Raw genomic sequence first — 55,660 nt, 5'->3', positions numbered from 1 at the left:
GGTGCCGTGACCGACACCGCCGTCACCGTCGTGGCCGACAGCCTGGGCGTGGCCCGGGTCACCGCCTGGATCCTCGGCCCGGGGACCGGCGCCAATGCCGTCGAGGCGAGCGTGCCGCCCGGCCCGGTCAAGGGCAGCCCCGTCAGCTTCACGGCCACCGCCTCCGCCGGCCCCGCCGCGAAGCTCGCCATCGTGGTGCAGCCCGCCGACACCAGCGCCAGCGGCACCGTGCTGCCCCGGCAGCCCGAGGTGCAGGTCCAGGACGCCGGCGGCAACCCCGTGAACAGCGGCGGCCGCCAGGTCACCGCCACCCTCGTGGGCACCGGCTCGCTTCGCGGCGTGCGCACCGTGACCACCGGCGCCACCGGCCTCGCCACCTACCTGAGCCTCGACATCCTCGGGCTGGCCGGGAGCTACCGGATCGCCGTGGCGTCGACGGGCCTCACCCCCGACACCTCGGCGGTCATCGTGCTGACCCCCGGCGCCGCGGCCCGGCTCGGCCTGCTCACCCAGCCGTCGGCCTCGGGCGCCAGCGGCCTGCCCTTCGCCCAGCAGCCGGTGGTGCAGGTGCAGGACTCCGCCGGCAACCCGGTCGCCCAGGGCGGGATCACCGTGGGCGCGGTCCTGGCCACCGGGACCGGGACGCTGCTGGGCACCACCAGCGTCGTCTCCCTGGCCAGCGGCGCCGCGCCGTTCACCGACCTGGCGATCGCCGGCACCCCCGGCGCGCGCACCATCGGCTTCAGCGCGGCGGGCCTCTCCGGCGTGGTCTCCTCGACCGTCCAGATCGGCGCCGGCGCCCCGACCACCATCGCGGTCGCGGTGCAGCCCTCCGCCACCGCGCGCAGCGGCGTGGCGCTTGCCACCCAGCCGGTGGTCCAGCTGCGCGACAGCACCGGCAACAACGTGGCGCTCCCCGGCATTGCCATCACCGCGAACGTGAGCGCCGGCGGTACCCTCGCGGGCACCGTCACCGTCAACACCAACGCCAGCGGCGCCGCCCCCTTCACCGGGCTTGCCCTGATCGGTGCCGCCGGCGACTACACCCTGAGCTTCACCTCGCCGGGGCTCACCACCGGCACCTCGAACGTGGTGGCGCTTGGCGCCGGCCTCCCGGCCCAGCTGACCCTTGCGGTGCCGGTCCCGGCCGCCGCCCAGAGCGGCCTGACGTTCACCACCGCGCCCGTGCTCCAGCTGCGTGACAGCGTGGGCAACCCGCTGGCGCAGTCCGGCGTCACCATCGTCGCGTCCCTGGCGAGTGGCGCCGGCGGCAACCTCCGCGGCACGCTGCAGGTCCCCACCGACGCGGCCGGCCAGGCCACCTTCGGCAACCTCAACCTCTTCGGGCCCATCGGCAGCTACACCCTGCGGTTCGCGGGGAACGCCGCCAGCTCCATCGACACCCTGGTGGCCACGCCCACCACGCTCAGCGCCGGCGTGGCCGCCAAGCTGCTGCTCAGCACGGCGCCGTCGGCCGTGGCCCAGAACAACGTGGCGCTCGCGCAGCAGCCGGTGGTCACCGTCGCCGACTCCGCCAACAACCCCGTCCTGGTGGCGGGCACCCAGGTCACCGCCGCCGTCGCCACCGGCGCGCCGGCGCTCGTCGGCACGGTCACCGTGCCCACCAGCGCGGCAGGCGTGGCGACGTTCAGCGGGCTCACGCTGGTGGGCGCGGTGGGCAACCGCACCTTGGGGTTCTCCTCCGGCACCCTGACCGGCGTGGTGTCCGGCACCATCGTGGTGAGCGCCGGCGCCGCGCGGACCATCGCGCTCAACGCCGGTGACAACCAGACGGCCGGCGTGGGCCAGCCGGTGGCGATCCCGCCCTCGGTGCTGGTCACCGACACCACCGGCAACCCGGTGGCGGGGGTGAACGTCACCTTCGCCGTCACCCTCGGCGGCGGGTCGGTCGCCAACCCCAACGCCGTGACCGGCGCGGGGGGCATCGCCAGCGCGGGCAGCTGGACCCTCGGCCCGGTGGCCGGCGCCGATTCGCTGAGCGCCACCGCCGCCGGGCTCACCGGCAGCCCCGTGCGGTTCGGCGCCACCGCGGCCGCCGGCGCGGCGGTCCGGCTCACGGTCACCACCGAGCCTTCGGCCTCCGCCGCCAGCGGCACCCCGCTCGCCACCCAGCCGGTGGTGCAGCTGCTCGACGCCAACGGCAATCCCGTCGGCACCGCCGGACGCGCCATCACCGCCACGCTGCTCGGTGGCGGCGCGCAGCTGCGCGGCACCCGCACCATCAACACCGTGGCCGGCGGCAGCGCCAGCTACAGCGGGCTCGACCTCTTCGGCACCGCCGGCACCTACACCATCGCGTTCACCGCCGCCGGGCTGGTACCCGACACCTCGCTGGTGATCGTCCTCGGCCCCGGCGCCGCGGCCCGGCTGGCCATGAGCCAGCAGCCCTCCACGCAGGTGGTGAGTGGCGTGGCCTTCCCGCTGCAGCCGGCGGTCCGGGTGCAGGACTCCTCCGGCAACGCCGTGAGCCAGGCCGGCGTGGCGGTCACCGCCGCGGTCGGCACCGGCAGCGGCACCCTGGGCGGCACCCTGACCGTGAATACCCAGGCCAGCGGCATCGCCACGTTCAGCGGGCTCTCGCTCACCGGCGCGCCCGGCGGGCATACCCTTGCCTTCAGCGCCCCCGGCCTGATCGGCGTCAGCTCCGGCGGCGTCACCGTCGGCGCGGGCAGCGCCACGGCGCTCGCCCTCATCAACCAGCCCTCCGCCACCGCGCGGAGCGGCGTGGCGTTCGGCGCGCAGCCCACCGTGCAGCTGCGCGACGCCTCCGGCACCAACGTGGCGCAGGCCGGCGTCCCGGTGACCCTCGCGGCGAGCGCCGGCGGCACGGTGCGGGGCATCGCGACTATCACCACCAACGGCAACGGCCTGGCGGTGTTCAACGGCCTGGCGGTGAGCGGCGTCGTGGGGAGCTATACCCTCACCGCGACCTCCGCCGGCCTCACCCCGGCCACCACGGCGGCCATCGCCCTCACCCCGGGCCTGCCGAGCGCGCTCACCTTCGTCACCACGCCGTCGGCCGCGGCGGCCAACGGCCTCGCCTTTGCGCAGCAGCCCGCGCTGCAGCTGCGGGATGACGCCGGCAACGCGGTGAGCCAGGCGGGCGTCACGGTCCAGGCCACCGTCCTCACCGGCGCGGGCGGCATCCTCCGCGGTGGCGTCTCGGTCACCTCCGACGCCGCGGGCGTCGCGACCTACGCCGGCCTCAACCTCTTCGGCGACGTCGGCGGCTACACGATCAAGTTCGACGGCGGTCCCGGCGGCGCGCTGGTGCCGCTCACCTCCGGGACCATCACCCTGGGCAACGGCCCCGCCGCCCGGATGCTGCTCAGCACCGCGCCCTCGGCGGCCATCCAGAACGGCGTGGCTTTCCCGCAGCAGCCGGTGCTCTCCCTGGCCGACTCCTCCGACAACCCGGTGGCGCAGGCCGGGGTGCAGGTCACCGCCACCCTGGGCAGCGGCACCGGCGTGCTGGCCGGCACCGTCACCGCCACCACCAACGGCAGCGGCGTCGCCACCTTCACCGGGCTCCGCATCGTCGGCACTCCGGGGAACCGCAGCCTCACCTTCCTGGGCAACGGGCTGCAGAACCTCAACAGCGGCACCCTCAGCCTGACCGCCGGCCCGGCGCGGACCATCGCGCTCAATGGTGGCAACAACCAGGCGGCGCTGGTGGGCCAGTCGGTCACCACCTCGCCGACGGTGCTGGTCACCGACACCACCGGCAACCCGGTGCCGGGCGTCAGTGTCTCCTGGGCGGTGACCGTGGGCAACGGCGCCGTGGGCACGCCCAGCGCCGTCACCGGCGTGAACGGCATCGCCAGCGCGGGCGGCTGGACCCTCGGCACCACCGCCGGCTTCGACTCGCTGAGCGCCACCGCCGCCGGCCTCGCCGGCAGCCCGGTGCACTTCGGCGCCACCGTCAACCCGGCCGGCACCGGCCAGCTGGCCATCACCACCCAGCCGTCCGCCACCGTGGCGAGCGGCGCCGCCTTTGCCCAGCAGCCGGTGCTCGAGCTGCAGGACCCGCTCGGCACGCCGCTCACCACCTCGGGCATCCCGGTCACCGCCGTGATCACCGGCAGCGGCTTCGTCGGCACCGTCACGGTGAACACCGTCAACGGCGTCGCCGCCTTCACCGATCTTGGCCTCTCGGGCCTGGCGGGCAGCCACGCCATCACCTTCGAGGCGCCGGGCTTCACCGGCGCCACCGCCACCCCCACCACCATCACCGCCGGCCCCGCCGCGCGGCTGCTGGTCGAGACCGAGCCGGCCGCCACCGCCCGGAGCGGCATCACCCTGACCGAGCAGCCGGTGGTCCGGGTGACCGACCTGGCCGGCAACCCCACCCCCGCCGCGGCCAGCGTCAGCGCGCTGATCCTGAGCGGCGGCGGCACCCTGCTCGGCACCACCACCGTGAGCACCGGCGGCGGCGCCACCGCCAGCTTCACCAACCTGGGCATCAGCGGCACGGTGGGCACGCGGACCCTGCTCTTCACCACCTCGGGGCTCGGCTCCGACACCTCGACCGCCATCGGGGTCACCGCCGGCACCCCGGCGGTGATCACCGCCAGCAGCAGCACCGCCCAGAACGGCACCGTGCGCCGGACGGTCGGCACGCCGCCGGCCGTGCTGGTCGAGGACGCTGCCGGCAACCCGGTCTCCGGCGTCACGGTCACCTTTGCCGTGACCGGGGGCGGCGGGTCCCTCAACGGCGCCACGCAGGTCACCGGTGCCGGCGGCGTGGCCACCGTGGGCGGCTGGACCCTGGGCAGCCTGGTCGGGGCCCAGACCGTCAGCGCCACCGCCAGCGGCGGCGGCATCAGCGGCAACCCCGTCAGCTTCACCGCCACCGCCGCGGCGGCCACCGCCACCGACCTCGCCCTGAGCGCCGGCAACGGCCAGTCGGCCACGGTGGGCACCGCGGTCGCGGTGGCCCCGGCGGTGCTCGTCTCCGACGCCTTCGGCAACCCGGTGGCCGGCGTCACGGTCACCTTTGCCATCGGCTCGGGCGGCGGCAGCCTCACCGGCGCCAGCGCCGTCAGCAACGCCAGCGGCATCGCCACCGTCGGCAGCTGGACCCTCGGCAACCTGGCCGGGGTCAACACCCTCACCGCCAGCGCCGCCGGCCTGGGCGGCAGCCCCGTCGGCTTCACGGCCACCGCCACCGCCGGCGCCGCCGCCACCATCACCAAGCAGGGCGGCGACAACCAGGTCCGCACCGTCAACGGCGCGGTCCCCGTGGCGCCCTTCGTCCGGGTCACCGACGGCTCCGGCAACCCGGTGGCCGGCGTGGCCGTGACCTTCGCCGTGGCCAGCGGCGGCGGCAGCCTCACCGGGGCCAGCGCCACCACCAACGCCAGCGGGATCGCCACGGTGGGCAGCTGGACCCTCGGCACCGCGGCGGGGAGCAACACCCTCACCGCCACCGCCGCCGGCCTGGCCGGCAGCCCGCTCACCTTCACCGCCACCGGCGTGGCCGGCGCGGCCAACGCCGCGCAGAGCAGCGCCACCGTGCCGGGCGGCAGCAAGGGAAGCCAGACCACCATCACCATCCAGCTCCGCGACCAGTTCGGGAACGTCCTGGCCGCGGGCGGCGCCAACGTGCAGGTGACCATCACCGGCGCCAACCCGGGCGCCGCCGCCGTCACCGACCTGGGCGACGGCACCTACCTCGCCGGATACGTCCCGGCGGCCTCCGGCACCGACCTCGTGAGCATCACCCTGAACGGGGTCCAGATCGGCGGGAGCCCCTACACGAGCAGCATTCCGTAAGGGGGCTAAGCGCCGTTCCCGCAACGGGATGCGGGGGGTCAACCTCAGGGTTGACCCCCCAGCCTCCGACCGCTAACTTTGCGGCCCTCGCCCTGGTGGTGAAACTGGTAGACACGCTATCTTGAGGGGGTAGTGCCGTAAGGCGTCGCGGTTCGAATCCGCGCCAGGGCATGGAAGAGCAGAAGCGCGCACAGTCGTGCGCGCTGGTCGTTTCAAGGCCACTGTAGCTCAGTGGTAGAGCACTCGATTCGTAATCGAGCGGTCGTCGGTTCAATCCCGACCAGTGGCTCTCGCCCCACCACAACACCACGGCCGCCGGCAGTCGCCGGCGGCCGTTTCGGCTGCCCCCCCCTCCCGCCGCGTGTCAGGCGGGCCGCAGGTCGCCGGTGCCGAGCCGCAGCGCCTCGATGTCGAGCTCCTGCTCCAGCCGGTGCAGCACCTCGTCGCTGATCACCTCACTGTCGCGCAGCGATACCATCGCCAGCCGCTCGGCGGAGAGCGCCGCGTGACGGAGGCGGCGGTAGGCCGCCGCCTCCTGCACCGAGCAGTCCTCGCCGCCCGGCGCCACCACCGAGGAACGCCGGCCCCGCTCCTCGTAGAAGGTGCGCAGCTGCCGCACCCGGCCAGGCGCGGCCCACGCCTCGCCCGCCAGCGCCTCCAGCCGCTCCAGCGCTGCCCGGCTCCCCGCCGCGCGCGCCTCGGCCTCCTCCACCAGCTCCCCGTCGTCCGGCGCGAAGCCCAGCCGCCGCACGATGGGCCCGAGGGAGAGCCCCTGCAGCACCAGCGTGGCCACGATCACCCCGAAGGCGATCAGCACGATCTCGGTGCGGAACGGGAAGGGCGCGCCGGCCGCGGTGGTCTCCGGCAGCGCCAGCGCCGAGGCCAGCGAGACGATCCCCCGCATCCCCACCCAGCCGATCAGGAACATCGCCGCCGGCCGCGGGACCGGGTCGCGGGCGCGCAGCGCCGGGCTCAGCCAGCGGGGTACCAGGGTGGCCACCGGCACCCAGAGCAGCCGCACCACGATGGCCGTCAGGCTCACCGCCGCCGCCCACCAGAGCACGGGGCCGAACTGCCCGGGGGGGAGCGTGTCGTGCAGCGCGCCGAGCTGCAGCCCGATGGCGATGAAGATCACGCCGTTGAGCAGGAAGACCAGCTGCTCCCATACCGCCCGCGCCTGCAGCCGGGTCACCGGCGTGGCCAGCGTGCTGTAGCGTTGCCGCAGGTAGATGCCGCCGGCCACGCAGGCCAGCACCCCGGAGGCGTGCACCTCCTCCGCGCCCACCCACGCCACGTACGGCGCCAGCAGCGTCACCCCGATCTCCACGAAGCTGTCCTCGAGCCGCGCCAGCGCCAGCCGCGCCACCCAGCCCACCAGGAGCCCCATCCCGACTCCCACCACCGCCGCGTACACGAAGTCGAGCAGCGCGCTGCCGAGGAGGAAGCTGCCGGTGACGGTGGCGGCCACGGCGGCGCGGTAGAGCACCAGGGGCGCTGGCGTCGTTCACCAGGCTCTCGCCCTCGAGGATGGTCACGATGCGCCGGGGATCGCCAGCGAGCGCCCGATCGCGGTGGCGGCCACCGCGTCGGGCGGTGACACGATGGCGCCGAGCACCAGCGCAGGCGCCCAGTCCAGCCCGGGCATGATGAGCCGCGCCACCCACGCCACGGCCACCGTGGTCGCCAGCACCAGCCCCACCGCCAGCAGGCTGATGGGGCGGATGTTGCGCCGGAAGTCCCGGAAGCTGGTGAAGTAGGCCGCCGCCCAGAGGATGGGCGGGAGGAAGACGGTGAACACCAGCTCGGGCGCGAGCGTCACCCGGGCCAGCCCCGGCACGAAGCCGAGACCGAGCCCGCCAAGCACGAGCAGGATGGGGTAGGGAACGAGCAGCCGTCGCGCCAGGGCGGTGAGCCCCAGCATGACGGCGAGCAGGATCACGAGCGTCTGTGCGTGGTGCAGAGGGGCCGCCCCGAGGGTTGGGTCGGCCCGAATCCTACAATCCGAACCGCTTGAACAGCCAGTACTCCGGCCCGGCCAGATCTTCCGGCCAGGCGTCCTCGGGCGCCGGGTCGAGCTCGCTCAGGTCGAGACCCACCAGGTCGCTCTCATCCCCCGCCCATACCCAGCCCTCGCCCGCTTCCCGGCGCCAGCTGTCGCTGCCATCGAGGTGGAGATCGCCACGCCACGCCTCACGATCGCTCCAGCCCTCGTCCCCGCTCGGTTCCGCATCCCATGCTGACGGCATCATGCCCTCCCGGCTTCCGTCCTGCCTTTCCTATCGGCAGGTGGCGTGCCAGAGGTAAGCACGGGATGGGATTCGGATAGTGGAACGGCGGGGAAGCGGGAAGCGGAACGAGGGAACGGGGGAACGGGGGAAGGGACCCGACCCCACCGGCCGTCATCCCGAGGGCCGCAGGCCCGAGGGATCCCTTGCAGCCCAGGCCGGACCCGCAGGGATCCCTCGTCGCTACGCTCCTCGGGATGACAGGCCGGGCGGGCCGGGGCTTCCTCTTCCCTCTTCCCTCTTCCCGCTTCCCTTTTCCCTCTTCCCCGTTGGTTCCTCACCCTCCCAGCATCACGTCCCGCACGTACCCCGCCGGGATCGTCCCGAACCGCAGCAGCCGCTCGTGGAAGTCCCGGGCGGAGAACTTCTCGCCCTGCTGCGTGCGCAGCTCCTCGCGCAGCTGGATGATCGCGTTCTTGCCCAGGTTGTAGGTGATCGCCTGGGTGGGCCACTTGGAGTAGCGGTAGATGGCGCGGGTGGCGCTCTCCACGATGGCCCGGGCCTGCGGGTCCTTCGCCGCGGCCTCCGGGGCGCCGGGGTAGAGCTCCACGTGCTCGGCGTAGTACCGCACCGCCTCGTCGAAGGTCATCCGCCCGGTGTGGATCCCCACGTCCACCCGGACCCGCACCGCGCGCAGCAGCTGGCCCTGCAGCTCGTACAGCCGTTCCGCCGCGGTGTAGAAGCCGTACGGCTTCCCGTCCATCGGCTCCGCCATCAGCTCCTCGCTGTACAGCCCCCATCCCTCGGAGGCCATCGAGTCCTGCCACATCGAGGCGGAGTCCTCCACCGCTCCCGGGGTGAACCACCGCAGGTTGCTGATCTCGGCGGCGTGGCGGGTCATGTACTTGTAATGCCAGTCGTGGCCGGGGAAGCCCTCGTGCACCGCGGTGGTGGCCACCGAGGCGCGGTTGTTGAGCCGGAGCGCCGCCGGGTCGTTGCCGGTGGGGGAGAGGTAGAACCGGCCCACGCCGCTCTGCTTGAATGGTGGGGCGGGGTAGTACGCGGCGTCGATGGTGGAGCGCAGCACCGGCGGCGTGGGAGTCACCTCCAGCCGGTAGTCCTCGGGGATGTCGAACAGCTGCTGCGCGCGGCCGTACGCCACCGCCCGCTCCCCGGCCTCGCGGTACCAGGCAAAGAGCTCGTCGTCGTCCCGCGGGGAGTCCGTGGACAGGTGGTCCATCACGGCCCGGGCGGAGACCCGCCGGGCGGCGTCGCCGCTCCACGCCAGCGCGAGTCCCGCGTCCCGCGCCACCTGTTCCGCCACCTCGAACAGCTGCTTCTCGTACGCGGCGGTCTGGTCCGCGCCGTAGGCGAAGAGGTCCTCGAGGTTCCGGTCGAGGCCGAGGCACTGCTTCACCCGCCAGGCGTACTCCGCCTCGCCCAGGGCAAAGCGGTCGGCCACGTCGTTGGCGTCGTAGGTGCTGAGCAGGAAGCCGGCGAAGCTCTCCCAGGCGTCGGCGGCGGCGCGCCCGGCGGCGGTCACCTCGGTGAGCATCCCGCCCGCGAACGGCCGGGCGCCGAGGTACCCCCTGGCCAGCTCGGGGAGCGTCTTCCGGAAGTATTCCGCGTTGGCCTTGGCGCCGTTCACCCCGTCGCGTTCGATCATCCGGTGGTCGGGGCGTTGCCGGCCTTCACCCCGGCCGCCAGGTTGGCGCGCGCCGCCTCGAGGTACGGCGGGATCGCCGCCAGCCGGTTCACCACCATCTGCCACTCGAGCTCGGTGCCGCGGTCCTGCGGCACGCCTCCCGGCGCATCGCCGGCCCGCCGAGCCGCCGAGTCGCCGACCTCCGTCATCCCCTGGATCTGCCAGTCGACCCCGCGGAACGGCTCGGCCACGTAGGTGTCGATGCAGCGTTCGTGGGAGCGCCAGGTGCCCTGCTGCCGCAGCAGGAAGGCCAGCTGCGCGCCGAGCACCGCGTGGTCCACCCGGGCGGCGGGGGAGAGGGTGGCCAGGTCGAGCCGCTGGCGTTCAGCCTCGATCTCCTCGTAGAACCGCCGCTCCGCCTCGAGCGCCTCGGGGCGCCAGTCGCGCAGCCGGCCGTTGATGCGGACCAGCGAGGCGTCGTAGGCGTCGCCGCCCAGGTAGGTGGCGGTGACCGGGTTGAGCTCGAGCGCCTTGAGGAAGTAGCGGTCGCGGAGCGTCACCAGCGGGGCGTCGTTCCCGGTCGGTCCCTCCTTGCCGCAGGCGCTGAGCTGGGGGAGGAGCCCGAGGGCCAGGGCGGCCTGGCTGGTGCGGCGGAGGAAGAGGCGGCGGTGCATGGGCGGTTCGGCGGTTCGGGGGTTCGACGGTCTGGTCGGGCCACGTAAGCTATCCCGGAATCCTCCCGCCACCACAGCCTCGCTACCGCCCTACCGCCCTACCGCCCTACCGCCCTACCGCCCTACCGCCCTACCGCCCTACCGCCCCACCGCCTCGTTCTGCCTCCCCTGTCGCACCCTCACCGCCGCGGCGGGGCGCACCGGGCACCGGGCTGGGTCCGGCGCGATAGTCTATCCCGTTTTATTGCTTGAGGTTAGCCGGAGGAGGCGATTCTGGTACGCCTCCTGCCCATCCCCAGGCTGCGCGGTCCGCTCCAGGGGACATTCCCTCTGCAGGTCTCCACCCCGGAAGTAAGGGTCCGGCGGAGATCGCCCTGGAGCTGGCCACGCGCCACTGCTCCTCCCCCCTTGCATCCGCTCCCACTTACCCATATAGTTCACGCATGAACAGTCGCGCGGACTCAGGCCCGGCCTCCGGGGCAGCGAGTGGCGGCGATCAGGCGCTCATCGCCCTGCTCGAGGCCGCCCGGACCGTGGAGGGCCGCCTCGAGCGCACCCTGGGCGAGATCGACCTCACCCACGCCAAGCTCAAGGTCCTCTCCCACCTGGTCGAGGCGGGGAGTCGCTTCCCCTCAGCACCCTGGCCGAGCGCAGCGCCTGCGTCCGTTCCAACGTGACCCAGCTGGTGGACCGGCTCGAGGCCGAGGGCATGGTGCGGCGGGTGCACTCGCCCGACGACCGGCGCAGCATCCGGGCGGAGATCACCCGGGTGGGGCGGGAGCGTCAGGCCGACGGCGCGGTGCGTGCCGCGCGGGTCGAGGCGGAGGTGGCCGCGGCGCTGCCGCCCGCGGTCCGCGACGCGCTCGCCGGGCTGGCCCGCACCCAGGGGCTGACGCGCCTTTTTATTTGGACGAATGATTCATTAATGTACCGTGCAGTCTACAACAATTGAGCAGTGCGGCACTCGCCGACAGGAGCTGATTCCATGACCGACCCCACGACCTCCCCGCTCTTCACCCCGATCACCCTGGGTGACGTCACCCTCGCCAACCGGGTGGTGATGGCCCCGATGACCCGCAACCGGGCCGGCGCCGGCAACGTGCCCACGGCCATGATGGTCGAGTACTACCTCCAGCGCGCCACCGGCGGCCTCCTCATCACCGAGGGCGCGCAGGTGGTGCCTGAGGGGCAGGGCTATCCCGGTACCCCAGGCATCCACTCCGACACCCAGGTGGCCGGCTGGCGCGCCGTCACCGACGCCGTCCACGCCGCCGGCGGCCGGATGGCCCTGCAGCTGTGGCACGTGGGGCGGATCTCCCACCCGACCCTGCAGCCCGGGGCGCGGCGCCGGTGGCGCCGTCGGCCATCCGGCCCGCGGGCAGGTCTTCACCGGCACCGGAATGCAGCCCTTCGTCACCCCGCGCGCGCTCGAGACCGCCGAGATCCCCGGCGTCATCGCGGGCTTCGCGGCGGGGCGCGGCACGCCATGGCGGCCGGCTTCGACCTGGTGGAGATCCACGCGGCCAACGGCTACCTGGTCGCCCAGTTCCTGCGCAGCGGCACCAACCACCGCACCGACCAGTACGGCGGCTCCCTGGAGAACCGGCTGCGCTTCCTGGTGGAGGTCGTGTCGGCGGTGGCGGGCGCGGTGGGGGCGGGGCGGGTGGGGGTGCGGCTCTCGCCGACCAGCGGCTTCAACGACATGTCCGACGCCGACCCGGTGGCCACCTTCACCGCCGCGGCGGCGGCGCTGCGGCCCCTTGGCCTGGCGTACCTGCACGTCATCAGGCCGATCGGCGAGTCGTGGCGCACCCCGGCCGCGGGGCCCGGATCACCCCGGCGCTCAAGGCGGCCTTCGGCGGCCCGCTCGCAGGCCAACGGCGGCTACGGCGCCGAGAGCGCCGCGGTGGTGCTCGGCCGGGGCGAGGCCGACCTGGTCTCGTTCGGGACCACCTTCCTGGCCAATCCCGACCTGCCGGAGCGGCTCCGGAGCGGCGCGCCGCTCAACGCCCCGGACCCCGCTTCCTTCTATGGTGGGGATGCCCGGGGCTATATCGACTACCCGGCGCTGGCGGCGGTCTAGGCGCGGGAGTGGGGGCCGGCCGGGTTCCCGGCTGGCCCTACCAATCCCCCCGTCCCGGGGGTAACTTGTGCGCCCCGCAGTAACGGGACGTAGCGCAGCCCGGTAGCGCACCTGAATGGGGTTCAGGGGGTCGCGGGTTCGAATCCCGCCGTCCCGATCCATCGCGAAGCCCTGCCACGAGAGTGGCGGGGCTTTGTGCTGCCGGGGTCGCGGGTTGACCTCCGCCCGCCTGCGGCGGTGCTCGGTCCGCTCGCCGCCTCCGGCGGCGCCGGCCCTCCGGGCCGGACGCGTCGAATCCCGCCGTCCCGATGGCCACGGCCTCACCGCATCCGCGGTGGGGTCGTTTGGTTTGCCCCCCATGTCTTGTCATCCCGAGGGAGCGCAGCGCCCGAGGGATCCCTGCAGGCGGGCAGGGGCCGGTGTCGCCGGTCCGAGACGGCGCCCCTCACAACCTCTGCCACGGGGGCGGAACCCACTTCCCGCCGTTCCATCGGACATCCGGTACGAGGACCATGACTTGATCTTCGCCGGGCCGCTGGGCCGCCCCGTAGATCACCGCAACGTCAAGAAGCGGCACTTTCACCCGCTCCTCGCCGCGGCCGGGCTCCCGCGCGTGCGGCTGTACGACCTGCGGCACACGAACTGTACCCTGCTCCTGGGCGCCGGGGTGCCGGTCCACGTGGTCAGTCAGCGGCTCGGCCACGCCAGCGCCAAGATGACGCTGGACGTGTATGCCAATCACCTCCCGACCAGCACGAGGATGCGGTGGCGCGGTACCGGGCGTATGTGGAATGATCCGGCGCAGGCACGCATTTTTTCGATGACAACCGGCAGGCCAACCGTGGCTATCTTACACCTCTCCATCTCCACCGCCGAGCTGGCCGGGTGCCACATTTTGGAGTATCGTCGAACCCCATGACTACTGCGACTCAAACCAAGCTCAAGTTCGGCAAGCCGTGGCGCGCGCCTGGAGTCCTCCGCCAGACGCGTGATGCCCCGAAGCCGTGCTACGTCAGCGAAATGGGTGTCCTGTTCCACGGCGATTGCCTCGCCGTGCTTCCTTACGTCAGGGACGCCGTGGTGGACACGGTCTTTGCGGACCCGCCGTTCAACCTCGGCAAGGAATACGGAGCGAAGGTGAACGACCTGCGCCCGGACTCCGAATACGTCACGTGGTGCCGGGCATGGATTGACGAATGCATCCGAACCCTCAAGCCCGGCGGAGCCTTCTTCCTCTATAACATCCCGCGCTGGAACCTCCTGCTCGGGGCGCACATGATGGAGCGAGGCCTCACGTTTCGCCACGACATTGCAGTCAACATCAAGCTTGGGCTGCCGATCCAAGGCCGCCTCTACCCTTCCCACTACAGCCTGCTCTATTTCACCAAGGGCAAGCCGAAGACCTTTCGCAGCATCCGGACCCCGATTGAGGTCTGTCGTCACTGTGGGAAGGAGACCAAGGACTACGGTGGGCATCGGGACGCGATGAACCCAAAGGGCGTGAACCTAACGGATGTTTGGAACGACATTCCGCCGGTGCGCCACTGGAAGTTCAAGAGCAAGAAACGGAAGGCCAACCAACTCTCCACCAAGCTCCTCCGCCGAGTTGTGGAGTTGACCACCCGCCCGGGGGAGTTAGTGCTTGACCCATTCGGCGGCAGCGGGACGACATTCGATGTGTGTGAACACACCGGACGTCACTGGGTTGGAATGGAGATGGAGAACGTGGACGTGATTATCGAACGAGTGGAATCCGACGACGTCGCGCACCATCCCAATGGGGACTACGTGGAGGATCGGTAGGGCTAGCTGAGCGCCCGCCCGTCGGTGCCCTTCGGGATGCGGGGCACCTTCGGGCTGGTCGCATCGTGCTCGACCACGACGATCCGAAGAACGCCTCGCTTGACCGGTACACACGACCAGAGCGGGAAGTAGACCAGCAACTCCCCGATATTACCAATCCTGTCGGTCAGATACGTCTTCAGGGCATTGCTGGGCACCACGAGGATGCCTCCAACGATGCTCCCGTGCACCAGCGCCAGCAGAAGCTTGTTCAAGGCCCGGTGGCTGGACGAGATATTCCCCGTTTCCCACTCAAAGGCGATGCACCCGGCTTTGGTCCGGAGCAAGGCGTCCAGGTCGCCGGTAGTGAGAACGCCCTTCTCAACGTCCGGAAGATCCTCGGTTTGCCACCCCGCCCCCTCCAGGCTCCGGAGACAGGGCAACTTGATCGGCTTGACGCCGTTCCTCGCCTCGCTTCTTCCCGCTCTCCGGGCGGATCGTGAAGATGCCAGATCCATGGGGCCAATCCGTATTCCGGATCGCCGCTCGGACATGCTTCCAGGCACGCCTCCACTCAGCGCTTTCGGCAAACCCGCCGGTCGAAACGATATCGTGGGACTCTGTGATCTTCACCGGCACGGGCCTCTAGAGAGTGGCCGGTGAACGTACCAATAATACGCAGATGTGTCCAGCCGATCTCAGGCGCCTAAGCCGCTCAGCTGGTGAACCTCGGGTAGCGGTTACCGAGTCCTTGAAGGAAAGAATGTCCTGCGTAGCCAGGAGTACACCCGGGCCTCACAATCGGCGGAGAGTGAATCGAGAGTGGCTCCACGCTTCGTCGCAAACCAACCGATCCCGCCGGCGACGAGTAGGAACGCCCAGCTTACCCATCGATAGGCACTCGGGACCGACTCGAATACGTTTGGGAATGGCAGGAGAATTGCGCCGATCACCGACGCACCCATGATTGTGCTGGCGACAAGCCTGATGCCTTTGGCGATGGGCTTGAGCAGGCGATTGATGCTAGAGTCAAGCTGGAAGGCCCGTGCAAGTGCGGTCTCGGCCGTTGTTCTAAAGGCAGCCAGTTCGGCGCTCACGAGCGCGACGGCTTGGGAAGCGGCAGCGTCAGCCTCTTCCTTATAGCTGCCCTTCACGCGTTGGATGACCTCATCGATGGTCGCGGCGTCCGGCTCAACGTCGTCATCCAGGGACGCCAGCATCGGCTCCGTTAGCTCACTGGCTGCGATCGCCACAGCCTCATCGTCCGTAAGCGTCCCATCCGCTCGCATGCTCCGCAGATTCCCGATGAAGCGGTCCCATGTCGCGGTGGAGGGGCGTAGAGCGGCGAGGCAGAGCGACGTGAGCTCATGGAGTTTGAGGTTTTGAGCTGCGGCAGGCTTCTTGAGCCACGCGATGTTGGTCAACGCGAAGTGGTGAATAATCGGGGAGCAGCCCGCTTCCCCCTGTGTACGGTACCACCGGTGGACCGTCCGAACCACTGAACCACTCGTGGTGGAGAATACGTACCCAGCCCGCTCCAGTGAGTGAGCCCGATGTTCTCCGCGCATCGTCAGCACCGCGGCGACGCAGTCGACATCATGCCTTACTCGGGGGGTGTCGGTCGGGTCGCCTGCAGGAGTGAGGGCGACAGAGAGCGCCTTTTCGTCGAGCGTGAAGTGGCGGTCATGCTTCGGGAGTTCTCTGACCCCAATAGCCAAGTGACCCAGCCGCTTTGCAAGAGTTGCTGAGAGCACTCGTACATCGCCCTGGAGTCGAGCGGCGCTGCACGAAATGCCTCGTCAGGTCTGTCGGGTGCAGGGTTAGGCGCCCCTCGGCGGTCGCCAGGTGTGCCTCATAGACGGCGAGGATTCTTCGCAGTTCGCCCACTGTGCGATCAAAGGCGCAAATCGTAGCGCCCGTGTCCCGCAAGAGCGATAGAGATTCCTTTGTGGCTAGTTCTGCGGCAGCCCCGGTAAGCCCGAGGGCCGCTACCAAGAGCGAGGTGTCTAGGAACACCATGAGGTCGTGGTATCGTTCGCCCGCCGCCCCCAGGTCGCGAAGCAAGAGCGCGTTCTGGAGAATCAGTCCTTCCAGCAATGCCTTGAGTGTCGGTTGAAGGTCGGCGCTCGGCAAGGCGACTTCGGCGATGAACGCCGCAACGAGCCGATTCTCGCGCGGAGGGAGGGATCGTTGTGCTTGGTCCAGCTCAGGAACGGGGTCCCCCAGTAGGAGCGCCACGTTGTTGTCGGATAGAAACGCAAGGATTACGGCCAACGCATCGAGGGGGTCGTCGAAGGCATGCCCCTGTCGCGATGCGTACTCCTGGAAGGCAACGGCCATTGCAAGCTGGCGTTCCTCTAGGCGCTGCCGCTCGGTCGCAATGCTCGGACCTGGCGTCCTCCCATCGGATGGGAAGTACCGCCCGGCTTCTCGGCGCAAGAACCCTCTACGTGTGAGTCGAGAGAGGAGCGTCTGGACAGTGTCCGTCGGAATCACCAAACCGTGGCTTTGCTCTACTGCCTGGCGGGCGTCAGCAGCCGTAAAGCTGGGCGTCGTGATCGCTCGAACGGCATCTTCCACGAAGGGCTCGAAGAGCCCTAGATGGTCGCGGCCTTCATCGAATCGTGTTTTCAGGAGCGCCAGAGTGGCGATGCCGCGCAATGAGGTGGTCACGTTCCGCGGTCCTACCCTTTGCGTGAGGATTGACAAGCGGAAGCTACCGTTGCCGAGTCCGACCGTCCATCCGGAGGGGTAACGGAGGGGGTATGGAGGGACGACCCCGGCTAAGTGGTTGGTAGATCAGCAGCTTGAGCCGGGCCTCCCCGCAATGGGGTTCAGGGGGTCGCGGGTTGACCTCCGCCCGCCTGCGGCGGTGCTCGGTCCGCTCGCCGCCTCCGGCCCGCCGGGCCGGACGCGTCGAATCCCGCCGTCCCGATGGCCACGGCCTCATCGCATCCGCGGTGGGGTCGTTTGGTTTGGCCCCCCAGGTCCTGTCATCCCGAGGGAGCAGGGCGACCGAGGGATCACTGCAGGCGGGCAGGGGCCCCGATGCCGCCGCCTCCGCGGCGCCGGCACACTGCGCCGGACGCGTCGAATCCCGCCGTCCCGATTGTCATGGCCTGACCGCATCCGCGGTGGGGTCGTTTGGTTTGGCCCCTAGGTTCTGTCATCCCGTGGGGTGCAGCGACAGAGGGAGCCCTTCAGGCCGGCAGGGGGCCAGTTTCGCCGGTACACGACTGCCCCGTGCACCACCTCCCCGCAGGGGGCTGTTCACTGCGCTTGACAAGAGAGCGTGTAGGGGCAGTATCCAGGCAGAGCGGAGCGATGCCAGGTGGGACGGTCCACCTTGCCGGTAGTACGGTCCGCTACACTACTCCGTCAATAGGCAGCACGAATGAATCTCGCCCATCTCGAGCGAATGGTTGGCGAAGGCGATCTGAGCAAGGACGCCTGTCTCTACCTCTTGCAGTGCCGTGGAGAGTGCGAGTGGTTGGACTTCAAGGAACAACTGTCGCTGGAGTCCGAGGTAGAGCTCTGCGGGTTCGCTCGCGATGTGCTCGCGATGAAGAATGTTGGCGGCGGCTACCTCGTAGTTGGCGTAATGGACAAGACGTGGCAAGTGGTCGGTCTTGCCGCCCCTTTTCCTTACGATTCAAAGCTTCTGCGCGACAAAGTGCGGAGCGCAACAGGTGTTGAGCTTGAAGTGGATGTCGTCACGCATCCGGTCGAATCGGAGGGGGCGAAGGTCCTATGTGCTTTGATCCATGTCCGAAGCAGCAAGAAGCGGCGTAAGCGCAGGAGTCCGACCCTAGTCGCCAGGGACTTCTGCGCGACAAAGCCATTCGGGATGCGACGCGGTGAGATCTATTTGCGGAGGGGGGACTCCACCGTAAAGGTCGCCAGCGAAGAAGAGCTCCGGGATCTGCTGGAACGACTGGAGGCTCAATCGGACGAGGATGCCGTTAGGGGGGACGCAGCCCCTTCGCCCTTCGCGGTCGAAGATGGAACGTACCGTCTCCTTCCAAGGGGCTACGACCGCTTTGTAGGTCGTGCTGACCTGCGCGAGCGCTTGGTGGGCGCTATCTGCGGTGATCCTCGGATTTGGATTGTTAACGTGCATGGCCCTGGAGGCGTGGGAAAGTCCGCGCTTGTCAATTGGGCGGCGTACAGGCTCTACGAAGAACGGCGCTTCGAGGCGATTCTCCAGCTTACGGCAAAAGAGACGGCCTTAACTGAGAAGGGCATTCGCCCACTATCGCGCTCGCTGTACTCGCTAGAAAACCTACTCGACCAGATTCTCCTGCTCTTTGAGGAGAACCCCGAGCAGGAGCTGGAGGCGAAGCGGTTACTGGCAATCGAGCTTCTCTCGGCTTGGAAGACCCTGATCATCTTGGACAATATGGAAACTGTCTCTGATGGACGAATTCTCGCATTCGTCCAGGGGCTTCCCCCCGACTCCAAAGCGAAGGTCCTCCTGACTAGTAGGTCGAAGACAGGCGGGTGGGAGTTGCCTCTGGCTGTGACGGAGTTGAACGGAGTCGAGGTTCAGGAGTTCCTGGCGATAAAGTCCGCGGAACTCAGCGCCGGCTTTCCGATAGATCCCGACTCAATCGCTAGGGTCACCGAGGCTAGCGGCGGGTTACCGCTGGCAATCCAGTGGATCATCGGCCAGTACAAGCAGAGCCGGCGACTGGACTTGGTAGTAAGGGGATGCGAAGGGGAAGGACTCCCCAATTCTTGAGTTCAGCTTTCGCAACATTTGGATGACCCTTGCCCAAGAGGCCCGAACCGTTTTGGCCCTATTGAGCATCTTCGACGGACCCGTGACGGTTCAGCAGGTGTGCTTGGCAACTCAAATGAACGCCGATCAGGTTGAGCGGGCGCTGTCAGAACTCGCTGACGTGACACTGGTAACGCGATCGGTCCAGCAGCCCGAAGGAAGTATCGTCTACAGTGCTTTGCCCATCACACTGTCCTTTGCCCGCAACGAACTGGCAGGGATGGGAGAGCTCGAGGTACGCGCACGCCAGCGAGTGCAGCAGTTTGTAGACCAGATGGAGCTACAGGTCTCGGAGGTCGCAAGGTTCCGAGGCGAGTTTGAGAAATTCGGGATCGTTACCGCCAATGAGAAGCGCGCGGTAATTCTATGCCGGCGCGCAGAGTCGGAAGTCTTTGCGGGAAATGTGGACGGAGCGGAACTGCTTTTCGAGCAAGCGCGGGAAATGGCCCCGAACAGCGCCTACGTACTTGCTCGCATCGCCAGTTATGCCCTTGCGCGAAATCGGGTCGGTGCTGCGCTGGAGCGTGCGAAGGAGGCTTGCCAGAGGGCAAGCAAGAAGACTGGGGCCCTCTGCTACGGAGTCAAGGCTCGGGTGTTGGACGTGCAACGGGATCGCGCTGGGCGGCTAGAGGCCTTAGGCGAGGCACTCAAGTTTGATCCAGGGGATCCGGTCCTTCGGCACCAATACGGCGTGGCGCTGAGCAGGATGGGGTTGGAACGTGAGGCGATCGAGCAGTTTTCTCAGATAGTTGCGGAGGAGGAGAAGCGAGTGCCACCGCGAGAAACCCTCTTGATGGCGCTAACGACTCGAGTCATCAATTGCAAACGCCTGGGACGCCTGGATGAGGCTAGGGCGGATGTCGAGAAGGGGAGGCGTGTGATAGAGCAGTACCCTCACCTAGGGCATGCGTGGCGGGGGGCGGAGGAGATCGAGGTGGACCAAGCCAAGTAGCTGAGGCAATGCTGGCTTCAATTGGACTCCAGTCTGGCCTGCGCAATACTATCCATGAGTATCGGTGCCAAAGCGGAGCAATAGGCTGGCTGACGATCCCCGGCCATTGCGAGCTCCCAGTGTTTCCGGCCCCCGGCAGCGGACACACGGAACCTGCTGAAAGTCCGACAGCCTGCCTAGGAGAACCCCAATGCTGGTAACCCAAGAAGGGAATGGGATTCAGAGGGGTCGCGGGTTGACCTCCGCCCGCCTGCGGCGGTGCTCGGTCCGCTCGCCGCCTCCGGCGGCGCCGGCCCGCCGGTCCGGACGCGTCGAATCCCGCCGTCCCGATGTCCACGGCCTCACCGCATCCGCGGTGGGGTCGTTTGGTTTGGCCCCCAGAGTCCCGTCATCCCGAGGGCGCGCAGCGACCGAGGGATCCCTGCAGGTGGGCAGGGGCCCGATGCCGCCGCCGCCGGGGGCGCCTGTAGGTGGCGATTGAATATTGGACATTCGTGCCGGGTGAAAACGGGACACTTCCTGAGGGCGGGCCACACGCCGCCCCTTCCGTCCCGACCTTTGGGCTCCACCGCGTGGAGCCCAGCATGCACGGAGTCCCCGACCGCGTGTACCTACGACATCTGCTCCAAGAGGCCGGCGGCTCGCGCCGCGAGGCCGCCCGACGCGCCGGCGTCGGCCGTTCGACGCTCTACCGCTGGCTGGAGGAGGGCCTCCTCGACGTCCCGCTCGAGACCCTGCGCGCGCGCTACGGCCCGCGCCCGCCGCGGCCCAGCAAACTGGCGCCGTATCACCCGTTGATTCACGCCCGCCTGGCGGAGTTCCCCGCGCTGCAGGCCACCCGCCTCTTCGCCGAGTGCCGCGCCGCGGGCTACCCGGGCGGCTACTCCCAGCTGCGCGCCTACGTCGGGACCCTCCGTCCCGCGTCGGCGCCCGTCGTGCGTTTCGAGACTGCGCCCGGCGAGCAGGCCCAAGTCGACTTCGCGCACTGCCGCCTTCCTTGGGGCATCCGCTACGCGCTGATCGTCGTGCTCGGCTACTCGCGCCTGCTGTGGGTCCGCTTCTATCCCCGCCAGGATCTGCGGACGCTGCAGCACGGGGCTCGCCGCCTGCCTGACGACTGGGGCGGTGTCCCGCGCCACCTGCTCTTCGACCAGATGCGGAGCGTCCTCACCGCGACGATCGCCTCGCCGGCGGCGGCCTGCTCACCAATCCCGAGTGCCAGCGCTTCGCCCAGCACTATGGCTTCCGCCTCCGGGTCTGCCGGCCCTATCGCGCCCAGACCAAAGGCAAAGTGGAGCGCCCCATCCGCTACCTGCGGGGCAGCTTCCTCTACGGCCGCACCTTCGTCAGCGACGCTGATCTCAATGCACAGGTCGCCCACTGGCTCGACACCGTGGCCAATCCGCGGGTGCACGGCACCACCGGGGTGGTCCGCGGTGCGCTTCTGGCCGAGGAGCAGGCGCGGCTGCAGCCGCTGCCGCTGCGGCCCTATGTGTCGCTCCTGCCGCCCCCACGCGCCGTGCCCCGCGTCCGCTCGCGGTGCCCCAGGTTGTCGTGGGCACCGGAGCCTCGCCGCCTACGCGGCGCTCGCGGGGGTGGAGGGCATGACCCGCCGCGCGCCCACCGCCCCGTCACTCCGCGAGCGCGTCCAGGCGCAGCTCGTCGATCTCAAGATGCCCGGCGCCCTCGAGGCGCTCGACGACGTGCTCCGGCGCTGTGACGATGGCGCCCTGGCCCCCGGCGAGGCCATCGCCGCCCTGCTCGGCGCCCACATCGAGCTGCGCAATGCGCGCCGCCTGCAGACCGCCATGCGGAGTGCGCGGCTCCCGGCCGTGAAGACCCTGGCCGACTTCGACTTCAGCTTCCAGCCGTCGGTCAAGCGCGAGCAGATCGACAGTCTGCACACGCTGGGCTTTCTGGAGCGCAAGGAGAATGTCGTCCTGCTCGGGCCGCCGGGCGTCGGCAAGACGCACCTGGCGCTGTCGCTCGCCGTGGCCGCCGCCCAGAGCGGACGCCGGGTCTACTTCACCACCCTCGCCGACCTGCTGCACTCGCTCGAAGAGGCCCAGGCGGGGCGGACGCTGGCCCCCCGCCTGCGAACGCTCGTCTTTCCGAGTCTGATGGTGATCGACGAGATCGGCTACCTCCCGATCACCCGCACGGGGCGATGCTGTTCTTCCAGCTCCTGAGTCGCCGCTACGAGCACGCCTCCACGATCCTCACCAGCAACAAGGGCTTCGAGGACTGGGGCGAGATCTTCGGGGGATGACGTCATGGCGGCCGCCCTCGTCGACCGCCTCGTCCACCACTGCCACATCGTCAACATCCGGGGCAACAGCTACCGCCTCCGCCAGCACCGCGACCTGGCCCGCCGCCTCCAGGCCGACTCCACCACCGCCGCTGGGCGTGACCCCCGCGGAGGCCCCCCGCTCCCCATAGGGCTCAGCCCCCTACTCGTGTCCCAGATTCACCCGCCACGAGTGTCCCACATTCAATCGGCATTGACAGCGCCGACACAACGCTGCGCGGTGGCCGATGGGTGCCTGTCGATCCAGGGAATTGGCCTGCTTGGGGGGTAATGGTTGCGGGTGACCCGCCCCTGCTCCATGGCGCGAACGGGCGGGGCAGCCGGACCCTCCTGGCTGCCCCACCCGTCCACCCCCTTCACGCCGCACTCTCCCCACTCCCCGGCTCACCCGGCGCCACCTCCGGCTTCGGGTGCGGCCACCCGATGTCCTTGGCGCTCAGCCACGCCGCCAGCAGCTCCGGGCTCTTCTGCCACCGCTTCCGGTTGATACCATCCAGCCGGCGGACCAGCCCCATCAGCTCCTTCGCCACCTCGGGCAGCTCCGCCACGGCCCCGACGCGCTGCGCGGCGGCCAGCACCTGCTGCTCCATCACGCCCAGGTACTCCGCCAGCAGCGCCTCCAGGTCCGCCACGAAGGTCTCCGCCATCCCCTCCGCGATGAACACCTGCTGCCGGCTCGCCGCCGCCGCGAGCATCGCCCGCACCCGGCCACGAACTCCGCCCGGTTGAGCCGCGGGCTCGGCATCCGGAAGGCCGCCCGGAACCCCGGATCGGACGGAGCGCCGCCCGCGCGATCCGCACCGGTGCTGCAGGTAGTCCTCCTCGATCCGCCCCCGCACCACGTCCTTCTGGCCCACCGACCCCTGCGCCTGCTGGTTGCCGCTCTCCTGCTGGGTGGCGAGCAGGTCGAGCCGCGTGAGCCGCTCCTCGAACTGCCGCACCGCCTCCACGTACCCGGGACCTCCGAGGGGTGCCGTTTCACCAACGCCAGCACCCGGTGGAACATGTCCGACTTCTTCCGAATCGTCCGCCGCATACGACCTCCCGGCTCCTCAACGAGGCCCGCGGCACCACGGTCGAGGCGCATGGCCACACAAGTGAGTAGACCGCACCGCCCGGGCGCCCCGACCGCCCGCCGGCCAAGGCACCCAAAGGCGACCGCCGTGCCACGGCCGCCAACGCCGCGGAATTGGGCCCCGGTGTCAGGAACGGCGACAGCCCGGATGCAGCGGCCGGATGATCCGCGAGCAGGAGCTCTCTCAGCAGCGGCGGCACCGCATGCCGCATCGGAGGTGGAGCGGTGCAGACCCGGGGGACACTCCTCCCGTGTCAGGGAGCAATCTTCCCATGCGAGCGGCAGCGCGCCGCGCCCGTGCGGCGATGACGGGACTCGTCACGGTCACCCTCCAGCAACGCGCGATGACCCTTCCCATGGCGGCGGACAGCGTCCGACATCGTCGCGGCCACGATTCCCGGGCCCGTGATCACTCCGCACGGGGTCGTGGTCACTCCTCCCAGGGCAGCGTTCGGTGTCTGACAATGCGACGGGCGGTCGCGGCACCCGACCGGACGTTCGGACCAGGGACGCCAAACGGGCCCTGCCGGTCTCCGGACACTCCTCCCGTGGCGGCGGACACGCGTCCCGTGACGGCGGTAACTCCGCCCGCAGGCGCGTCATCCGCCGCCAGCCGGACGGGTCGCCACGGCGTGTGGATAGGCGAACGGACCGTTCGGAGGGGGACAGTTCAGGAGCGCGGCTCCTGAAGGGCGCTCGGTCGCCGCCCTATCGCTCCCCTTGGCCCGCTTCTTCCATCTCCCCCCCCAGCCCCGCGGCGTGTTCCCACCCCCTGCCGCCCCGGGTGTCGTGCCGAAGCTCCAGTCAGGCAATCACTTGGAACTCCCCGCCGGGCCCGAGCCCGGCTCGTCAGACCCTGCGCCAGGTGAACAGGAGGCCCGTCGGATGTCCACCTTTCCGGACACTCGGTACCTGCTCCTCGACCACGCCAGCATGCTCGCCAGCACTGACGGCCTCGCCGGCCTCAGCGCCGCCCGGGTGGCCCGCGCCGCCCGCCTCTCCAAGGCCACGGTCCACGGCCATCTCGGCGGGCGGGAGCGGCTGCACCTCTCGGTGCTGGACCACGCGGTCTGGGAGCTGGTCCGGGACGTGGTGATCCCCGCACGCCGGGCGCCGCGCGGGGTGCGGCGGCTGGAGGCGCTGCTGCGGCGCTGGATGGCATGGAACAGCGACGGCTACTACCCGGGGGGGTCCCCCCTGATCGCCATCGCCACCGAGTTCGACGACCGGCCGGGCCCGGTCCGGGAGCGGCTGCTGCGGTGGTGCGCGGCCTGGCGCCGGTGCCTGGGGCGTGAGGTGGCGCAGGCCCGCCGCGCGGGGGAACTGAGCCAGGCCAGCGACCCGGACCAGTTCGTCCACGATTATCAGGGGATCATGCTGGCCTACCATCTGGCGGAGCGGCTGGTGCGGGACCTCGACGCGCAGGCGCGCGCCCTCCGCGCGTTCGACAGCCTGGTGGGGCGCGAGGTGGACCGCCCCGGGGCTTCCGGAAACGCCGTCCATTGAACAGCAGGGCCGCGGGGTCGGCCCGGGCGCGAGGGCAGGGACCCGAGGTCCTGCAGGCGGCCACGCAGGTCAGATCCGATGGTTTTCCGGGGCTCGAGATGCTGTCATCCCGAGGGAGCGCGGGGACCGAGGGATCCCCGCTGGCTGGCAGGGGGCAGGTTTCGCCGGCTCGAGACCACGCGGCTCACAACCTCCGCAGCGGGGGGTCGCAACCTCTTCCCACCTTTCCCGCGGGCACCCCGTATGAGGAACATGAGCTGATCCTCGCCGGGCCGCTGGGCCGCCCCGTGGATCACCGCAACGTCAAGAAGCGCCACTTCCACCCGCTGCTCGCGGCGGCCGGGCTCCCGCGGGTGCGGCTGTACGACCTGCGGCACACGCACTGTACCCTGCTGCTCGGGGCCGGGGTGCCGGTCAATGTGGTAAGCCAGCGGCTCGGCCACGCCAGCGCCAAGATGACCCTGGACGTGTACGCCAATTACCTCCCCGACCAGCACGAGGACGCGGTGGCGCGGTACAGGGCGTATGTGGCTCACACTAAGTGAAAGACGACGCCAGCGTGCCCGGTGGGCCAGATCCCGCGTCCCCTAGCGGTGTAGGGCCGCGGCGAGTAAGCTTGGCCCCGAGGTACCAACCTGATAGCATCGCCTCCCCGAGACGCGTGGCCGTGGCCCTACTGAGCCTGCCTTCAATAGCCGATACCAACTGCGGGCGGCTGCAGCTTGATGCTGCCATCGCCCTGTCGGAAGACGCCCTTCGGGGTTTGCTCGGGGCACTACAGACAAAGGACGAGAGCCTTCATGCCCGCATCCGCCGACGAGCCGACGGAGAAGGCAACACTGCCGTATTCCTTGAGGAGCGGTTCGGAATTGATGTGTTGACAGGGGAAGAGCGGAGAGCGCACGTTGTGGAAGTCCTCGGGGGCGCCGAGGGTGCACCGGGGCCTGCTGGCCTGCTGCATCTCGACGTGGACGTCTTCCTAGACGACAAGCGGAGCCCCGCTCCTGTCCGGACTGATGAGCAGGAGTCCGTATCCCGATTGTGGGAATGGGCTACGCAGCACCCGTTGGAGGCGCATGTGCGGGCATGGATGATGTACGAGCCCACAGAGCGACGCAGCATCATCAACCTCCCACTTCCGGTGCCTGGCGACATCAGCGCGTTCGACGCAATTCCCTGGCCTCTGGTTGGTCAAGCGTGACCCATCCGGTAGCGCGGAGCGGACGCTGTACGAGGTCTCTCTCCGCCAGGAGTCGGACGGGCTGGCCCTCTTCATTCACTTCCGGGCCCTGTTGGACGGTGGGCGGGACATGCTGGGGAGCCCTCGCGCGCGCCCAGCAGATTGCCAGCTGCGGCCCCTGAAACCAACACTCCAAAGCCCGCCGACTCATGAGCAGACTGGTTGAGCTTTCGACGAATCGCTTGGGTGCCTTCCACATCCAGGATGAGCTTGAGTGGACAGGCGAGCACCGAGCCGTGCTCCCCATGGTGGCCGGGGGGTGGGTGGGCTCAACGATCTTCGCTCACAGCTGCCCGCAGACGACCACCAAGTTTGTCGTATTGGATGAAACCCATCTGCGGGCCATGGAGCTCTATACCGGGCTTCGGATGAGCACCGTTGAGCGGCGGTTGCGTGATGTGGTTGCGGAGCGGATGAACTCGCCCGCCTCCTCCGTGCGACCCATACACGCGCGCTGCCAAAGGCCAGCCTGAGAAGGCAGCGATTGACGAAGCAGAGTTGGCAAAGCTCAGATCTGATGTGGAAACCGTCGCCCACTCGGTATTTGGCGAGCCCCACGTCCGAGGCGTCACCACGACGGCCGCTCGGGATGGCGAGAGCACGGTCTCCCATGACATCGTGGTAACTGTCGAAGCTGGACAGGAGTTTGACCCCGCGGCGCTCGCTCAGAGTCGGCATACGTTCTTCGGAGCCGTTGCACAGGCGGTGCCTGGCACGCTACTGTCACGCGTCCAGGTGCTCGTCGAGGTCGAGCCGTAGTCTCGCCGTGCCCTTTGATCCCACGGAGTTCGGGGACTCTGGCCTTAGACCTAAGCCAACGCAAGCCAGCGGCGGTCGAGGTGCATGTCCGGACAGCGTGTGGGCGTGCGTACTATGCAGCGTTCCTAGTCGCCCGCGGACGACTGGAAGAGATCGGTCATAAGGTCCCGAAGATTGACGCGCACGCATATGTTCGGGACAGGCTCTCGGCTCCGGCGATCCCCGCATCAGTGGACTTGGCCAAACTTGTGCAGCCTCTCCCGGGACAGAAAGAATGCGGACTACGACCTAGCGCCGCCATACGTCTCAAAGCTCGCCTTCCAACAGGCATTCGGCGTGCTTACCGCCAACGGGGCTCAGTTGTGGATCCAAGCGTTCAACGCGATTTCCCGGGCAGACCTGCTCGCGAGCTGCCCACCGTAGTCCGACTGCTGGGGTGCGCTCCTCCCTCCTCGCGCCCCACCGCTCGCCGACGTATTATTCCGTAGGCCCAGCCCAGAAAGCGACCATGCCGCAGCCTCCCTGCCGACCTTCCGCCAGGCCGGGGCTGCAGGTTATTCGGTCGCCGATTGACCCTGCCCGGGAGTCCGCCAATGTCGCCCCAAGAGTTTCACCTGGTCGGCAAGGGCACCTACACGGTAGGCGACGCCAGTCGCCTAACAAGGGTCCCCGAGCGTAGTATCCAGCGTTGGACTCGGGGGTACCGGTATCGGCATCACGGGGCATGGCGGATTTCGCCGCCAGTCGTTCAGCCAGAGGTCAGTTTCGATGGTGTCCCGGTCCTGACCTTCACTGACCTCATTGAGCTTCGGGTTCTTCATATCCTGCGGAGTAAAGGGGTAAGTCACCCAACGATCCGCACAGCATCCGAGCGCGCCAAAGCACTCCTGAACACAACCCACCCATTTTCTCATGCCAGGTTTAAGACGGATGGTCGCGCTGTCATTCTAGATGTTGTTGAGGGCATTCGGGACACAGCGCTACTGGACTTGGTGCGTGATCAGTTTGAATTCCAGGGCGGTGGTCGCCCCATTGCTGAGCGATGTACTGGACTATGACGACACCGAGACCCCTCGCCGCTGGTGGCCGCTGACGCACAAACGACTGGTGGTAATTGACCCGCAGCGGCGTTTCGGACAGCCAATCGTGGTGAAGGAGGGCTTGCCGACGCGGCTACTTGCCAGAGCGGTAGCCAATGAGGGCAGCGCGGCATCGGTGGCGTGGTGGTACGAGGCAACGGAGCAGGCAGTCAGGGATGCAGTGGAGTACGAAACCTCGCTGAGCCGCCGGGCTGCGTGAAGATCTTTGTTGACAATACGATTTCCGTCCGAATCGTCCGCGCCCTGCGCGAGCTCCTCACGGAAAGGGACGAGGCCCAGGGCAATCAAGCCGCTGTGCTGACCCACCTGCAAGAGAAGTTTCTTCCCGACACGGTTGATCCGGTGTGGTTAGGGGAACTTGCGCGCGAGGGCGAGTGGGTAATCCTCTCAGGTGATGTCCGCATCGTGCGCATGGAAGCGAACCTCCGGGCGTGGCTTGAGAGCGGCCTGCCAATCTTCTTCCTGTCCGAGGAGTGGGAGAATATGCACCGCCTCGATCAGGCAGCATCATTGCTCAAGTGTTGGCGTGATTTCGAGCGGCAGGCGCGATCAGCGGCGAACGGATCTGCCTACATCATCCAGCCGAGGAGCGGAGGCATCAAGGCGCACACCCCTCGGGCGCCCCGGGCGGAGCGGCAGTAGCCCCCAGCACTCGGGTGGAGGGGTAACGGAGGGGTTAGGGAGGGACGGCCCGGCTAAGTGATTGGTAGATCAACAGCTTGAAAAGGGCCCTCCCGCAATGGGGTTCAGGGGGTCGCGGGTTCGAATCCCGCCGTCCCGATCAACCGCAAAGCCCTGCCACGAGAGTGGCGGGGCTTTGTGCTGCCGGGGTCGCGGGTTGACCTCCGCCCGCCTGCGGCGGTGCTCGGTCCGCTCGCCGCCTCCGGCGGCGCCGGCACACTGCGCCGGACGCGTCGAATCCCGCCGTCCCGATGGCCACGGCCTCACCGCATCCGCGGTGGGGTCGTTTGGTTTCTACCCCCCCGCCGGCCTTCGCGGCGCCACGAACCGCCGCGACTGGCGCTCGTACGCATGCGCCAGCGCCAGCACCCGCGCGTCGGCGCCCGGCACTCCCACCACCGAGAGGTTGAGCGCCGGCAGGCCGTCCGCGCCGATCCCCGCCGGCACCGACACCTCCGGCAGCCCCAGCCAGTTGCCGTAGCCAAGCGGGGTGCGGATGTCGGGCCAGTCATCGGCCAGCACGAAGGCGTTGAACGGCATGGTGGGATACACCATCGCCACGACGCCCGCGGCCGTCATCGAACGGGCCAGCGCCTCCACCACCGCCTCGCGCGACCGCGCGAACGACCGCCCCGCCGCATCCTCCAGCATCGGCCGCTCCAGCAGCGGCTCGCACGCCTCCCAGGTATCAGGCAGCACGTCGTAGTACGCCCGGTAGGCGTCGTAGCCCAGCCGGAGGTCACCGCGCGGCTCGGCGCTCCGGCCCTGGAAGTACTGCAGCAGCGCGTTGGCCGTGACCGTCGGCGCCCGGGGATCGGGCGCCACGTCGCCCCGCGCCTCCGCCGCGGCCCGGAAGGCGTCGCGGTAGGTGGCCAGCGTGACCGCCGGCGTAAACGGCACCAGCTCGGCCCCGGCCGCGGTCAGGTCGGCGAGCGCCCGGTCCCAGGTGGCCACCGCCTCCGCCGTCATCTGTCCGCGCGGCACGTGCGCCTCCACCACGCCAAGGCGCACGCCGGCGAGCGCGTCGTCGCGCCAGTGGAGCAGGGGCTCGCGTCGAACGGCGCGGCCAGCGCCAGCGGGTCGGAGCCGTCGGGTCCCGCGATCGCGGCGAGCAGCAGCGCGGCGTCGGCCACCGTCCGTGCCAGCGGGCCGTGGGTGTCGAGGTAGGGCCAGGTGGGGATCACCCCGGTGCGCGGCACGAGGCCGAAGGTGGGCTTCATCCCCACCACGCCGGTGCACACCGCCGGGATCCGGTTGGAGCCGCCGTCGTCGGTGCCGAGCGCCGCGAAGGCCATCCCGCCGGCCACCGCCACCGCCGAGCCGGCACTGGACCCGCCCGGCGTCCGGGTGCCGCTCCGGTCAAACGGATTGGCCACCTGCCCGGTGTGGGTGCTGGTGCCCACGCCACGGTAGGCAAAGTCATCCGCCGCCGTCTTGCCCAGCACGATGGCCCCCGCCGCCCGGAGGCGGCGCACCTCGAGCGCATCCCGCCGTACAGCGCCCGGGAAGAGGTACGCCCACTCCGCGCTGGAGCCGGTGGTCGGCAGCCCCTCCATGTCGTAGATGGACTTGGCGAAGACCGGCACGCCGTCGAGCGGGCCGCGCAGGGTCCCGGCGCGCCGCCGCGCATCGGAGGCCCGCGCCTCGTCGAGCGCGGTGGCGGAGAGGGCGTCAATGGCACGCCAGGCCGCGCCGTCCCGCCGGCAGCGCTCCAGTGCCCGTCGGGTGACCTCCTCCGCGGTCCATTCGCCACGGCGGAGCCCCGCCTGGCAGTCGGCGATGGTGCCATCGAGCGGATCGGTCGGTGTGCGCATTCCCCAGCTCCGTGGCAGCGCGGTCAGGGCGCTGAGGGCGGCCAGGCGGGCCAGGACGTCTCGGCGGGTGGGCATGGGGGATAGGGTACAGCGGAACGGCGGGGAGGGGAACGGGGAGGTGGATGTGGAACCCCCTCCTGACCCCCTGTTGACCGCTGTTTGACCCTCGGCTCACCCCCGGGCACCACCTTGGCGTCGTGCACCACAGCACGTGACCCGACACCCCGGAACCGGCCAGGAGCCCCCGATGCCCTCCCCCAAGCGTCTGCCACGCCCGCGATCCTTGCAGGTCGCCCTCGCCACCGTGGCCATCCTCCTGGCGGCCGCCTGTGCCGATGCCGGCACGGGTCCGGACGAGGGCGGACGGCAGCAGCGGCTCACCGTCTACGCCAACGGCGCGTTCGGCCCGGGTGGCACGCCGTCGGAGATCTGGATCAACGACGAGTACATCGGCACCCTCGACCAGGAGCTCGATCCGCCGCCCATGTCCACGTGTGATCGGGCGGGCGGCGTCTCGGTCACCGTCCCCCGTTCGGGGCGGCTCACCATGCGCGCCGTGCGGACGGGCTGACGGCGTTACCTGGGGCACCTACCCCATCGATCGTTCCTCGTCGGCGGACTGCGTGGTGCTCTGGGTCGGCGCGCAATGTTCCCGCCGCTCGGCGGCGGCGGTGGCGGAGCGATGCCACCGATTGCGTCAACATCGTGTCCTACAACGGCGGGCCGCTGGGCTTCGCGGAGTGGGAGAACCTCTGCGGCTACAAGGTCCAGTTCGCCTGGTTCGACCAGGGCTACTGCGGGCCGACCTCCGCGGGGAGCGGCACCTATATCGGTTGCGGCAGCACCCTGGACGCGTTTGCCACGGGAAGCACGACCGCGCTCTCGGGCCGTGTCGTCTGGGGCGCCTGCCGGGATCCCTACCTCCCGGTGAACTGGCGGAACCTCGATGGCAACGGTCTGCCGTCGACGTTCAGCTGTCGCTAGCGTGAGGGGCTGGGGGCCACGGCGCCTGGCCGTGAGTGCCTACCCGGCCAGTATCGCGCCGGTGGCGCCCACGATCAGCGGCAGGGGGTGTCACCGGCCGTCGTGTCCTGCGGGGCGGGCTCCTTGGCCCCGGGCCACCTGGCAGGGCAAGTTTCCGACCCCAACCCCGGCCGACATCGGGGTCGGGCCGGCCGCCGCCTGCCGCCTTCCATCGCACGCGTGGCCGTGTCCCCAGTCGCGCCCGCCGACGGCGCCGGAGAGGAACTGCCATGTACCGCATCGATGGGCTGTGGCGCTACCCCGTGAAGACGCTGGCGGGCGAGCCGATCACCGAGGCCGCGCTGACCGCCGATGGCGTGCCGGGTGACCGCCTGGTGCACGTGCGCGGCCCGGAAGGGGTGCGCACCTCCCGCCGTCACCACCGGCTCCTCGGGCTGCGGGGCACCCTCGGCCCGGACGGCCAGCCACTCGTGAACGGGCTGCCGTGGCAGAGCGCGGAGGCCCTCGCCCTCGTCCGCGCGGCGGCGGGGGACGATGCCTGGCTCGCCGCCCACGCCGGCCCGGAGCGCTTCGACATCCTGCCGCTGCTGGTGGCCACCGACGGCGCGGTGGCGGCCTTCGGGCGCGACATCCGCCGGCTGCGCCCCAATATCCTGATCGGAGGGGTCGAGGGGCTCGCGGAGGTCCAGTGGGAGGACGCGTTGCTGCGCGTGGGCCAGGTCGTCATCCGGCTCGACTCGCTGCGCGGCCGCTGCCCGATGACCACCGTCGATCCGGACACCCTCGAGCGCGATCCCGAAGTGCTGCGCGACATCGGGCGCCGGTTCGGCGGGCGCCTGGCGCTCAACGCCGAGGTGCTGCGGCCCGGGGTGGTGCGCGTCGGCGATCCGGTGGTGCTGGAGCGGTGACCCCCGGGCTGGCAGCGCGCTTCAATCCACCACGAAGCTCGCCTGCATCCCCATCGCAACGTGCGGCGGGAGCGAGTCCGCGTCCTTGAACTGGCAGATCATCACGTAAGTGCGGCCCGGCACCAGGTCCACATCCAGCGTGCCGAGGCTCGTCGCCCCCGGCTCCACGATCAGGATCCCGACCACGCCGTCCGTCAGCGGGGTCGGGTCGTCCCCCGCGGCCATGTGCGAGAGCAGCGAGTCGGCGGTGACCCCCGCGCGCAGCTGCCCCATCGCCATCTCGTGCGGCACCTTGCCGGTGTTCTGCAGCCGGAACCGCGCCGGCCCCGCGCTCAGGTGCGCCGGCACCTGGAAGGCGTAGTCGGAGGCCTCGACGACGGTCTCCGGCGCCGTGACCGGACGAGCCGGGCCGCACGCAACGCCGACGAAGGCCAGGGCGGTGACAACGAGGGCGCGGGGCTGGCGGACGCGGTCGAATGGCATGGCGGGTCTCCGTGAGGGGTGCGGCGACGCTGGCGCGCGAAGGAGCGGGCGCGTGGCGCCCGGCAGAAGCTGGGTATCGCGGAGGGCCCGCGCAAGCGGGCCCGCGCGCCTCCTACCGGTCCCGCCACCCCGCCGCCCAGGCATGGCGGCGGGTCCAGCCGTACCCGGCCACCGCGAAGTCGAACACGGCGCAGAACACCCCGTAGGCCAGCGGGATCGCCGTGAGGGTGCCGAGGCGTTCCTGGTGCATGAGGACCTCGTGCACGAAGTCCCACGCGCCGTGACCCGCGTAGCCCAGCATGAGCAGTGGCGCGACCCGCGTCCCCGCGAGGCCGAGCGCGATGAAGCCGAGCGCGGGCAGGAGCTCCGATCCCTCCCCGGCGGGCGGCCCGAGCTGGGCCTGGAAGGCGAGATAGTACCCGGCGATCGGCACCAGGATCACCCCGTACGCCACCTGCTCCATCCGGGGCGAGAGGTGCCGCGACGTGAGGGCGATGGCGCCGGCGGCGGCGAGGACACCGATGACGGCATACAGCAGCATGATGAGGGCGAGGGCCATGGGTTGCTCCGGTGCCTTGGGTCTCCGGCGGCGCGCGGCCGCCGCGGTCTACGGCTCGCGCCCGCCGGCCCACGCGATCACCGGGCGGAGCCAGGCGTCATCGGGCCGGAAGAAGGCGCCGTGGCGCAGCCCCGTGTGGAGCCGCACCTCCCGGGTGCGGGTCCCCGGCGCCCGTGCGCGAACATCGGTTCGCAGGAGATGCCCAGGCTGTCGCTGGCCTCGACCAGGGCCAGCACCCGCCCAATGATGTGCAGCGTCGGCTCGTAGGCCCATGCGCCGCAGGCCCCCAGGAACACGTAGGAAATGTCCGGGTTGCGGATGCGCGCCGAGGCCAGGATGGCGATCCAGCCCCCCTTGGAGAACCCCACCACCGTGATGGCCCGCGCCGGCACGCCGACGCCGAGCAGGCTGTCCACCTGTGCCGCGACGTGGGTGGCGAAGGAATCGGCGTTGGTCTTCGGCGGGCGCTGGTCGCTCAGAACCACGAAGCCCGCGTGGCGGAGGGTGTCGAGGATCGCGTCGTACTCGTAGGTGCCGAAGTCGGGGCTGGTCGGCCGCCGCCCCTGGTCCTCGATGATCCGTCCGTGCAGGTAGATGATGTACCGCGCCGGTGGGGCCGTGGGCGTCGGCACGGCCAGCAGGGACGTGAGGGCCACGAGCAGGGCGGGGCGGATCACGGGCGGGAGGTGCACGGGGCCGGATTCCTCATTGCGCCGGCCGAGTCACCAGCGCCTCCAGGAACGCCATCGCATAGGGCGAGCGCTCGATCGCCGCTTCGTCGAGGCGGCTGGGCCACCGCAGCGCCTCGCTGTTGGCGAGCAGGATCAGCGTGCGCCGCTCCGCCGGGGTGTCGCCCAGGACCTTGAGGTACAGGGCCGAGTACTGCCCGTCCCACAGCCCCGTGTGCCAGGCCAGCCGCCGCCCCCGGTACGATCCGAGGAACCAGCCGAGTCCGTAGGGCAGCGTGGCGCCGGCCGGCGTCACCGTCGGCGTCCACAGCATCGCGCGCGACGCCGGGGTGAGCAGCCGCCCGCTGGCGAGCGCCACGTCGAAGCGCGCCAGGTCGAGGGCGCTCGCGATCACCCCGCCGGCCGCGCCATCCCCCTGCGGCGGCGGCGGGTCGGAGACCACCGGCCGCCCCGCGGAGTCGAGGTGATACGGCGTGGCCAGCGCCCCCGCGATCGCGGCGGGGAGCGGCAGCCGCCGGTGGTGCCGCGCCGACTGCTGCATGCCCGCCGGATGGAACACCAGCGAGTCCACCAGGTCGGAGAACGCGCGGCCCGACACCTCCGCCATCGGCCGCGAGGCCCACGAGTAGGAGGGCGGGTTGTACCAGAAGCGGGTGCCGGGCGCGCCGTTGGCGCTCATGGAGAGCACCCGCCGCAGGGTGAGTCCCGCGTCGTCACAGGGGTAGTCGGCAAAGAAGATCCCGCCGTTGCCGCGCGCGTCGGCGCAGAACTCGGGAAAGTCGCGGTAGCGCTGCATCGGCTGGTCGAGGTCGAGCCGGCCGGCCTCGACCAGCCGGAGCGCCACCACCGCCGAGATCGGCTTGGCCACCGAGGCAATATTGAAGGGCGTCTCGGGAGTAACCGGCACCCCGCGCGCGAGGTCGGCGTACCCGAACCCGCGCGCCAGCACCACGGTCGTGTCCCGGAGGATCACCACGGCGAGCCCCGGGACGCCCTGCGCCTGGCGCAGCGAGTCGAAGCGCTGGGCCAGCGCGAGGACGGGATCGGGCGCGCCGGCGCGGACACCGGCGGCGGCCATGCCCGGGGAGCCGGCGCACCCGGCGCAGAGCCACGCGGCGAGCGTGGCGGGAACGGCTCTGTCGAGGAAGGTCATTGCGGTCGTACGTGGCCGGGTCGGGGATGGTTGCAGTGCCGCGGCGCCACCCGCGGGCCTACAGTGCAAAGATCAGCCCCATGATCGCGAGCATCGCGCCGAAGGCGATCAACAGGAACCGTCCCGAGGGCTGCTCGGAGCCGTGCGCGAACTCCCGGTGCAGCAGCGTGCGGCTGTACCACGCCACCGGCCCGAGCACGAGCGCGCCGGCCAGCCACCCCCACGAGCGCTCCGCCACCGCCACGACCAGGCAGGCCAGGGCCATCACGAAGAGCCAGCCGACAAACAGGAAGCGTCCCATGGGGGTGTCCCGGGTGAGGTCCGTGGTGCCTGCCGCGGTGCCCGCCACCTACGCCCGCAGGATCTTCGCCATCGGCCGGCCCTTGGCCAGCTCATCCACCAGCTTGTCGAGGACCCGGATCTTCCGCATCAGCGGGTCCTCGATGGTCTCGATCCGCACTCCGCAGATCACGCCGGTGACCGCGTCCGCCTTCGGGTGGAGCGCGGGCGCCTCACGGAAGAAGGTCTCGAAGTCCGCCCGGCGCTCGAGCTGCCGCGCCAGCGCCTCGGGGCCGTACCCGGTGAGCCAGCAGATCACCTCGTCCACCTCCTGCCGGGTGCGTCCCTTCTTCTCCGCCTTGGTCACATAGTGAGGATAGACGCTGGCGACGGCCGTGGTGAAGATGCGGTGCGGTGCCATGGGTCCTCGGGGGTGAAGTCGGGGCGCCGCCCGGCGCCCGCCTACCGCCTGGTGGCGTCATCCACCTCGCGCTGCGCGTCGGCCAGGCGCCCCGCCTCCTCGCCCAGCTGCCGCGCCGCCTCGAGCAGCGTGGTGAGCGGCGCCAGGTCACTGGCGTTGGCGTGGAGCCGGAGCAGGTCCAGCCGCACCCCCTCGAGCGCCGCCACGCTGTCGGCCAGGTACGCCTGCGCCGCCCGCTGCCGCGCGGCGAGCACCGCGGCATCGCCCGCGCGGGCGCGCGCGGCCAGCTGCTCCAGCTCCGCCCGCGCCTCCTGGGCCCGCGCCTCCAGCGCCGCGACCGTCGCCGGCAGCCCGGCCAGCTGCGCGCGGGTGGCGGCCGGCAACGCCGCGAACAGCTCCGACGCCGCCACCCCCAGCGCCACCTCGGTGGCCCGGAACACCCCGCCCCCCACCGCGCGGCTCCGCTCCGGCGCCCCCAGCCGCCGCGCCAGCCACTCCCCCACCCGGCTGTGCCACAGCCGCTCCCGCACCCCCGTCTGCCACCACCGGCGCAGCCGGTCGGGGATGAATTGCACGTCGAGCGCGTTGCTCACCGCGCTGAACAGCAGCGTGCTCAGCAGCGGCAGCACGATCCACCGCGCTCCCATCGTCCGCTCATGGACCACCTCGGCCAGGAGGAGCCCGAGGGTCACCGCCCCCCACGTGGCCGAGGCCACCGTGGCGGCGCGCAGCAGCCGGTGGCCCACCGGCTCCTCCGCCTCGCGCGACACCGCTTCCCGCTCGGCCCGCTCCCGGCGCGCCACCTCGAGCGCGGCCCGCAGGTCGGCGAGCGTGTGTCCCGCCCGGAACTGCCGCCGCGCCTGGTTGAGGTGGTAGCCGACCACCGGCAGCAGCGGCGCCGCGGCGATCGCGGCCAGGAACACGATGTCGGCCGGCCCGTCGGGCCGGTTGCCGGTGACCCAGGCGATCAGGTTGGCCAGGGTGAGCGTCCCGAACATCCCCGCCCACCCCAGGTAGGGCACCAACAGCGGGTTCCGGGCGCCGAGCCAGGCACGGAGCGTGGGTGGCAGCGCGGGGCGCGTCTCGGGCGCGGGGCCAGCGCCGCCGCCAGCGCCTCGCCGTCGGCGGGGCGGGCGTCGGGGTCGCGGGCCAGGCACTGGTCGATGGCCTGCGCCAGCGATGGCGGCAGCCCGGGCGCCTGCGCCGCCACCCCGGGCGCCGCTGCGCCCGCCTGCCGCACCAGCAGCGCCGGCAGGGTCGCCGACCTCGAACGGCAGCCGCCCGCTCACCGCGAGGTAGCCCACCACGCCGAGGCCGTAGAGATCGCTCCGCCCATCCACGGGGAGCCCCGCGGCCTGCTCCGGGCTCATGAAGTGCGCCGTGCCCATGCGCCGGCCCGGGTCGGTGTCGGGACCCGCCGCGCCGCCGCCGCTCGCGATCCCGAAGTCGCTCACCAGCGCGCGGCCGGTGCCGGCCTCGAGCAGGATGTTGTCGGGCTTCACGTCGCGGTGCACGATGCCGCGGCCATGCGCGTACGCCAGCGCCCACGCCACCTCGCGCAGCACCCGCGCCGCCTCGGCCGGCGGCAGCGGCCCGCGGGTGCGCAGCCGCTCACCCAGGGTCTCGCCTTCCACGTAGCTCATCACGAAGAAGACGAAGCCGCCCCGCTCGCCCACCTGGTGGATGGGGACGATGTGGGGATGGGAGAGGCCCGCCGCGGTGCGCGCCCGCGCAGGAACCGCTCCCGGAACGCGCCACTCTCCGCCAGCTGCGCGGGCAGGACCTTGATGGCCACGTCGCGGTCGAGGTGCACGTCGCGCGCCAGGTAGACGATGCCCATCCCGCCGCGGCCCAGCTCGCGCTCGAGGGAGTACTCACCGGCGACGGCCGCCTGGAAGTCGAGGAACTCGCGGGAGGGCTGGGTCATGCTCAGGGCAGGTTGCCGGTCAGCAGCGACACCGCGAGCACCACCAGCGGGATCACCACGAAGAAGAACCCCAGGGCCGCCCACACCCAGTGCGTCTCGACGAAGGTGAGCAGCCGGTTGTTGAGCGTGGGCGCGTCCCGTTCCTCGCGGTAGCGCCGCGTCTCCTCCGCCTGCTGCCGGGCGTAGACCTCCACCATCCGCGCCGCCTCCGCCCGGTTGCCCGGCCCCACCGGCACCGGGAGGAAGTACTGCCCTCCCTCCATTTCGAAGTGGAGCCAGTGCTCCTCCAGGCGCACCTCAGAGACGCCATTGTAGAGGAAGGCCAGGCACCAGGGGCCCACGAGCACCGCGTCGTCGCGGCACACCACCTCGAGGCCGCTGCGGGCGGCCTTGTCGCACGCCTTGAGCAGGTCGTGGGGCGGGAAGGGTGAGTCGCCGAAGTGGGTGCGCACCCGCGTGGTGAACTCCCGCAAGGCGGCCGGGTCCACGGTCCACCGCCCCAGGATCACTTCGTCCGGATGGCGCTCAGTCATCTGGCAGGGTCGCGGGGGAGGCAGGCATCGGGAGGGCGTCCGGGCCGGGGGGTGGTGGGGGAGGGGGAGTCTGGCCGGGGAAGGTGCGCACCCGGCCGCGCCGGCGCAAACCGGCGGGCCACGTTGCAGTTCCGGCCATCCCGGTCCGGTCATTGCGCCGGGCGACCGCCGGCTGCATTCTTGCCCGGCGCGCGCTCCGGAGCTCCCGAAGGCCCCTCACCGGCAGCCGAGGTCTCACCATGGTCGGGCACGTCATCCAGGACGTGAAGTACGCGGTCCGTTCCTTCTCCCGGCGGCCGCTCTTCACGGGCATCATCCTGCTCACGCTGGCGCTGGGCATCGGCAGTACCGTGGCGATCTTCAGCGTGGCCAACGCGGTGCTGTTCCGGGACCTCCCCTTCAAGGATCCCGAGCAGCTGGCCTTCGTGTGGAACCGGCTGCCCCAGACCAACGTCTCGCGCTCGCTCGTCTCCGGGCCGGACTTCAATGACTACCGGGCGCTCGCCACCCAGTTCGAGGGGCTTCGCGGGCGCGATGGCCCTCCCCGGCACGATCACCGGGGACGGCCCGCCGGAACGGATCACCAACGCCTACGTCACGGCGAACCTGCTGAGCCTGCTCGGCGTCGAGCCGGCGCTGGGCCGGACCCACGTCGCCGAGGACGCGTTCGTCATCGATCCCAAGTCGTTCGGCAGCCCGAACCCCGACCTGCCGCCCGGCAAGGTGGTGCTGAGTTACGGCCTGTGGCAGCGGCGCTTCGGCGGCGACCCGTCGGTGCTCGGCCGCACCATCCAGCTGGACGGCTGGGGCTCCGAGGTGGTCGGCGTGCTGCCGCGGGACTTCCGCATCTACCTCCCCGCCGACGCCGCCATGCCGACCAACATCGACGCCTGGAGCGTGCTGCCGAGCAACATCGGCGACTTCGAGCGCGAGGCGGCGTGGCTCACCGTGGTGGCCCGCCTCAAGCCCGGCGCCACCCTGGGGCAGGCCCAGGGCGACATGGACCGGCTGGCGGCCCACCTCCGGGACACCCACCAGTTCCACGCCACGCAGAAGATGCAGATCGTGGTGGGGGGCATGCACCACGACGTGGTCGAGCACGCGCGCCCCGCGCTGCTGGCGCTGCTCGGCGCCGTCGGCTTCGTCCTGCTGATCGCCTGCGCCAATATCGCGAACCTGCTCCTGGTGCGGGCCACCGAACGCGGCCGCGAGATCGCGGTGCGCGCGGCCATCGGGAGCGGACGGGGCCGCATCGTGGCCCAGATGCTGACCGAGAGCCTGGTCCTCGCCACCGGCGGCACGGTGCTCGGCCTGCTCCTCGCGTGGCTGGGGATCCGCCTCATCAAGGCCTTGAGCCCGGCCAACCTCCCGCGCATCGACCTCGTCTCCCTCGACGGCGCCACCTTCGGGTTCGCCGTCGCCGCCACCGTGGTGGCCGCGCTCCTCTCCGGCCTCGCCCCCGCGCTCCGCGCCGTCCGGGGCAACCTGGCCGACGGCCTCCGGGACCGGGGCACCGACTCCGGCGGCACCCGGGGCAACAAGCTCCGCACCGTCCTGGTGGTGAGCGAGATGACGCTCTCGCTGGTGCTGCTGATCGGCGCCGGGCTCATGGTGCGCAGCTTCGCCGCCATCCAGCGGGTCGACCCCGGCTTCGACCCGAAGAACGCCGTGACCTTCACGGTGCCGCTCCCCTTCATCAAGTACCTGACGTCCCAGGCGCGGGCCACGTTCGTGAACCGGCTGGGCGACGCCCTGGCGACCCTGCCCGGCGTCGAAACCGTCGGCGGGGTCACCCCGCTGCCCCTGGCCGGAGGCGAGCAGTACTCCGTCGGCTCCTACGGCCGCATCGGTGAATCCGACGACGCGTATCGCACCAACAAGGCGGACTACAAGGCCGTGCTGCCGGGCTACTTCGAGGCCATGCGCATCACGCTGGTCTCCGGCCGGACCCTGGTCCGCGCCGACAACGAGGAGTCGGCGCAGGACGTCATCGTCGTCGACCAGAAGTTCGCCACCCGGGTCTTCGGCCGCGAGGATCCGCTGGGGGCGCAGGTCCTGCTGGATCACTTCAACGAGCAGACCTTCTCGCTGGAACGGCTGCCGGTGACCATCGTGGGCGTGGTGAAGAACGTGCGCTCGGCCTCCCTCGCCACCGAAGGACGGGAGACGATCTACCACCCGTTCGTCTTCCAGTCGTTCCTGCCGATGACCTTCGTGGTGCGCACCGCCGCCGACCCGGCGAGCCTGATCCCCCAGATCCGCTCCGCGGTCACCGCAATCGACAAGGATGTCCCGGTCGCCGACCCGAGCACGCTGCAGTCCTGGGTCTCGGAAGCCATGGCCCAGACCCGGTTCCTGCTCGCCCTCTCCAGCGCCTTCGCCGGGCTCGCCCCTGGTGCTCGCGGCGCTCGGCCTGTACGGCGTCATCGCCCTACTCGGTGCGCCAGCGCACCCGGGAGATCGGCGTGCGCGTCGCCCTGGGCGCCAGCGCCCAGCAGGTCCACCGCATGATCTTCGGGCACGGCATGGTCGTGGCGGGGATCGGGATCGGGCTCGGCCTGGTGGCCTCGGTGGCGCTGACCCGGGTGGTGACCAGCTACCTGGTGGGCGTGAGCGCCACCGACCCCGTCACCTTCGTGGGCGTGCCCCTGGTGCTGCTCGGGGTGGCGGCCCTCGCCTCCTACCTCCCCGCCCGCCGGGCGGCGACCATCGATCCGGTGCGCGCCCTCCGCGACGAGTGACGGCGGCGCCCTCCCGCCCGCACCCCTATCCCGCGCGCCAAGGTGGTCGGTAGCTTTGGCGCACTCCCCATGCCCATGACCCTCGAGCAGCTCTCCGCCGCCCTCGCCGACCGGTACCGGGTCGAGCGCGAGCTCGGCGCTGGCGGGATGGCCACCGTCTACCTGGCCCACGACCTCCGCCACGACCGCAAGGTCGCCCTCAAGGTGCTCCGGCCCGAGCTGGCCGCGGTGATCGGCGGCGACCGCTTCCTCGCCGAGATCCGCACCACCGCCAACCTGCAGCACCCGCACATCCTGGCGCTGTTCGACTCGGGCCGCGTCGGCGGCACCGGGGGCGGCACCGAGATCGTCTTCTACGTGATGCCGTTCGTCGAGGGCGAGAGCCTCCGCGACCGGATCAGCCGCGAGAAGCAGCTCCCGGTGCCCGAGGCGGTCCGCATCGCCCGCGAGGTGGCCGACGCCCTGGAGTACGCCCACCGCCACACCGTGATCCACCGCGACGTCAAGCCGGAGAACATCCTGCTGCACGGCGGCCACGCGATGGTGGCCGACTTCGGCATCGCGCTCGCCGCCTCCCGCTCCGAGGGCGGCTCCCGCATGACCGAGACCGGCCTGTCGCTCGGCACGCCGCACTACATGAGCCCCGAGCAGGCCATGGGCGAGCGGGACATCACCGCCCGCAGCGACGTCTACGCCCTCGGCTGCGTGCTGTACGAGATGCTGACCGGCGAGCCCCCGTTCACCGGGCCCACCCCGCAGGCCATCGTCGCCCGGATGATGACCGAGGAACCCCGCAGCCTCACCCTGCAGCGGAAGAGCATCCCCCCCCAGATCGAGGCGGCGGTGGCCACCGCGCTCGAGAAGCTGCCGGCCGACCGCTTCCCCAGCGCCGCGGCCTTCGCCGCAGCGCTCGACGACCCGGCCTTTGCCCGCCCCGGCGCCGCCGCCACCGGCCGGTCCCGGGCCGCCGCCGCGCCTCGGTGGGCCACCACCGGCCGCGTGGTGCTCGCCACCGCGGTCCTGGTCACGGCCGTGACCTTCGGGCTCGCCCGCTGGAGCCTGGCGCGCGGGTCTGGTGGCGAAGCGCGGCCCGTGCACGTCAGCGTCGCCCTGCCGGACGGGCACGAGCTCGGCTCCGTCTACCTGCGCCCGCTCGCCATCGCGCCGGACGGGACGCGGCTGGCCTACGTGATCCAGCAGTACGGCAAGACCCGCCTCTACCTGCGGCAGCTGGATGAGCCGCAGGGTCGCGTGCTCGAGGGCACCGAGGGCGGCGTCGGACCGTTCTTCTCGCCGGACGGCAAGTGGGTGGGGTTCTTCTCCGGGGGGAAGCTCCGGAAGGTCACCGTGACGGGCACCGGGCTCCAGGAGCTCGCGACGGCGCCATTCCACCGCGGCGCCGACTGGGGGGAGGACGGCTTCATCTACTTTGCTCCCACCAACTCCGTCGGCATCTGGCGCGTGCCGGAGGGTGGCGGGACCGCCACCCCGGTGACCCAGCTCGACTCCGCCGCCGGCGAGGTGAGCCATCGCTGGCCCCGGCGCGTCGCCGGGACCTCGACGCTCCTCTTTTCCACCTGGACCGGGCCGGGCGACGACGAGCACCAGATCGCCACCCAGGAGCTCGGGGCCACCTCCCACGCCATCCTGGCCCGGGGCGGCGACGCCCCGGGCTACGCGCCCCGCCCCGGCGTCCTCCTCTACGTCAGCCGCGGCCGCCTCCTCACGGTCCCCTGGCGGCCGGGCCAGGAGGAGCTGGGGACCGCCGTGCCGGTGGCCACCGCCGAGCGGCCGTTCAACGACATCGGCAACGAGGGCTCGGGCAACTACGTGCTCTCGCGTGACGGGAGGCTGGCGTACGTGGGCGGCGGCGACTCCCTCACCATGCATCGCGTCGTGTGGATCGACCGCGCCGGCACCGTGACGCCGCTGCCCCTCCCCAGCCGGATCATGGAGAACGTGGTGATCTCCCCGGACGGCGGCCGGGCGGCGATCCAGATCCGCGAGGGCATCATCCGCATCTGGATCTACGACTTCGCGCGCGGCACCCTGACTCCGCTCAACACCGGCACCGGGAGCAGTCAGGCCCCGCTCTGGACCCCGGACGGCACGCGGGTGATCTACCGCGGCACCCGCAACGGCACCCGCAACCTCTACTGGATCCCGGTGGACGGCTCCGGCGCGGAGGAACGCCTCACCACCGCGCCCGGCCGGATCCAGACCCCGACCTCCATCTCCGCGGACGGCCGGACCCTCCTCTTCAACCAGACCGGCGAGGACGAGGAGGGCGGCGCCGGCATCTGGCGCCTGCAGCTCGACGGCGACCGCACCGCGACCCGCCTCTTCCCACTCGGCCTCAGCGGCCTGGACGGCCAGCTCTCCCCGGACGGCCGATGGGTGGCCTACCAGGCCGTCGTGGCGTCCCGGCCGGAGATCTTCGTGGCGCCGTTGTCGGGGAGCGGCGAGCGGCGGCTGGTGTCCACCGACGGCGGCACCGAGCCGCTCTGGTCCCGGAACGGTCGCGAGCTCTTCTTCCAGGCGGGCGACCGCCTGATGTCCGTCACCGTGGCGCCCGGCGCCGCCTTCACCGCCGGGCCGCCCCGGCCGCTCCACACCGGGCGATATCTCATCAGCGTCACCAGCAACACCAGCTACGCCGTCACCCCGGACGGCAGCCGCTTCCTCCGCATCCAGCCCCTGGCCGAGCAGCCGGCCATCGCGCGGCTTGAGCTGGTGCTCAACTGGCACGCCGAACTCGCCCGCCGGCCCGCGGCCGGCGGCGGCGACTAGCCGGTCCAGGCTCCGCGGCTCCACCGCCCGCGTCCGATGGTACGAAGCGCGTAAGCCGCGCCCTCGTCCCGGGCCGCCGCGCGACCCGCCGCGGGCCCCGGGCATCGTGCAGGCGTCGGCTGGTGACCCTCCATCCTGACGCCCACCCCAAGGAAGGACACGATGACCCGGACGCTACTGATCGGCGTGCTGACCGCGCTGCTGGCTCACCCTGCTGTGGCGCAGGGCGCCCTGGTCGGCGTGTGGCAGGTGCGCTACCCCGCCGGCACCCAGGTGGTCAACGGCGAGCAGTCGCCCATCATGGGGACGGGCACGCTGCGCATCGAGGCGCGGGGCGATTCGCTGCTGGGGCAATTCCAGCCCGACCCCGTGCCCGACCTGCCGGAGCAGGGTCCGATTCCCCTCCGCGGCCGCGCCGGCCCCGGGCCGGTGGCCCTCGTCGCCGATCAGGTGACGGTCGTCGAGGTGAACGGCGCGCCGCGGCCCATCCGCTACACCAGCACCTGGACCCTCGAGGCGCGGGGCGATTCCCTGACCGGCACGCTGGCCCACCGGGTGGAAGACCCGACTGTCGCCGCCCAGAACCCCGGTCCGGTGCGCGGGGTGCGTCAGCGCCCGTGAGGCGCCGCCACCTGGGGTTTCGTTACCCCGGCGCCTCCGCGCCAAGCGCCTTCTGCATCACGATCAGGTGCGCCGGTGCCGTCAGCAGCTCCGGCGCCCGGAACGCCCGGGTGCCCACTGGCCGGTACCCGAGCGACGCGTAGAACAGCGGCAGCTCGGTCCGCACGTCGAACACGTCGAGCTCCACTACCGTGCACCCCGCCGCGTGGGCGTGCGCCTCCACCGCCGCGAGCAGCCGCCGCGCCAGGCCCCGGCCCTGCAGCGCCGGATCCACCGCCAGCATGCCGAAGTGTGCGGTCCCCTCCCGCGCCTCCACGTGCACCGCCGCCGCGAGCCGCCCCGGCTCCGCATGGTCCACCACCAGGAACACCCCGCTCCCCGCGAGCAGCGCCGCGACCTCGCCCGCGGTGGTCCGCGGCCCGCGGATGAACCCCGCCTCGACCACGAACGCGGCGTTGATCACGGCCACCAGCGCGGCGGCGTCGGCGGGGGTGGCGAGCCGATCCATCTAGAACCGCTGCAGGTCCTCGGCCATGACCACCGGGCCGGTCCAGCCGCGGCGGATGTCGGCCAGGATCTGCGCCCTGGGCACCCGACGCCCGTCGTGCGACACGACGAGCAGCTTCGGTCGTGCGCGCGCCCAGCTCGCCCAGCTGCAGCGCGGTGGTGTGATAGGCGCGCACGTATGCGGCCCACTCCGCCGCCGTGCGGCTCCCGGGCGGCGCAGTCGAGTCCGACGGCTGCACCTCGTGGACCAGCACGTCCACCCCCGACGCCATCCGCACCAGCTCCTCGCTCGGCCGGGTGTCACCCGAGACCACGATGCTCCGGTCCGGCGTGTCGAACCGGTACCCGAAGGCCTGCTTCCAGGCGCCGTGCGGCACCAGAAAGGCCGTCACCTTCACCCCGCCGCTGTCGTACACCACGCCGGGTCCGATCTCGTGCACGGCAATCCGGTACCCCGCGGCCGACTCGCGCTCGAGCCCCTCGGTGCGGATGCGGATGTCTTCCTCGAACGCGGCGTAGAGGTGCTCGGTCAGCCGCTGCAGGCCCGCCGGGCCAGACGCCGGGAAGGGGCGGCTGCGGCCCACGACCCACGAGGTGAAGATCAGGTCCGCGAGGCCGAGGACGTGGTCGGAGTGGAGGTGGGTGATGAAGAGCGCGGTCACCCCGGTGACCGGCAGCCGGGCGGCGGCCAGCCGCCGTTCCACGCCGGTGCCGGCATCCACCAGGAACACCCGCTGCGCCACCACGATCGCGGTGGCCGGTCCCATCGCCTCCGGTGACGGCCGCGGCGCGCCGGTGCCCAGCGTGACCACGATCGTGGAGTCCTGCGCGATGGCGGGGTGGGCCAGCAGCAGCGCCGGCAGGCCGACGAGGCAGCCCCAAGGGCAGCGGGTGCGGTGCATGTGGGGTGCCTCTGCGGGGGAGGGGAGCGGCGGCGGGGCACGGCGGCCCCGTCCCCGAACGTGGGATGGCGGGCGCGGGTGCGCAAGCGACGGGGGTGGTGGTCGCATCCATTCAGCGACAGGGTGGAGGAGGACCAGGCGTGCCGCCGCTCAGCGGCCGGCCCGGGCGGCGGGTTTCCACCACCAGAGGCGGCCGGCCGTGGCCCTCTCCAGCGGGGTGCCGAGCTGGCGCGCGATGAGCAGCAGCTGGCCGCGGTGGTGCGCCTCATGGGCTACGAAGTAGGTGAGCAGGTGGCCGGCGTCGAGCGCAAGGTTGCGCCAGGCGTAGCGTGCCGTGGGCGGCAGCTGGCCCTCCCGCTCGCAGGCCAGGCGGAACAGGGCCTCCATGCCTCTGGCGCTCTCCCGCAGCGCCCGCAGCAGGGCGGGCTTGTCCTCGCCCGCCGGGTTCACGCGGCCCGGCACCGGGATGTCGTGGGGCTGGCCGAGGGTGCGGAGCCACCCGCAGCGGCTGTTGTGCAGGTGGGCCGCCATCATGCGGACGGTGCGTCGCGGCAGTCCCGGGACCGGGGCCCGGTAGACGCCGGCCGGCAGGGCGCGCACCAGGTCGGCGGTCACCCGCGCGTTGGTGCGCCACGCGGGGAGGATCAGGTCGGGCAGGGCAGGCGGGCGAGTCATGGCGGTCCCGGGGTTGGCGGCCGTGGCCGGATCACCGCGGGGAAGCTGCGCGGCGGGGGGCGGGGGCGCCAGCGGCAGCGTGTCAGGCGCTCTTCTTCTTGAGGAACCCCGCCACCAGCGGAAGCACCAGGCCCACCAGGGCCGATGCGGTGGCATTGCCGGCGGTGGCGTTGCCGAGCATGCCGCCCAGCGTGCCGCCCAGCGCCTGCCCGCCGCCCACGCCCCCGACAGCCCCCAGGATCGTGTTGAGCAGGGGACCCAGGTTCTTGGCCTTGTTCAGCAGCCCGCCCAGGTTGCCGCCGACCGCGCCACTGACCAGCTGGATGAGGATTGTCGTGAGATCCATGGAATGCTCCAGGTTCGGGGGAATGTCAGGCGTACCGCCGGACAGCGCGCTGACGCGGAACGCACGCGCCCTGAGCATGCAGCCAAGTGCGTCCGGGGGCTAGGGGGCACCTGACGCGGTGCGCCTCGGGCGCCCGGCCCGTTCCCTCACGGTGCGCCCGCCACCGGCGCCGGCCACCCGCTCAGCTCCGCGTCATACGCGGCGCCGCCGGCCATCCGCGCCGCCCGGGCCAGCCACTGCGCGTCGGCGCGGCGGAGCGCGTTGTCCCACACCACGACGGCCCGCGCCCCCTCGGGACGGTTGGCGAAGAACGCCGCCAGCTGCGCCGGGATGTCCTCCTGCGCGATGGCCTCGCCGTTGGCCGTGAAGCCGCCGCCATCGGGCAGCCCGAAGGCCAGGGTGTTGTCAGGCCGCGGCAGCGTGGAGTCCAGGGCCGGGAGCCGGGCCGCCTCCGGGGTCCGGACCTCGCCCGAGCCGGGCGCGCCGCCGCAGGCCGCGGTGAACAGGAGCAGGCAGAGGGCAAGGTCACGGCGCATGGTGGGCGTCCTGGAGGGGGTCAGGGTGCCGCGGCGGAGGGTGCCGCGGGAGATGCGTCAGGGAAAGCTGCAGGAGTACTGGTCGCTGGCCTCGCCGGACCCGCGCAGGTGGCGGGTGAGCGACTCGCCTTCCGCGAGCGCCACCGGCTGCCACCACCGCCAGGTGGCCGGCCCGCCGGTCCACTCGCCGAACACGATATACCGCCCCGCCGCGAGCCCGGCAAACCGGTAGCTCCCGTCCGGCCCCGCCGGGACGCTGTCCACTGCGGCGTCGGCGAGCAGGCGGCGGACGGCGGCCCGGCCACGCGCCGCCAGCCGGATCCGCGTCTCGATCCTGGCGTCCCGCACATCCGTCTCGGCCTCCCACCAGGTGGTCCATGGGTCGCCGATCGGCGTCTGCATCGTGTCGCCCACCTCCCGCTGCCGCCGCCCCAGCGAATCCTCCACCGCCACCGCCGCGCGCCGCTGCCCCTGGCACACCGCCGCGAGGCCCGCCCGCAGGGCCTCGGTGTCGCGCAGCAGGAAGAACGTCCCGATCGCGGCGGGCCGTTGCTCGCCCCGCGGGGTGACCAGGTAGGCGGTGCCCGCCACGGAGCCGCGTGGGGCCTGCTGGGCCCGCGCCGGGCGCGGGGCCGCCGCGGTCAGCACGGCGGCGATGGCGAGGCCGGCGATGAACCTGCGTGGTACCATGGGGCGGGGCATCCCGGGTGTACAGGGGCGATGGCAGGCGCTATGCGCGGCGCACCAGGTGCGCCTGCACCCAACCGATCAGGTCATCCTTCGTCCATGATCCCGCAGCCGTCGCCAGTATCGCGGCTTCCGCTTCTGCAACGGCGGCGGACAGTTCGAAGCCGTTCAGCCACAGAAAGGTCTCCATGGCGGCATGGCCGATCCGCTAGTTGCCGTCGGTGAACGGGTGATTCTGGATGAGGGCGAAGCCGAGGATGCCGGCCTTCTCTGGCAGCGAGGGGTACAAGTCAGCCCCGCCAAACACCTGGCGGGGCAGTGCGAGGGCCGACTCGAGGCCCGGTAGATGGGCCAGCGAAGCCTGTCCGCCGGAGCGTGCCATGAGCCGGCCGTGCAGCTCCAGCACCTCACCGAGCGTGAGGTACCGCATCAGGTGAGGCGGCGGTACAGCTCGCTGTTCTTCTCGAGCACCCGCGTGGCGGCCGCATCGAACTCGGCGGATTGGGCCACGAGGTCACGCACGGCTGCCGCGGCCAGGTCTTCCGGGCGCACGTGCAGTCTCTGGGCCGCTTCCGCGAGTGCCCGGCCCTGAGGCTCGGAGAGATCGAGGGAGATCTTCATCGCTGCAAGATACCGATGGGGCTCAGGCCCGGGCAACAAAGCCGTGCCGCGCCCGCCGGGCTGGGGCGGGCCGGACTCTCCTCGTCTCGGCCGGCCCTCGTGGAGATGCGTGTCACCCGGACGATGCTGCGGGCCGGGGCCGGTCCACGCAAGGAGGGGTCACGCGGGCGGGGCGCCGGCCTCCTCCCGGAGGGCCAGCCACGCCAGCACGCCGCCACCGAGGTCCACCAGGGAATGGAGGATGATGGCGGGCCAGAGCGAGTCGAGCGCCGCGACCACCAGCGTGAACAGCGCCCCGACCACGGCGGTGCGGACCACGCCGCTCCACCCCTGGTAGGCGTGCCCGGCCGCGAAGATGGCGAGGGAGGCGGCCGCCGCGCCCCACCACGACAGCGTGGGAGCCAGCGCCCAGATCAGGTATCCCCGGAACAGGAACTCCTCGCAGAAGCCGGCCGTGAGCGCCACCCCGCCGAACCAGGTGAGCTCCGCCCGGGTGCGTGGCAGCACCCGGGCGAGCTTCCCGGTGAACTGCTGCCGGACGCTGGCCCGGGTGGCCGCGTCGCGCGCGACGGCCAGGGCGGCCTGCACGTAGTAGAGCAGCAGCAGCAGCGTCGCGGCCACCGCCGTCCACAGCCGCCACCCCGCCGGCACCGAGAAGCCGAGCGCCTGCCACGGCCGCCCGGCGGCCACCCAGAGGGTGGCCCCGATGGCCACCAGCGCCCACGGGTACGCCACGGCGCCGCGCCACAGCCGCATCCGCGCCCCGGCCGGATCGGCCTGCAGCCGGCGCGCCGTGGCGGGCCAGAACACGAGGTAATCGTAGAGCGGGACGGCAATGGCGAAGAGCGCGACGAAGGCGAAGTCGGGGAGCGTCGGCATCGGCCCTCACTGGACAGATTGCTGGTGCACGCACCGGCCGGAACGTCCGCGGGCGGTGCGCCGGCCTGCGGGGCGCGCCCTAGACCGGCGTCTTGATCTCCGGGGTGGCGTCACGGAGCAGCGTGCGCTCGGTGAAGTCGAGCCGTTCGTGGGCCTCGGCGAGCGCGTGGCGGAGCAGTTCGTTGTCGCGCTCCAGCGCCGCGAGCCGGGCCTCGGTGGCGGCATCGACGCCCCCCTCGATGCGCGTGGCGAGCGCGCGGCCAAGCCGGGTAAAGGAGAAAGCGACGAGCCCGGTGAAGAAGAGCCCGACCACCGGGATGAGGGCCATGATGGCGAAGCGGTCCATGTGCGTGCGCTCGGTCTGGGAGTGGTCCCCGTACGCCGGCAATCCGGCGGGTGTTTCAGGGGGTGGAACGGCCCGTCACGCCTTCCCGACCAGCGAGATCCGCTCGTCCGCCCGGGTGAGCACCGGCAGGATCCGGCTCGCGGTGAGCCAGGAGATGCCGAAGGCCAGGAGGCAGAGGTACTCCGCGTGATAGGTCAGGCGCGGGTCCAGGGCCCGCAGGTGATTGCCCGTGAATCGGTCCACCGTCAGCGTCAGCAGGGAGGCGAGCATGGCGAGGCCGCAGGCCACGTAGATCGCCCCCCGGGCCCGGGCCTGCGTGTGGGCCTTGGCCCAGGCGCGCTGGAAGAAGCAGTAGCAGAGGTAGGCGAGGGCCAGGAAAAGCACCGCGGCCGATGCGTAGTGCATGGGCGGCTGCGCCGGATGGGGCGGGCAGTTGCAGGGGAAGATCGCCACGCCGAGTCCGGCCACCGCCGCCACCTTGCTCGCCGCCATCTCCCGGCGGGACTGCCCGTTGTAGGCCAGGAAGAATGAGGCGGCGGCAAAGAGGAACCCGATGAACGTGGTCTGGGAGAGCCCCACCTCGTAGTACGAGGCGCTGATGGACTCGAGCGGCTTGCCGGCGAACCAGGTGGTGAGGTTGGCCAGCGACAGGGCGACGATGCCCACCATCAGCTTGAGGCTGTGCTCGTCGATCTCGGGACGGCGGGGCAGGCGGATCATGGGGGGCTCCCGGGGAGGGGTCGGGGAGGGGAGGGTGTGCCCGGAACCGACCGGGTCCCGTGCTAGGGCACCGGATCGGGCCGCGGTGGCAGGCGCTGCACCACCTGTTCCGCGTAGCGGCTGACGAACCCATCCAGCTCGGCATCCCAGGGCTGGAGTTCCGGCACCACGGTGCGCGCGGTGACCAGCGCGCTCGGCGTGGCCACCCAGTAGAAATGGAGCGTATGGAGCACCGAACCCCGGGCGCCCGCGACCACCAGGTGCCACGCCGGCCAGTGGGGGCGCTTGAAGGGCGCGCGGAGCGGCCTGAGTTCGAGGACCTCGAGGCGGGACCAGCCGTCGGCGGCGCGGGCGGGGCCAAACTGGGCGCTGAACGCGACGACGAGCGCGGCCAGGCCGGCGGAGTCACAGGGAAGCGGGCACGGCCCCGGGGAATCGAGCGGGTACAACCCCACCGTCACTGGCGGCTCTTCAAAGCTCCGCCGGTAATGCAGCATGAGGTGGTCAGCGGGTGCGGTGGAGGCAGGGCGGGTGGACAGGTGGTAGCCGCCGACCCGGTCCGGAATCCGGAAGGGAAGGTTCCCGGCGACGGGGCTGGCTTGGGCCTGCAGGCCAGTAATGCAGGCGAGGGCGAGAGGGACGAGGCCCGAGGACCAGGAAAGCATACGCTCCGCCGTGACGGGGCCGGGAACCGATCTGCCTAACCTGCGCCTCGGTACCCGTACGCGCAAGCGAGGGGGATGCCTGCGAGGATGTCGGCATAGGGCCGCGCTGCTGGACACCCGCCGGCCTGACCCAGCGCGACTGCCCCCGGATCGCCCAGCAGCCCAACGCCCGTCCGCGCAAGCGCCTCGGCGACCGCACCCCGCTGGAAGTCTATGCGCCCTGACCGAGATTGTTGCACTACAAACTTGCACGCTCACCGTTGTCGCCAAGCAATGTGGTGTGCGGCGGAAAGTGGGTGTTCGTCGCTGCCGGGCAGGTACCCGTTCCGCAGGTCGGGCGCCACCGCATGTCCTACTTGGACTGGAGGTATCTCAGCGCCGCGTCGAGTACCTCGTCCCGTCCCGCGCGAATGCCTGCAATGGTGGGCTCGACCCGCACGGTGGGCTGCAGGCCGACCCGCTGCAACTGGCGCCCGTCCGCGTGCCGGACGTCGTGTCCGCTGAAGTACATGGTGGCGCCGCCCGGTACCACGACGTTGGTGATGTCTCCATTGGCTCCGGCAGTCGGCGTACCGATGAACACGGTGCCATTCGCCGCCTCAAAGAACAGGCCCGTATGCTCCGCCTGGCTCATGGCGCGCTCGTCGATCAGCATGACCGTGCGGCCGGCGTAGCGGGGCAGGCTGCTTGGCGGAACGAGCTGGGCAAAGTCGACGCGTGACGTGTAGGTCGTGTCCGGCCCCATACGGAGCGGCCGGGAGAACCGGGCGGCCTGCAAGCCGGGTGCCGTCGCTAGGCGCGGGGCGATGCTCCAGGCGGTGCCGTTCGGGTACCCCCGCATGTCGAAGATGATGGCCTTGGTCGCGGCAAACGCGTCGAACATGCTGTCCACCTGCGGCACCGTAAGGCGGGTGAGGTCGGCATACCCGGTGTGGCTGGAGAGCAGGCGGAATGCCGGGCCCTTGCCGAGCCCTGCCTGCAATGCCTCGGTGCCGGGCAGCCGCTTCAGGCGGATGCTCCGGTGCTTGCCATCCTTGTTCCGCACGACAAGCTCGGCGGTGCTTCCCTCAGGCCCGCGCGCGAGGAGGCTCATTCGCACATGCATGTCAGACTGTGGGGTGGAAGTGGCCCCGGGCGCCAGGTCGGCGTAGTATCGCATTGCGGGGATCCCATCGAGGGAGAGGAGTTCATCACCCATCCGGAGGCCCGCCTGGACCGCGGAGGAATCGAGCAGCGAGACGATCACCGGGCGCCCCTGGACCATCCGGAATTCCACCGGGAGCACGGCGTCCCCGCGATAGGCGCGCAGGGTGGGGTTGACGATGAATCCATGTGAGTCGTGGATGTGTGTCGACATGTCCACAAGCGCGAGAACATACTCCAGCGAATCCCGCGCCCCCTCCAGTCGCCCGATGGCGGGCGCGAGCACCGCACCCCAGTCTTCCCCGATCAGGTGCATGTACGGGAAGAAGTACTGGATCGCGGCCCAGTACTTGTATGCCGCGAGCACCCGGGACGCGCTGTCAGGGTAGGCTGGTCCGGGCGCCGTGCTGGATGCCTCGTCCGGCTGCGCCGGAGCGGGCCCTGCCGGCGTCGCCGGCCGCACTCGGAAGCGATCTGGTGCGACCAGGCCCGCCGCCACTGCCACCGCGGTGCTGTCCTCCCCGGGAGCCAGGAGGGTGTCGGGGACGAGTGCGCTGCTCCCCCCGACCGGTTCCTCCAGCCGCACGGTCACGGTCAGGCTGTCGTCGAGGGCGACGCCGTAGGTGCCGGCGCTGGACTCTCCGATGCCACCAACGGCCACGAGGCGCAGGTAGCCCATCGCGCGGATGGGTTCGAGCACGGCGGGCAGGACGGATGCCGCGTCAACGATGGCTGCAACCGGCCGCCAGCGGGCCGCCGAGTCGGGTTGGATCACCTTGCCATCGATGGCATAGAAAGCGCTGTAGTACCCGCCAGAAGTGGTGCCGCTCTCGGGGACTAGTCCGGAGTGCATGCGGGCGCGCCTGGCGGGAGTCGTCACCGGCGCCCCGACCAGCGCCGCCTGGAACGCGGGGACACCGAAATCCACCCCGAAATACATCGCCACGTCGGCGATGTTCTCGGGGTCCGGCGAGGGATTGGCCCCCCGGAAGTCGAGGATGGTGGCGCGGCTGGTGCCGATGGTCCGCGCGACGCCTCCAAGCCGTTCCAGGACGCCCATGAAGTCGGCCAGGTCGCCGAGCGCCGCGAACCGGACCAGGAGCGTGCTGTCGGGCAGCCAGGTCGTCAACGAATCGGCGGGGAGGACGGCCGGCGCGACCGAGCCAGTCACCCTCGTGGCGGGATCCCCGAGCGGGGCGAGCAGGCTTTCGACCGCGGCGGCGAAGTCGTCCCGGGTGGTTGCCGTGCTCAGGCGCGGATAGGCAGCAACGAACGCCGAGTCCCAGTTGATGGGTTTGTGCGCGAGCCACGGGTGGAAATAGCGGATCGCGCCCCAAAGCCGGCCGACCGACGCCAGGCGCTGGAGCCGGGCGGCCTGTTCCGGCGCCGGTGACTGCGCGTGCGCGGCGAGCGGAACTGAGGCGAAGAGAAGGCCAAGCGCGAGCGCTCCGAGTCGTTCCACTCCGCACCTCCGTCGGTAGGTGGCTCCTGAAAGGCACATCTGCACCCAGCAATGTGCGCTGCCGGCAACGTCTCTTCCGACGCGTCACGGCCTGGGCAAGGTGCCCCCTAGACCGCCGAACGCCCCGCCGAAGTGCCAGGGCCGCGGCGCGTCTCACCGCAGTATGGGGGACGCCGGCAGGCGGTGCCAGCCCCTACGCGATCCACTGCCCGCGCCCCGCCAACGTCAAGCGGTTGGTGGACGGCAGGAGTGCCGAACGCTACTTGGCCAGCGTCCAGGCATCAGGAGGCAGCTTGACCGACGCACAGGTCGGACTGCCATCCTTGCCGCGTCCCGGGAATCTGGCCTCGAGCCGCTGGCCAGGCTTCGACTGCGCCGCCGCAACGAGGGTCCTGGAGATCCCCGCCAGCGGGATCTTGGCCCTGCGAGCCCAGGGCGATGTGGGCTGGCCGGCGCGTTGTCCGACGGTGATGTAAATGAAGCGCGTTGCCGGTGGCCCTTGAGTGTAGGGGCCGAGCAACGTGGGCTGGCCGTTGGCCTGCGGCTTGCCGACCCGCACCAGGAAGTCGAAGGCAACCTGGGCCGGGGTCGTGATCGAGGGAGGCTCAATGCCATCGGGGCCGCGTTGCAGGGCGAGCGCGACGCCCGGCAGGGGATCCTCGACGATGATCCTGAGGGCGAGTTCGTCTGGTGCTGGGGTCATCGGCTCACGGAGCTGAGGCGCGGCCACCCAACGCCCCGCACCAGCTGCAGGGCGCGGCCAGATCTGGGAAAGTCAGGGCGACACGCCCTCGCGTCCCAGCCTGCGACAACAGACGGCCGCGCCCTGGCTGCTGCATGCGGATGTTAGAGCGCGCCCTCAATCGTCTTGGGGAACAGGCGGGCCCCGTGGAAGACCGTGAGTACCTCAGCGGTGCCCGCCTTGAGCCGATAGACGACGCGGTAGGATCCGAGGATGACCTCCCGCAATTCTGGGCGTTGAAACTCGGGAACAATGCGTCCTGACTCCGGGAGGGCAGCAAGCCGGTCTACGGAGTGGTAGAGCCGTTCTACGAGGAGCCGAGCGTAGTGTGCAGAGTCGCGGGAGACGTAGTCGCGGATGGCCTCGAGGTCTTCGACCGCCTGAAGCGTCCAGCGGATGGTGGTCATCCGAGAAGCCGGCGCTTGGCATCCTCGTGGGAGAGGGTCTGACCCTGATCCGCCTGTTGGAGGCCGCGATCCACTTTGGCCAGGAAGTACAGGTGCTCCATCGCCTGTTCGATGGTGGCATCCGGGGGAAGCTGGGTCATCGCCTCAACGAGGCGGTCCTTGGTGGTTTCGGAGGGCATCAGGGTTCCCGAAGGGGTCAGCCACAAAGATGCGGGAGGGGCGCGAGGTAGGCAACTGGCCACCGGTTGAAGCGCGCTAACGGGACCGGGGTTCAGCTGCAGGGAACAGGGCAGCCCGTAACAAACAAGCGTTCCCTATGATACACCGTGGGGCCGCCTGCGTCGGAGCTCCCCACATCCGGCCCTGTCAGCTGCAAGCCCTTGTTAGCTGGCTGCCTCGCGCGGCCCTGCGATCTCGATCAGGTGCTCCCCGGCCGCGAGGAGGGCCAGCACCCGGGGCCAATGGGTAACCAGGAGCTCGCGCAGCCCGGCGTTGGTGAGGTTCCCCGCCGTGA

At 71.0% G+C, this 55,660-nt stretch carries 54 protein-coding genes, 3 tRNA genes and 6 pseudogenes (2 of these 63 only partly in view); 26 read left to right on the top strand and 37 right to left on the bottom strand.

Going from position 1 to position 55,660, the window contains the following annotated elements; all coding sequences use genetic code 11:
• The 3 genes from IPJ95_01265 to IPJ95_01255 form a co-directional block, all read left to right on the top strand.
• Positions 1-5,796 carry the 3' portion of a hypothetical protein gene (locus tag IPJ95_01265; protein ID MBK7922250.1) on the top strand. Its footprint begins 1,206 nt before the window's first position, so only the last 5,796 of its 7,002 coding nucleotides appear in the window; its start codon lies beyond the left edge, outside the window; the stop codon is at positions 5,794-5,796.
• 89 nt (positions 5,797-5,885) lie between these two features.
• Positions 5,886-5,967 (top strand) — tRNA-Leu (locus IPJ95_01260).
• A gap of 46 nt (positions 5,968-6,013) precedes the next feature.
• A tRNA-Thr gene (locus tag IPJ95_01255) sits at positions 6,014-6,085 on the top strand.
• Positions 6,086-6,160: 75 nt separating this feature from the next.
• Here the strand turns inward: IPJ95_01255 and IPJ95_01250 are convergent.
• From IPJ95_01250 to IPJ95_01235, 4 genes and pseudogenes are all read right to left on the bottom strand, one after another.
• Positions 6,161-7,717 (bottom strand): annotated as a pseudogene (locus tag IPJ95_01250) (Na+/H+ antiporter).
• Positions 7,718-7,790: 73 nt separating this feature from the next.
• On the bottom strand, positions 7,791-8,042 hold the full coding sequence (locus IPJ95_01245) for a hypothetical protein (GenBank protein MBK7922249.1): 252 nt from the start codon (positions 8,040-8,042) through the stop codon (positions 7,791-7,793).
• A 316-nt stretch (positions 8,043-8,358) separates the two neighbouring features.
• Positions 8,359-9,687 (bottom strand): DUF885 domain-containing protein, encoded by a 1,329-nt coding sequence (locus IPJ95_01240; protein MBK7922248.1) that lies wholly within the window; start codon positions 9,685-9,687, stop codon positions 8,359-8,361.
• The gene (locus IPJ95_01235; protein ID MBK7922247.1) at positions 9,684-10,340 is read right to left on the bottom strand and encodes a DUF885 family protein; all 657 of its coding nucleotides are present in this window, start codon (positions 10,338-10,340) and stop codon (positions 9,684-9,686) included. The genes IPJ95_01240 and IPJ95_01235 overlap by 4 nt, the downstream gene beginning before the upstream one ends.
• A gap of 443 nt (positions 10,341-10,783) precedes the next feature.
• Between IPJ95_01235 and IPJ95_01230 the strand changes: the two genes are divergently transcribed.
• The 6 genes from IPJ95_01230 (at position 10,784) to IPJ95_01205 (ending at position 14,226) form a co-directional block, all read left to right on the top strand.
• Positions 10,784-11,017, top strand: coding sequence for a hypothetical protein (locus IPJ95_01230; protein MBK7922246.1), 234 nt, complete (start codon positions 10,784-10,786; stop codon positions 11,015-11,017).
• Positions 10,981-11,292 (top strand): MarR family transcriptional regulator, encoded by a 312-nt coding sequence (locus IPJ95_01225; GenBank protein ID MBK7922245.1) that lies wholly within the window; start codon positions 10,981-10,983, stop codon positions 11,290-11,292. Before IPJ95_01230 ends, IPJ95_01225 begins: the two co-directional genes overlap by 37 nt.
• Positions 11,293-11,325: 33 nt before the next feature.
• Complete coding sequence (locus IPJ95_01220; protein MBK7922244.1) at positions 11,326-12,423, top strand: alkene reductase; 1,098 nt, start codon at positions 11,326-11,328, stop codon at positions 12,421-12,423.
• An 83-nt stretch (positions 12,424-12,506) separates the two neighbouring features.
• Positions 12,507-12,580 (top strand) — tRNA-Pro (locus IPJ95_01215).
• Between the two features lie 360 nt (positions 12,581-12,940).
• Positions 12,941-13,342, top strand: coding sequence for a tyrosine-type recombinase/integrase (locus IPJ95_01210; protein ID MBK7922243.1), 402 nt, complete (start codon positions 12,941-12,943; stop codon positions 13,340-13,342).
• Positions 13,339-14,226, top strand: coding sequence for a site-specific DNA-methyltransferase (locus tag IPJ95_01205; GenBank protein ID MBK7922242.1), 888 nt, complete (start codon positions 13,339-13,341; stop codon positions 14,224-14,226). Before IPJ95_01210 ends, IPJ95_01205 begins: the two co-directional genes overlap by 4 nt.
• Before the next feature lie 2 nt (positions 14,227-14,228).
• Here the strand turns inward: IPJ95_01205 and IPJ95_01200 are convergent, their stop codons facing one another.
• The 4 genes from IPJ95_01200 to IPJ95_01185 form a co-directional block, all read right to left on the bottom strand.
• Positions 14,229-14,648 carry a hypothetical protein gene (locus IPJ95_01200; protein ID MBK7922241.1) on the bottom strand — a complete coding sequence of 140 codons (420 nt, stop codon included), beginning with the start codon at positions 14,646-14,648 and terminating at the stop codon, positions 14,229-14,231.
• Positions 14,587-14,844: a hypothetical protein gene (locus IPJ95_01195; protein ID MBK7922240.1), complete on the bottom strand. Its 258-nt coding sequence runs from the start codon at positions 14,842-14,844 to the stop codon at positions 14,587-14,589. Before IPJ95_01195 ends, IPJ95_01200 begins: the two co-directional genes overlap by 62 nt.
• Before the next feature lie 101 nt (positions 14,845-14,945).
• Entirely contained in the window at positions 14,946-15,959 is a 1,014-nt protein-coding gene (locus tag IPJ95_01190) for a hypothetical protein (protein MBK7922239.1), read from the bottom strand.
• Positions 15,889-16,878, bottom strand: coding sequence for a hypothetical protein (locus tag IPJ95_01185; protein ID MBK7922238.1), 990 nt, complete (start codon positions 16,876-16,878; stop codon positions 15,889-15,891). The genes IPJ95_01190 and IPJ95_01185 overlap by 71 nt, the downstream gene beginning before the upstream one ends.
• A 721-nt stretch (positions 16,879-17,599) precedes the next feature.
• Between IPJ95_01185 and IPJ95_01180 the strand changes: the two genes are divergently transcribed.
• The 5 genes and pseudogenes from IPJ95_01180 to IPJ95_01160 all read left to right on the top strand — a co-directional run bounded on the left by IPJ95_01180 (position 17,600) and on the right by IPJ95_01160 (position 22,333).
• Positions 17,600-18,946, top strand: coding sequence for a putative DNA binding domain-containing protein (locus tag IPJ95_01180; protein MBK7922237.1), 1,347 nt, complete (start codon positions 17,600-17,602; stop codon positions 18,944-18,946).
• Between the two features lie 115 nt (positions 18,947-19,061).
• Positions 19,062-19,937: a hypothetical protein gene (locus IPJ95_01175; protein MBK7922236.1), complete on the top strand. Its 876-nt coding sequence runs from the start codon at positions 19,062-19,064 to the stop codon at positions 19,935-19,937.
• Positions 19,938-20,521: 584 nt separating this feature from the next.
• Positions 20,522-20,638 (top strand): annotated as a pseudogene (locus tag IPJ95_01170) (helix-turn-helix domain-containing protein).
• 416 nt (positions 20,639-21,054) lie between these two features.
• Positions 21,055-21,255, top strand: a pseudogene (locus IPJ95_01165) (DDE-type integrase/transposase/recombinase).
• A gap of 490 nt (positions 21,256-21,745) precedes the next feature.
• Positions 21,746-22,333 (top strand): annotated as a pseudogene (locus IPJ95_01160) (ATP-binding protein).
• A 268-nt stretch (positions 22,334-22,601) separates the two neighbouring features.
• On the opposite strand, the gene IPJ95_01155 reads toward IPJ95_01160, so the two are convergent.
• Positions 22,602-23,186 carry a hypothetical protein gene (locus IPJ95_01155; GenBank protein MBK7922235.1) on the bottom strand — a complete coding sequence of 195 codons (585 nt, stop codon included), beginning with the start codon at positions 23,184-23,186 and terminating at the stop codon, positions 22,602-22,604.
• A 1,019-nt stretch (positions 23,187-24,205) separates the two neighbouring features.
• Here IPJ95_01155 and IPJ95_01150 point away from each other — a divergent pair.
• The 5 genes from IPJ95_01150 to IPJ95_01130 all read left to right on the top strand — a co-directional run bounded on the left by IPJ95_01150 (position 24,206) and on the right by IPJ95_01130 (position 28,567).
• Entirely contained in the window at positions 24,206-24,826 is a 621-nt protein-coding gene (locus tag IPJ95_01150; GenBank protein ID MBK7922234.1) for a TetR/AcrR family transcriptional regulator, read from the top strand.
• Positions 24,827-24,924: 98 nt separating this feature from the next.
• A complete protein-coding gene (locus IPJ95_01145) occupies positions 24,925-25,371 on the top strand; it encodes a tyrosine-type recombinase/integrase (GenBank protein MBK7922233.1) in 447 nt (148 codons plus the stop codon).
• A gap of 116 nt (positions 25,372-25,487) precedes the next feature.
• Entirely contained in the window at positions 25,488-26,027 is a 540-nt protein-coding gene (locus tag IPJ95_01140; protein MBK7922232.1) for a hypothetical protein, read from the top strand.
• A 1,794-nt stretch (positions 26,028-27,821) separates the two neighbouring features.
• Positions 27,822-28,124 carry a DUF433 domain-containing protein gene (locus IPJ95_01135; GenBank protein ID MBK7922231.1) on the top strand — a complete coding sequence of 101 codons (303 nt, stop codon included), beginning with the start codon at positions 27,822-27,824 and terminating at the stop codon, positions 28,122-28,124.
• Positions 28,121-28,567, top strand: coding sequence for a hypothetical protein (locus tag IPJ95_01130; protein ID MBK7922230.1), 447 nt, complete (start codon positions 28,121-28,123; stop codon positions 28,565-28,567). The genes IPJ95_01135 and IPJ95_01130 overlap by 4 nt, the downstream gene beginning before the upstream one ends.
• Before the next feature lie 333 nt (positions 28,568-28,900).
• Here the strand turns inward: IPJ95_01130 and IPJ95_01125 are convergent, their stop codons facing one another.
• Together IPJ95_01125 and IPJ95_01120 are read right to left on the bottom strand one after the other, a co-directional pair.
• Positions 28,901-29,590, bottom strand: coding sequence for a hypothetical protein (locus IPJ95_01125; protein MBK7922229.1), 690 nt, complete (start codon positions 29,588-29,590; stop codon positions 28,901-28,903).
• On the bottom strand, positions 29,572-30,495 hold the full coding sequence (locus IPJ95_01120; GenBank protein ID MBK7922228.1) for an amidase: 924 nt from the start codon (positions 30,493-30,495) through the stop codon (positions 29,572-29,574). Before IPJ95_01120 ends, IPJ95_01125 begins: the two co-directional genes overlap by 19 nt.
• A gap of 172 nt (positions 30,496-30,667) precedes the next feature.
• Here IPJ95_01120 and IPJ95_01115 point away from each other — a divergent pair, with 172 nt between their 5' ends.
• The 3 genes from IPJ95_01115 to IPJ95_01105 all read left to right on the top strand — a co-directional run bounded on the left by IPJ95_01115 (position 30,668) and on the right by IPJ95_01105 (position 32,312).
• The gene (locus tag IPJ95_01115) at positions 30,668-30,991 is read left to right on the top strand and encodes a hypothetical protein (protein MBK7922227.1); all 324 of its coding nucleotides are present in this window, start codon (positions 30,668-30,670) and stop codon (positions 30,989-30,991) included.
• 134 nt (positions 30,992-31,125) lie between these two features.
• The gene (locus tag IPJ95_01110) at positions 31,126-31,404 is read left to right on the top strand and encodes a hypothetical protein (GenBank protein MBK7922226.1); all 279 of its coding nucleotides are present in this window, start codon (positions 31,126-31,128) and stop codon (positions 31,402-31,404) included.
• A 269-nt stretch (positions 31,405-31,673) separates the two neighbouring features.
• A complete protein-coding gene (locus IPJ95_01105; GenBank protein MBK7922225.1) occupies positions 31,674-32,312 on the top strand; it encodes an MOSC domain-containing protein in 639 nt (212 codons plus the stop codon).
• Positions 32,313-32,333: 21 nt separating this feature from the next.
• Here the strand turns inward: IPJ95_01105 and IPJ95_01100 are convergent, their stop codons facing one another.
• From IPJ95_01100 to IPJ95_01060, 9 genes are all read right to left on the bottom strand, one after another.
• The gene (locus IPJ95_01100) at positions 32,334-32,795 is read right to left on the bottom strand and encodes a hypothetical protein (protein MBK7922224.1); all 462 of its coding nucleotides are present in this window, start codon (positions 32,793-32,795) and stop codon (positions 32,334-32,336) included.
• 112 nt (positions 32,796-32,907) lie between these two features.
• Entirely contained in the window at positions 32,908-33,354 is a 447-nt protein-coding gene (locus IPJ95_01095; protein ID MBK7922223.1) for a hypothetical protein, read from the bottom strand.
• Between the two features lie 77 nt (positions 33,355-33,431).
• Positions 33,432-34,046, bottom strand: coding sequence for an alpha/beta hydrolase (locus IPJ95_01090; GenBank protein ID MBK7922222.1), 615 nt, complete (start codon positions 34,044-34,046; stop codon positions 33,432-33,434).
• A 13-nt stretch (positions 34,047-34,059) separates the two neighbouring features.
• On the bottom strand, positions 34,060-35,196 hold the full coding sequence (locus tag IPJ95_01085; GenBank protein ID MBK7922221.1) for a beta-lactamase family protein: 1,137 nt from the start codon (positions 35,194-35,196) through the stop codon (positions 34,060-34,062).
• Positions 35,197-35,254: 58 nt separating this feature from the next.
• Positions 35,255-35,497, bottom strand: a complete 243-nt coding sequence (locus IPJ95_01080) for a hypothetical protein (protein MBK7922220.1) — start codon at positions 35,495-35,497, stop codon at positions 35,255-35,257.
• A gap of 48 nt (positions 35,498-35,545) precedes the next feature.
• Complete coding sequence (locus tag IPJ95_01075) at positions 35,546-35,896, bottom strand: DUF2200 domain-containing protein (GenBank protein MBK7922219.1); 351 nt, start codon at positions 35,894-35,896, stop codon at positions 35,546-35,548.
• 41 nt (positions 35,897-35,937) lie between these two features.
• Positions 35,938-37,572 carry a serine/threonine protein kinase gene (locus tag IPJ95_01070; GenBank protein MBK7922218.1) on the bottom strand — a complete coding sequence of 545 codons (1,635 nt, stop codon included), beginning with the start codon at positions 37,570-37,572 and terminating at the stop codon, positions 35,938-35,940.
• Positions 37,539-37,823, bottom strand: a complete 285-nt coding sequence (locus IPJ95_01065; GenBank protein MBK7922217.1) for a hypothetical protein — start codon at positions 37,821-37,823, stop codon at positions 37,539-37,541. Before IPJ95_01065 ends, IPJ95_01070 begins: the two co-directional genes overlap by 34 nt.
• 2 nt (positions 37,824-37,825) lie before the next feature.
• On the bottom strand, positions 37,826-38,356 hold the full coding sequence (locus tag IPJ95_01060; GenBank protein MBK7922216.1) for a hypothetical protein: 531 nt from the start codon (positions 38,354-38,356) through the stop codon (positions 37,826-37,828).
• 534 nt (positions 38,357-38,890) lie between these two features.
• Between IPJ95_01060 and IPJ95_01055 the strand changes: the two genes are divergently transcribed.
• The 4 genes from IPJ95_01055 to IPJ95_01040 all read left to right on the top strand — a co-directional run bounded on the left by IPJ95_01055 (position 38,891) and on the right by IPJ95_01040 (position 44,508).
• Positions 38,891-40,867: an ABC transporter permease gene (locus IPJ95_01055; GenBank protein ID MBK7922215.1), complete on the top strand. Its 1,977-nt coding sequence runs from the start codon at positions 38,891-38,893 to the stop codon at positions 40,865-40,867.
• Positions 40,822-41,097, top strand: coding sequence for an FtsX-like permease family protein (locus tag IPJ95_01050; GenBank protein ID MBK7922214.1), 276 nt, complete (start codon positions 40,822-40,824; stop codon positions 41,095-41,097). The genes IPJ95_01055 and IPJ95_01050 overlap by 46 nt, the downstream gene beginning before the upstream one ends.
• Before the next feature lie 69 nt (positions 41,098-41,166).
• Complete coding sequence (locus tag IPJ95_01045) at positions 41,167-43,887, top strand: serine/threonine-protein kinase (protein ID MBK7922213.1); 2,721 nt, start codon at positions 41,167-41,169, stop codon at positions 43,885-43,887.
• A gap of 162 nt (positions 43,888-44,049) precedes the next feature.
• Positions 44,050-44,508: a hypothetical protein gene (locus IPJ95_01040; protein MBK7922212.1), complete on the top strand. Its 459-nt coding sequence runs from the start codon at positions 44,050-44,052 to the stop codon at positions 44,506-44,508.
• 22 nt (positions 44,509-44,530) lie between these two features.
• Here IPJ95_01040 and IPJ95_01035 read toward each other — a convergent pair whose 3' ends face one another.
• The 17 genes and pseudogenes from IPJ95_01035 to IPJ95_00955 all read right to left on the bottom strand — a co-directional run.
• Complete coding sequence (locus tag IPJ95_01035; GenBank protein ID MBK7922211.1) at positions 44,531-45,016, bottom strand: GNAT family N-acetyltransferase; 486 nt, start codon at positions 45,014-45,016, stop codon at positions 44,531-44,533.
• A gap of 169 nt (positions 45,017-45,185) precedes the next feature.
• A pseudogene (locus IPJ95_01030) lies at positions 45,186-46,025 on the bottom strand (MBL fold metallo-hydrolase).
• Positions 46,026-46,067: 42 nt separating this feature from the next.
• The gene (locus tag IPJ95_01025) at positions 46,068-46,592 is read right to left on the bottom strand and encodes a DinB family protein (GenBank protein ID MBK7922210.1); all 525 of its coding nucleotides are present in this window, start codon (positions 46,590-46,592) and stop codon (positions 46,068-46,070) included.
• An 82-nt stretch (positions 46,593-46,674) separates the two neighbouring features.
• Positions 46,675-46,938 carry a hypothetical protein gene (locus IPJ95_01020; GenBank protein ID MBK7922209.1) on the bottom strand — a complete coding sequence of 88 codons (264 nt, stop codon included), beginning with the start codon at positions 46,936-46,938 and terminating at the stop codon, positions 46,675-46,677.
• A gap of 146 nt (positions 46,939-47,084) precedes the next feature.
• Positions 47,085-47,474: a hypothetical protein gene (locus tag IPJ95_01015; protein ID MBK7922208.1), complete on the bottom strand. Its 390-nt coding sequence runs from the start codon at positions 47,472-47,474 to the stop codon at positions 47,085-47,087.
• 57 nt (positions 47,475-47,531) lie between these two features.
• Positions 47,532-48,164, bottom strand: a complete 633-nt coding sequence (locus IPJ95_01010) for a hypothetical protein (GenBank protein ID MBK7922207.1) — start codon at positions 48,162-48,164, stop codon at positions 47,532-47,534.
• A gap of 40 nt (positions 48,165-48,204) precedes the next feature.
• A pseudogene (locus IPJ95_01005) lies at positions 48,205-48,591 on the bottom strand (Fic family protein).
• Positions 48,591-48,782 (bottom strand): DNA-binding protein, encoded by a 192-nt coding sequence (locus IPJ95_01000; protein ID MBK7922206.1) that lies wholly within the window; start codon positions 48,780-48,782, stop codon positions 48,591-48,593. The pseudogene IPJ95_01005 and the gene IPJ95_01000 overlap by 1 nt, the downstream one beginning before the upstream one ends.
• A 159-nt stretch (positions 48,783-48,941) precedes the next feature.
• Positions 48,942-49,661, bottom strand: coding sequence for a CPBP family intramembrane metalloprotease (locus IPJ95_00995; protein MBK7922205.1), 720 nt, complete (start codon positions 49,659-49,661; stop codon positions 48,942-48,944).
• Positions 49,662-49,740: 79 nt separating this feature from the next.
• Positions 49,741-50,007 carry a hypothetical protein gene (locus IPJ95_00990; GenBank protein ID MBK7922204.1) on the bottom strand — a complete coding sequence of 89 codons (267 nt, stop codon included), beginning with the start codon at positions 50,005-50,007 and terminating at the stop codon, positions 49,741-49,743.
• Positions 50,008-50,082: 75 nt separating this feature from the next.
• Entirely contained in the window at positions 50,083-50,727 is a 645-nt protein-coding gene (locus IPJ95_00985) for a hypothetical protein (GenBank protein ID MBK7922203.1), read from the bottom strand.
• Between the two features lie 62 nt (positions 50,728-50,789).
• Entirely contained in the window at positions 50,790-51,224 is a 435-nt protein-coding gene (locus IPJ95_00980) for a hypothetical protein (GenBank protein ID MBK7922202.1), read from the bottom strand.
• Positions 51,225-51,744: 520 nt separating this feature from the next.
• Entirely contained in the window at positions 51,745-53,997 is a 2,253-nt protein-coding gene (locus IPJ95_00975; GenBank protein ID MBK7922201.1) for a hypothetical protein, read from the bottom strand.
• A 259-nt stretch (positions 53,998-54,256) separates the two neighbouring features.
• Positions 54,257-54,700, bottom strand: a complete 444-nt coding sequence (locus IPJ95_00970) for a hypothetical protein (protein MBK7922200.1) — start codon at positions 54,698-54,700, stop codon at positions 54,257-54,259.
• A 143-nt stretch (positions 54,701-54,843) separates the two neighbouring features.
• On the bottom strand, positions 54,844-55,146 hold the full coding sequence (locus IPJ95_00965; GenBank protein MBK7922199.1) for a type II toxin-antitoxin system RelE/ParE family toxin: 303 nt from the start codon (positions 55,144-55,146) through the stop codon (positions 54,844-54,846).
• Positions 55,143-55,325, bottom strand: a complete 183-nt coding sequence (locus tag IPJ95_00960; protein ID MBK7922198.1) for a hypothetical protein — start codon at positions 55,323-55,325, stop codon at positions 55,143-55,145. The genes IPJ95_00965 and IPJ95_00960 overlap by 4 nt, the downstream gene beginning before the upstream one ends.
• 204 nt (positions 55,326-55,529) lie before the next feature.
• Positions 55,530-55,660, bottom strand: partial view of a DUF5615 family PIN-like protein gene (locus tag IPJ95_00955; GenBank protein MBK7922197.1) — the 3' portion only. The gene runs 241 nt beyond the window's last position; the window shows 131 of its 372 coding nt (coding positions 242-372); its start codon lies off the right edge, out of view — the gene reads right to left on this strand; its stop codon occupies positions 55,530-55,532.

This window comes from Gemmatimonadota bacterium, assembly GCA_016713785.1.
Taxonomy (GTDB): Bacteria; Gemmatimonadota; Gemmatimonadetes; order Gemmatimonadales; family GWC2-71-9; genus JADJOM01.
The sequence above is the reverse complement of the archived record's forward strand: the minus strand, read 5'-3'. Positions and strand labels throughout refer to the sequence as shown.

Coding starts and splice junctions, on each gene's coding strand:
- IPJ95_01035 (MBK7922211.1), bottom strand. CDS start 45,016: ATGGATCGGCTCGCCACCCCCGCCGACGCCGCCGCGCTGGTGGCCGTG.
- IPJ95_01240 (MBK7922248.1), bottom strand. CDS start 9,687: ATGATCGAACGCGACGGGGTGAACGGCGCCAAGGCCAACGCGGAATAC.
- IPJ95_01000 (MBK7922206.1), bottom strand. CDS start 48,782: ATGAAGATCTCCCTCGATCTCTCCGAGCCTCAGGGCCGGGCACTCGCG.
- IPJ95_01065 (MBK7922217.1), bottom strand. CDS start 37,823: ATGACCCAGCCCTCCCGCGAGTTCCTCGACTTCCAGGCGGCCGTCGCC.
- IPJ95_01175 (MBK7922236.1), top strand. CDS start 19,062: ATGAACGCCGATCAGGTTGAGCGGGCGCTGTCAGAACTCGCTGACGTG.
- IPJ95_01045 (MBK7922213.1), top strand. CDS start 41,167: ATGCCCATGACCCTCGAGCAGCTCTCCGCCGCCCTCGCCGACCGGTAC.
- IPJ95_00960 (MBK7922198.1), bottom strand. CDS start 55,325: ATGCCCTCCGAAACCACCAAGGACCGCCTCGTTGAGGCGATGACCCAG.
- IPJ95_01060 (MBK7922216.1), bottom strand. CDS start 38,356: ATGACTGAGCGCCATCCGGACGAAGTGATCCTGGGGCGGTGGACCGTG.
- IPJ95_00980 (MBK7922202.1), bottom strand. CDS start 51,224: ATGCTGCATTACCGGCGGAGCTTTGAAGAGCCGCCAGTGACGGTGGGG.
- IPJ95_01115 (MBK7922227.1), top strand. CDS start 30,668: ATGCCCTCCCCCAAGCGTCTGCCACGCCCGCGATCCTTGCAGGTCGCC.
- IPJ95_01120 (MBK7922228.1), bottom strand. CDS start 30,495: ATGCCCACCCGCCGAGACGTCCTGGCCCGCCTGGCCGCCCTCAGCGCC.
- IPJ95_01180 (MBK7922237.1), top strand. CDS start 17,600: ATGAATCTCGCCCATCTCGAGCGAATGGTTGGCGAAGGCGATCTGAGC.
- IPJ95_01235 (MBK7922247.1), bottom strand. CDS start 10,340: ATGCACCGCCGCCTCTTCCTCCGCCGCACCAGCCAGGCCGCCCTGGCC.
- IPJ95_01055 (MBK7922215.1), top strand. CDS start 38,891: ATGGCCCTCCCCGGCACGATCACCGGGGACGGCCCGCCGGAACGGATC.
- IPJ95_01080 (MBK7922220.1), bottom strand. CDS start 35,497: ATGGGACGCTTCCTGTTTGTCGGCTGGCTCTTCGTGATGGCCCTGGCC.
- IPJ95_01105 (MBK7922225.1), top strand. CDS start 31,674: ATGTACCGCATCGATGGGCTGTGGCGCTACCCCGTGAAGACGCTGGCG.
- IPJ95_00985 (MBK7922203.1), bottom strand. CDS start 50,727: ATGATCCGCCTGCCCCGCCGTCCCGAGATCGACGAGCACAGCCTCAAG.
- IPJ95_01040 (MBK7922212.1), top strand. CDS start 44,050: ATGACCCGGACGCTACTGATCGGCGTGCTGACCGCGCTGCTGGCTCAC.
- IPJ95_01010 (MBK7922207.1), bottom strand. CDS start 48,164: ATGGTACCACGCAGGTTCATCGCCGGCCTCGCCATCGCCGCCGTGCTG.
- IPJ95_01145 (MBK7922233.1), top strand. CDS start 24,925: ATGCTGTCATCCCGAGGGAGCGCGGGGACCGAGGGATCCCCGCTGGCT.
- IPJ95_01100 (MBK7922224.1), bottom strand. CDS start 32,795: ATGCCATTCGACCGCGTCCGCCAGCCCCGCGCCCTCGTTGTCACCGCC.
- IPJ95_00995 (MBK7922205.1), bottom strand. CDS start 49,661: ATGCCGACGCTCCCCGACTTCGCCTTCGTCGCGCTCTTCGCCATTGCC.
- IPJ95_01220 (MBK7922244.1), top strand. CDS start 11,326: ATGACCGACCCCACGACCTCCCCGCTCTTCACCCCGATCACCCTGGGT.
- IPJ95_00970 (MBK7922200.1), bottom strand. CDS start 54,700: ATGACCCCAGCACCAGACGAACTCGCCCTCAGGATCATCGTCGAGGAT.
- IPJ95_01230 (MBK7922246.1), top strand. CDS start 10,784: ATGAACAGTCGCGCGGACTCAGGCCCGGCCTCCGGGGCAGCGAGTGGC.
- IPJ95_01085 (MBK7922221.1), bottom strand. CDS start 35,196: ATGACCTTCCTCGACAGAGCCGTTCCCGCCACGCTCGCCGCGTGGCTC.
- IPJ95_01150 (MBK7922234.1), top strand. CDS start 24,206: ATGTCCACCTTTCCGGACACTCGGTACCTGCTCCTCGACCACGCCAGC.
- IPJ95_01205 (MBK7922242.1), top strand. CDS start 13,339: ATGACTACTGCGACTCAAACCAAGCTCAAGTTCGGCAAGCCGTGGCGC.
- IPJ95_01075 (MBK7922219.1), bottom strand. CDS start 35,896: ATGGCACCGCACCGCATCTTCACCACGGCCGTCGCCAGCGTCTATCCT.
- IPJ95_01245 (MBK7922249.1), bottom strand. CDS start 8,042: ATGCCGTCAGCATGGGATGCGGAACCGAGCGGGGACGAGGGCTGGAGC.
- IPJ95_00990 (MBK7922204.1), bottom strand. CDS start 50,007: ATGGACCGCTTCGCCATCATGGCCCTCATCCCGGTGGTCGGGCTCTTC.
- IPJ95_01015 (MBK7922208.1), bottom strand. CDS start 47,474: ATGCGCCGTGACCTTGCCCTCTGCCTGCTCCTGTTCACCGCGGCCTGC.
- IPJ95_01095 (MBK7922223.1), bottom strand. CDS start 33,354: ATGGCCCTCGCCCTCATCATGCTGCTGTATGCCGTCATCGGTGTCCTC.
- IPJ95_01025 (MBK7922210.1), bottom strand. CDS start 46,592: ATGACTCGCCCGCCTGCCCTGCCCGACCTGATCCTCCCCGCGTGGCGC.
- IPJ95_01020 (MBK7922209.1), bottom strand. CDS start 46,938: ATGGATCTCACGACAATCCTCATCCAGCTGGTCAGTGGCGCGGTCGGC.
- IPJ95_00965 (MBK7922199.1), bottom strand. CDS start 55,146: ATGACCACCATCCGCTGGACGCTTCAGGCGGTCGAAGACCTCGAGGCC.